This window comes from Corynebacterium sp. KPL2825, from assembly GCF_037908445.1.
GTDB lineage: Bacteria > Actinomycetota > Actinomycetes > Mycobacteriales > Mycobacteriaceae > Corynebacterium > Corynebacterium kefirresidentii.
Window position 1 is genome coordinate 113,425 of sequence record NZ_JBBMGI010000007.1, and the last position, 48,671, is coordinate 162,095.

Annotated in this window: 43 protein-coding genes and 1 pseudogene (1 of these 44 running past the window's edge); 32 read left to right on the top strand and 12 right to left on the bottom strand. The window is 56.8% G+C overall.

What is annotated here, in order from left to right:
- The 3 genes from polA to WMQ00_RS07220 all read left to right on the top strand — a co-directional run.
- A protein-coding gene (gene polA / locus WMQ00_RS07210; RefSeq protein ID WP_316331091.1) for a DNA polymerase I crosses the window boundary here: on the top strand, positions 1 to 2,152 show its 3' portion. Its footprint begins 497 nt before the window's first position; the window shows 2,152 of its 2,649 coding nt (coding positions 498-2,649); its start codon lies off the left edge, out of view; its stop codon occupies positions 2,150 to 2,152.
- Positions 2,136 to 3,095, top strand: a complete 960-nt coding sequence (locus WMQ00_RS07215) for a DNA glycosylase AlkZ-like family protein (RefSeq protein WP_340440826.1) — start codon at positions 2,136 to 2,138, stop codon at positions 3,093 to 3,095. The genes polA and WMQ00_RS07215 overlap by 17 nt, the downstream gene beginning before the upstream one ends.
- 76 nt (positions 3,096 to 3,171) lie before the next feature.
- Complete coding sequence (locus WMQ00_RS07220) at positions 3,172 to 3,528, top strand: hypothetical protein (protein ID WP_316331086.1); 357 nt, start codon at positions 3,172 to 3,174, stop codon at positions 3,526 to 3,528.
- Here the strand turns inward: WMQ00_RS07220 and WMQ00_RS07225 are convergent.
- Complete coding sequence (locus WMQ00_RS07225) at positions 3,492 to 3,962, bottom strand: RDD family protein (protein WP_316331085.1); 471 nt, start codon at positions 3,960 to 3,962, stop codon at positions 3,492 to 3,494. The genes WMQ00_RS07220 and WMQ00_RS07225 overlap by 37 nt on opposite strands.
- A gap of 9 nt (positions 3,963 to 3,971) precedes the next feature.
- A complete protein-coding gene (locus WMQ00_RS07230; protein WP_340440827.1) occupies positions 3,972 to 4,703 on the bottom strand; it encodes a class I SAM-dependent methyltransferase in 732 nt (243 codons plus the stop codon).
- Positions 4,704 to 4,952: 249 nt separating this feature from the next.
- Here WMQ00_RS07230 and rpsA point away from each other — a divergent pair, with 249 nt between their 5' ends.
- The 7 genes from rpsA (at position 4,953) to WMQ00_RS07265 (ending at position 13,122) form a co-directional block, all read left to right on the top strand.
- Positions 4,953 to 6,413: a 30S ribosomal protein S1 gene (gene rpsA, locus WMQ00_RS07235; RefSeq protein ID WP_023021654.1), complete on the top strand. Its 1,461-nt coding sequence runs from the start codon at positions 4,953 to 4,955 to the stop codon at positions 6,411 to 6,413.
- 298 nt (positions 6,414 to 6,711) lie between these two features.
- Positions 6,712 to 8,760 (top strand): glucose PTS transporter subunit IIA, encoded by a 2,049-nt coding sequence (locus tag WMQ00_RS07240; RefSeq protein ID WP_316331083.1) that lies wholly within the window; start codon positions 6,712 to 6,714, stop codon positions 8,758 to 8,760.
- Between the two features lie 81 nt (positions 8,761 to 8,841).
- Positions 8,842 to 9,450, top strand: coding sequence for a dephospho-CoA kinase (coaE, locus tag WMQ00_RS07245; protein ID WP_340440828.1), 609 nt, complete (start codon positions 8,842 to 8,844; stop codon positions 9,448 to 9,450).
- Between the two features lie 67 nt (positions 9,451 to 9,517).
- Positions 9,518 to 9,880 (top strand): DUF4259 domain-containing protein, encoded by a 363-nt coding sequence (locus WMQ00_RS07250; protein WP_051138343.1) that lies wholly within the window; start codon positions 9,518 to 9,520, stop codon positions 9,878 to 9,880.
- Positions 9,881 to 9,920: 40 nt separating this feature from the next.
- Positions 9,921 to 12,014, top strand: a complete 2,094-nt coding sequence (gene uvrB / locus WMQ00_RS07255) for an excinuclease ABC subunit UvrB (protein WP_200287577.1) — start codon at positions 9,921 to 9,923, stop codon at positions 12,012 to 12,014.
- Positions 12,015 to 12,145: 131 nt separating this feature from the next.
- On the top strand, positions 12,146 to 12,598 hold the full coding sequence (locus tag WMQ00_RS07260) for a universal stress protein (protein WP_023021649.1): 453 nt from the start codon (positions 12,146 to 12,148) through the stop codon (positions 12,596 to 12,598).
- A gap of 83 nt (positions 12,599 to 12,681) precedes the next feature.
- The gene (locus WMQ00_RS07265; RefSeq protein WP_005323273.1) at positions 12,682 to 13,122 is read left to right on the top strand and encodes a universal stress protein; all 441 of its coding nucleotides are present in this window, start codon (positions 12,682 to 12,684) and stop codon (positions 13,120 to 13,122) included.
- Positions 13,123 to 13,189: 67 nt separating this feature from the next.
- Here the strand turns inward: WMQ00_RS07265 and WMQ00_RS07270 are convergent, their stop codons facing one another.
- From WMQ00_RS07270 to WMQ00_RS07285, 4 genes are all read right to left on the bottom strand, one after another.
- On the bottom strand, positions 13,190 to 14,206 hold the full coding sequence (locus tag WMQ00_RS07270; RefSeq protein ID WP_023021648.1) for an App1 family protein: 1,017 nt from the start codon (positions 14,204 to 14,206) through the stop codon (positions 13,190 to 13,192).
- A gap of 20 nt (positions 14,207 to 14,226) precedes the next feature.
- Positions 14,227 to 16,452 carry a HelD family protein gene (locus WMQ00_RS07275; RefSeq protein WP_340440829.1) on the bottom strand — a complete coding sequence of 742 codons (2,226 nt, stop codon included), beginning with the start codon at positions 16,450 to 16,452 and terminating at the stop codon, positions 14,227 to 14,229.
- A 157-nt stretch (positions 16,453 to 16,609) separates the two neighbouring features.
- A complete protein-coding gene (locus WMQ00_RS07280) occupies positions 16,610 to 17,626 on the bottom strand; it encodes a DoxX family protein (RefSeq protein ID WP_200287573.1) in 1,017 nt (338 codons plus the stop codon).
- A 77-nt stretch (positions 17,627 to 17,703) separates the two neighbouring features.
- The gene (locus WMQ00_RS07285; RefSeq protein WP_316331080.1) at positions 17,704 to 18,306 is read right to left on the bottom strand and encodes an MBL fold metallo-hydrolase; all 603 of its coding nucleotides are present in this window, start codon (positions 18,304 to 18,306) and stop codon (positions 17,704 to 17,706) included.
- Between the two features lie 65 nt (positions 18,307 to 18,371).
- Between WMQ00_RS07285 and uvrA the strand changes: the two genes are divergently transcribed.
- The 20 genes and pseudogenes from uvrA (at position 18,372) to WMQ00_RS07385 (ending at position 40,399) form a co-directional block, all read left to right on the top strand.
- A complete protein-coding gene (uvrA, locus tag WMQ00_RS07290; RefSeq protein WP_316331079.1) occupies positions 18,372 to 21,212 on the top strand; it encodes an excinuclease ABC subunit UvrA in 2,841 nt (946 codons plus the stop codon).
- 8 nt (positions 21,213 to 21,220) lie between these two features.
- Complete coding sequence (locus WMQ00_RS07295) at positions 21,221 to 22,069, top strand: hypothetical protein (RefSeq protein WP_234288097.1); 849 nt, start codon at positions 21,221 to 21,223, stop codon at positions 22,067 to 22,069.
- Positions 22,070 to 22,339: 270 nt separating this feature from the next.
- Positions 22,340 to 22,861, top strand: coding sequence for a translation initiation factor IF-3 (gene infC / locus WMQ00_RS07300; protein WP_080970442.1), 522 nt, complete (start codon positions 22,340 to 22,342; stop codon positions 22,859 to 22,861).
- 36 nt (positions 22,862 to 22,897) lie between these two features.
- Positions 22,898 to 23,092: a 50S ribosomal protein L35 gene (rpmI, locus tag WMQ00_RS07305; RefSeq protein WP_023021641.1), complete on the top strand. Its 195-nt coding sequence runs from the start codon at positions 22,898 to 22,900 to the stop codon at positions 23,090 to 23,092.
- A gap of 55 nt (positions 23,093 to 23,147) precedes the next feature.
- Positions 23,148 to 23,531: a 50S ribosomal protein L20 gene (gene rplT, locus WMQ00_RS07310; RefSeq protein ID WP_005323264.1), complete on the top strand. Its 384-nt coding sequence runs from the start codon at positions 23,148 to 23,150 to the stop codon at positions 23,529 to 23,531.
- Between the two features lie 155 nt (positions 23,532 to 23,686).
- Positions 23,687 to 24,139 (top strand): TM2 domain-containing protein, encoded by a 453-nt coding sequence (locus WMQ00_RS07315; protein ID WP_340440830.1) that lies wholly within the window; start codon positions 23,687 to 23,689, stop codon positions 24,137 to 24,139.
- Between the two features lie 107 nt (positions 24,140 to 24,246).
- Complete coding sequence (locus WMQ00_RS07320; RefSeq protein ID WP_340440831.1) at positions 24,247 to 25,050, top strand: TrmH family RNA methyltransferase; 804 nt, start codon at positions 24,247 to 24,249, stop codon at positions 25,048 to 25,050.
- 101 nt (positions 25,051 to 25,151) lie between these two features.
- Positions 25,152 to 26,198 (top strand): phenylalanine--tRNA ligase subunit alpha, encoded by a 1,047-nt coding sequence (pheS, locus tag WMQ00_RS07325; protein ID WP_340440832.1) that lies wholly within the window; start codon positions 25,152 to 25,154, stop codon positions 26,196 to 26,198.
- Between the two features lie 23 nt (positions 26,199 to 26,221).
- On the top strand, positions 26,222 to 28,735 hold the full coding sequence (gene pheT, locus WMQ00_RS07330) for a phenylalanine--tRNA ligase subunit beta (RefSeq protein ID WP_340440833.1): 2,514 nt from the start codon (positions 26,222 to 26,224) through the stop codon (positions 28,733 to 28,735).
- Between the two features lie 150 nt (positions 28,736 to 28,885).
- Positions 28,886 to 29,929 (top strand): N-acetyl-gamma-glutamyl-phosphate reductase, encoded by a 1,044-nt coding sequence (gene argC, locus WMQ00_RS07335; protein ID WP_340440834.1) that lies wholly within the window; start codon positions 28,886 to 28,888, stop codon positions 29,927 to 29,929.
- 16 nt (positions 29,930 to 29,945) lie between these two features.
- A complete protein-coding gene (gene argJ / locus WMQ00_RS07340) occupies positions 29,946 to 31,115 on the top strand; it encodes a bifunctional glutamate N-acetyltransferase/amino-acid acetyltransferase ArgJ (RefSeq protein WP_340440835.1) in 1,170 nt (389 codons plus the stop codon).
- Between the two features lie 13 nt (positions 31,116 to 31,128).
- The gene (gene argB / locus WMQ00_RS07345; protein WP_340440836.1) at positions 31,129 to 32,064 is read left to right on the top strand and encodes an acetylglutamate kinase; all 936 of its coding nucleotides are present in this window, start codon (positions 31,129 to 31,131) and stop codon (positions 32,062 to 32,064) included.
- Positions 32,061 to 33,239 carry an acetylornithine transaminase gene (locus WMQ00_RS07350; RefSeq protein WP_340440837.1) on the top strand — a complete coding sequence of 393 codons (1,179 nt, stop codon included), beginning with the start codon at positions 32,061 to 32,063 and terminating at the stop codon, positions 33,237 to 33,239. Before argB ends, WMQ00_RS07350 begins: the two co-directional genes overlap by 4 nt.
- Entirely contained in the window at positions 33,236 to 34,156 is a 921-nt protein-coding gene (gene argF / locus WMQ00_RS07355; protein ID WP_316328569.1) for an ornithine carbamoyltransferase, read from the top strand. Before WMQ00_RS07350 ends, argF begins: the two co-directional genes overlap by 4 nt.
- Positions 34,157 to 34,159: 3 nt before the next feature.
- On the top strand, positions 34,160 to 34,642 hold the full coding sequence (locus WMQ00_RS07360; protein ID WP_340440838.1) for an arginine repressor: 483 nt from the start codon (positions 34,160 to 34,162) through the stop codon (positions 34,640 to 34,642).
- 81 nt (positions 34,643 to 34,723) lie between these two features.
- On the top strand, positions 34,724 to 35,944 hold the full coding sequence (locus WMQ00_RS07365) for an argininosuccinate synthase (RefSeq protein ID WP_340440839.1): 1,221 nt from the start codon (positions 34,724 to 34,726) through the stop codon (positions 35,942 to 35,944).
- Positions 35,945 to 35,950: 6 nt separating this feature from the next.
- Positions 35,951 to 37,381, top strand: a complete 1,431-nt coding sequence (gene argH, locus WMQ00_RS07370; RefSeq protein ID WP_340440840.1) for an argininosuccinate lyase — start codon at positions 35,951 to 35,953, stop codon at positions 37,379 to 37,381.
- Positions 37,382 to 37,600: 219 nt separating this feature from the next.
- Complete coding sequence (locus WMQ00_RS07375) at positions 37,601 to 39,118, top strand: amino acid permease (protein ID WP_023021628.1); 1,518 nt, start codon at positions 37,601 to 37,603, stop codon at positions 39,116 to 39,118.
- Between the two features lie 12 nt (positions 39,119 to 39,130).
- Positions 39,131 to 40,168, top strand: coding sequence for an ornithine cyclodeaminase (locus WMQ00_RS07380; protein ID WP_005323253.1), 1,038 nt, complete (start codon positions 39,131 to 39,133; stop codon positions 40,166 to 40,168).
- 71 nt (positions 40,169 to 40,239) lie between these two features.
- Positions 40,240 to 40,399: pseudogene (locus WMQ00_RS07385) on the top strand (Trm112 family protein).
- Positions 40,400 to 40,536: 137 nt separating this feature from the next.
- On the opposite strand, the gene WMQ00_RS07390 reads toward WMQ00_RS07385, so the two are convergent.
- Genes WMQ00_RS07390 through thiC form a run of 6 tightly spaced genes read right to left on the bottom strand, consistent with a single transcriptional unit; the run spans position 40,537 to position 46,559 of the window.
- Complete coding sequence (locus WMQ00_RS07390) at positions 40,537 to 41,706, bottom strand: ThiF family adenylyltransferase (protein ID WP_023021626.1); 1,170 nt, start codon at positions 41,704 to 41,706, stop codon at positions 40,537 to 40,539.
- Complete coding sequence (locus WMQ00_RS07395) at positions 41,706 to 42,494, bottom strand: thiazole synthase (protein ID WP_023021625.1); 789 nt, start codon at positions 42,492 to 42,494, stop codon at positions 41,706 to 41,708. Before WMQ00_RS07395 ends, WMQ00_RS07390 begins: the two co-directional genes overlap by 1 nt.
- 10 nt (positions 42,495 to 42,504) lie before the next feature.
- The gene (gene thiS, locus WMQ00_RS07400; RefSeq protein WP_023021624.1) at positions 42,505 to 42,708 is read right to left on the bottom strand and encodes a sulfur carrier protein ThiS; all 204 of its coding nucleotides are present in this window, start codon (positions 42,706 to 42,708) and stop codon (positions 42,505 to 42,507) included.
- 24 nt (positions 42,709 to 42,732) lie between these two features.
- Entirely contained in the window at positions 42,733 to 43,941 is a 1,209-nt protein-coding gene (gene thiO / locus WMQ00_RS07405; RefSeq protein WP_023027758.1) for a glycine oxidase ThiO, read from the bottom strand.
- The gene (locus WMQ00_RS07410) at positions 43,934 to 44,599 is read right to left on the bottom strand and encodes a thiamine phosphate synthase (protein ID WP_034656487.1); all 666 of its coding nucleotides are present in this window, start codon (positions 44,597 to 44,599) and stop codon (positions 43,934 to 43,936) included. The genes thiO and WMQ00_RS07410 overlap by 8 nt, the downstream gene beginning before the upstream one ends.
- Positions 44,600 to 44,627: 28 nt before the next feature.
- Positions 44,628 to 46,559: a phosphomethylpyrimidine synthase ThiC gene (thiC, locus tag WMQ00_RS07415; RefSeq protein ID WP_023021621.1), complete on the bottom strand. Its 1,932-nt coding sequence runs from the start codon at positions 46,557 to 46,559 to the stop codon at positions 44,628 to 44,630.
- 264 nt (positions 46,560 to 46,823) lie between these two features.
- Here thiC and WMQ00_RS07420 point away from each other — a divergent pair, with 264 nt between their 5' ends.
- Both WMQ00_RS07420 and tyrS read left to right on the top strand, forming a co-directional pair.
- On the top strand, positions 46,824 to 46,997 hold the full coding sequence (locus WMQ00_RS07420) for a Trm112 family protein (RefSeq protein ID WP_034656461.1): 174 nt from the start codon (positions 46,824 to 46,826) through the stop codon (positions 46,995 to 46,997).
- Positions 46,998 to 47,061: 64 nt separating this feature from the next.
- Positions 47,062 to 48,348 (top strand): tyrosine--tRNA ligase, encoded by a 1,287-nt coding sequence (gene tyrS, locus WMQ00_RS07425; protein WP_023021619.1) that lies wholly within the window; start codon positions 47,062 to 47,064, stop codon positions 48,346 to 48,348.
- The last annotated feature ends 323 nt before the right edge of the window (positions 48,349 to 48,671 follow it).

Below are 48,671 nucleotides of genomic sequence, written 5' to 3' on the forward strand. Positions count from 1 at the left end.
TACGCCCGCCGCGGTGGAAGAGAAGTATGGTCTCACACCTGCGCAGTACCCAGATTTTGCTGCATTGCGCGGTGATCCGTCCGATAATTTGCCGGGCATTCCCAAGGTGGGCGAGAAGACGGCGACTAAGTGGATTGTTAAATACGGGGACTTGGCATCACTGGTTGAGCACGCCGAAGAAATCAAGGGCGTGGTGGGCAATAATTTCCGCGAGCGCATCGATCAGGTGCAGATGAATCGCAAGCTCACCCAAATGATCACGGATATGGACCTAGAGGTTGGCCCTGACGATCTGGCTTTCCAGGAGGCGAAGGTTGCGGACGTTGCCGCTAAGTTCGATGACCTCGAGTTTGGCACCAACCTGCGCGATCGCGTACTGGCCGCCATTCCCAATGACGGCGCTGAGGCAGCGGAGCAGACCGAGGAAATCCAAGAGTTAGAGACAGTCATCGACGATGAGCCATTGTCCCAGTGGCTGCCAGGCCGAGAGCATGTTGCGGTCTATGTCCAAGGCGAGGGAAACCCAGGACAGGGCGATACTTCTGCCATTGCCTTCGTAGACCAGGAACGCCACGGGCTGCAAGTGGAGTTGGGCGACCTTTCTGCCGCGGACGATAAGGCCCTAGCGCAGTGGCTGGCCTCCGATGCGCCGAAGTATTTCCACGAGGCGAAGGCCGCCTTCCATATGCTTGCCGGTCGGGGTATTGAGCTAGCCGGCATTGCCCACGACACGGCCATTGCCGCCTACCTGCTGCGGCCCGGTCAACGCACTTACGCGCTTGCCGACGTCTACCAACGCCACCTCCAAAAGACCCTCGGCGCCGCCACGGAGCAGCTTTCCCTGTTGGATGATTCCACCTTGGTGGACCAAGCCGCAGCCATTATGGAATTGGCGGAAAGGCTCACTGCAGAGCTCCAAGAGATTGATTCTTTCGAACTTTATACCGACTTGGAGCTGCCCCTGGTGACCATTTTGGCGCGCATGGAAGCTACCGGCATTGCTGTTGACGTAGACATTCTCGAAACACAAAAGGATGCCTTCGTAGAGCAGGTCGCCGAACAAGAGCGTGCCGCCCGCGAGCTTGCCGGTGACGATAAGCTCAACCTCAACTCACCCAAGCAGCTACAAACCGTACTCTTTGAGACTTTTGATCTGCCCAAGACCAAGAAGACAAAGACCGGCTATTCTACCGCGGCTAAGGAGATTGAACAGCTCGCGGTTAAGAATCCCCACCCATTCTTAGACCACCTTTTGGCTCACCGTGAGTACCAAAAGATGAAAACCACCCTCGAAGGTCTAATCAAGACCGTGCAGCCGGACGGTCGCATCCACACCACGTTTAATCAGACAGTGACGTCGACTGGCCGCTTGTCCTCGACGGAGCCAAATCTGCAGAATATTCCGGTGCGGACCGAGGCTGGGCGACAGATTCGCTCCGCGTTTGTCGTAGGCGAGGGCTACGAAGAACTCATGACCGCCGACTATTCGCAGATTGAGATGCGTGTGATGGCGCACCTTTCGGAAGATCCCGGGCTTATCGAGGCCTATAAGGACGGCGAAGACCTGCACAACTACGTCGGCTCCCGAGTCTTCGACGTCCCCGTCGACCAAGTCACGCCGGAGCTGCGCCGCCGCGTCAAGGCAATGTCTTATGGTTTGGTCTATGGCCTGTCCGCATTCGGCCTATCCCAGCAATTGGGCATCCCGGCTGGGGAAGCGAAGTCCATCATGGAAAGCTATTTCGAGCGTTTTGGCGGGGTAAAGAAATACCTCGATGAAGTTGTGGTCCAGGCACGTAAGGATGGGTATACAGCCACCCTCTTCGGCCGCCGCCGCTACTTGCCAGAGCTCAACTCTGATAACCGCTTAGCCCGCGAGAATGCAGAGCGAGCCGCATTAAATGCACCGATTCAAGGTACCGCGGCAGACATTATCAAGGTGGCAATGATTCGCGTGGACCGCGCATTGCAGGGCATGAAGTCCCGCGTGCTGCTACAGGTCCACGATGAATTGGTAGTTGAGGTCGCCCGTGGCGAGGCTGACCAGATCCGTGACATTCTCGAGCGGGAGATGGACTCTGCTATCGAGCTCAACGTGCCGCTGGAGGTCTCCGCTGGTGCCGGCAAGGATTGGGATGCCGCAGCCCACTAGCGCGGCTTCTTTCTCTCGCCGAGAAAAGGCGCGCCTTAGGCTCGCCTCGCAAGGCTTAACCGTTCAGCGGTGGCAGAGCGCGGAAGAGGTGGCCCGCGCTTTCGGCGTTATGCAAGGCCAAGACCTGCACTCTGTGCGCCGATCGATGGCCTTGCGGGCGCAAGACCACTCGGATGCCGGAAATATTGTGCGTGGATATCCCATGCGTCATACGCTTTTTGCGGCTTCTATCAAGGACATAGGCTGGATAACTGAACTCTGTGCTAAACGGCGCAAGGGCGACGCAGAGTTAGTGGCAAAGGTAAACAAGCTCATTGATCGTCCGCTTTCGCGTGCCGAGCTTAAGGAGCGGGCTGCCACAACGTTGCCCGAGGTGCCCTTCTGGCATGTTGTGCGTGTAGCAATGGAAAGCGGACACGCCGTCTACTCCGGGGTCGAACAACTCATCACACCGGTTGAGTTGCCAGGATTAGACGAGGCTTTTAATGGAGACAAGGTCGCAGCTACCGCTGATCTAATGGTCCGGTATTTCCGCACTCACGGCCCAGCTACGCTGCGGGACTTTGCTTGGTGGACAAAGCTGCCGCAAAGACTAATTAGGCCAGCAGCTGACAACCTTCCGCCGGACATTGTGCGGTGTGGAGAAGAATCCCCGGACTTTGTCTCGAAAGAGGTAATTGATATGGCCGAAGCACGAAAGAAGCGCTCGGTGCTCTTATTGGGAGCCTTCGACGAGTATATCCTGGGATACCGAGAGCGGTTATTTGCAATGACTTCAGAAGTTCACGAGATACTTGCCCCTGGAAACCGCGGTGTCTTCCGCCGCCCCATTGTGGTGGACGGCCAAGTTCGTGGGACGTGGAATAAACAAACTGTCGAGGATTTGGGTATCCCCGGCTACGCAGAGCGCAAAGTTCAGAAGTTGTGGCGGACTGCGCAATAAGTTTTTTTAGGTAGCCTTTTCTGTGCGGAAAAAGTTATGCGTGCATATGGCGAAACTAAGAAGGGAATACTGCGCAGTGACTCTGGAAGAGAAAGTAAATAGATGGAATCTCCGCTTTTTTGAAAGTCTGTGGGCCATGCAAGTGAATTTCCTTGCAGCCGATATTAATGAACTCGGGCTCGACAAATTCCTTGAAGAGCATAAGGCCTATGGAATTTCGTACGTGGTTTTTGCCGGGTCTTACTTTTCGATGGCCATGATCATGGCGCGCGTGGCGCCAAACCCTAAGGTCAGGCGATTGACGGCCGTTGGGGTGATGGTCGTATCCACGGCGCTTGCGTTCCTCTTTCCATCCGAGTGGATGTTTGCTGCGTTGGTTATTTTCGCACTTGCTTATTACCTCTGGCCACGAAAAGAAGGCGTGTCTATCTGAGGTCGGCGCTCCACTAGGCAATTGGCGAGCATGTCGAAAGGGGTTTGACCAAAAGCGAGCATGCTTATGCTGAGAATTGCTAAAAGTAGCGGCATTACTCCGGGCCAGCCTGTCAACGTAAGCAGTGTCAGCAATAGCCAGGAGTTTCGCAGGCAAGCGGTGAAAAATCCTGGGTGGGTGGCAATGATTTCTAGCTGGAGGGACCACTTACCTAGCGAGGTGGATTTCGTGGCTTCCACCCATACTCGATAGACGTAAAAGACCACGGCGGCGGCAATGGCATTATAGAGTTCTAAGGTCTCTCCAGTAAGCGGATGGTCGGCTGCCGCATTCACTACCCACCGCACCACCATGACGATGGCAGCGGCTAGGAAACTGTCAATCCACCAGGCAATGCCACGTCGTATCAATAAGCCAATCCGGTCCAAAACCATGCTCATAGGTTAGCGGGAATTGCGGCAGACGAAAATAATCGTGCCGGGAAAGATTTCGCCGCGCTCCGGAGACCATTGGCCCCAGGTGATCCTAAGGTCTTGCGGCCACTCGGGTTCAATGATGTCCTCGATAAGGAACGGGCCTTTGCCCTGCAAGGCCTGGAACCAGTCGGCGATGGTGCGATGGAACTCAGCATACGTGAGGTTGCCATCGCGGTCTTGCTCCAGATAGGCGCGGTCGAAGTAGCTAATATCAGCCGTTAAATCGGTAGGATCATCGGGGAAGATCCAGCGCATGGGATGGGTGACTGAGAGGACAAAACGACCGCCTGGTTTAAGGACCCGGGAGACCTCCTGTAGAGCTAGGTCGAGATTAGCGAGGAAGGGAAAAGCGCCGAACGCAGAGAAAGCAGCGTCGAAGGATTCTGTGGCATAGGGGAGCGACAGCGCATCGGCTTGCGTCAAAGGAAGTGCACCAGCAGCGTGGTTGAGCATGCCGCGAGAGATATCGAAGCCAGTGGCAAAGCGGGAACGCGTTTGGAGCCACTCGGTGCACGGTGCGGACCCGCAGCCAATTTCCAGGACGGAAGAATCCGAGAGGTCGCCAAGCAGGTGCACTTGGTCCTCATGGAGCATCTCTGGGCACCAATAGAAGGAAGAAAGATAGTCGGGGTGCTCGGCATGGTAGGTAGCGGCGTCGCCATCCCAGTAGGCCTGATTTGCTTGTGATGGGGAAATCACAGTGGGGGAAGAACTCCTTGGAGAAAAAGTTGCGTCTTGTATTTGCCCTTTAAGCTGGACAGATGTAGGGTTGAACGGGCGTGTCTATGCCACGGGTTGTTCTAAGCCGTTGTAGGAAGGCTTTAAGCAATCACGAGGCGGGATCGAATACTTTTCTTTTGCTGCTTTGGGCAGCTTAGCAAGCTTTTTTCGAGAGACGCGCAGTTGTCCAATTTCGATTTCCTACATTTATTCGGAGCATTTCTTAATATGCCATCTTCTAACACCCCGCAGGTTGCGATCAACGATATCGGAACCGCAGAGGACTTCCTCGCAGCTGTAGATGCCACCATCAAGTACTTCAACGATGGTGACATTGTCGAGGGTACCGTCGTCAAGGTTGACCACGACGAGGTACTGCTGGACATTGGATACAAGACCGAAGGCGTTATCCCTTCTCGCGAGCTGTCCATCAAGCACGACGTCAACCCAGATGAGGTTGTCGAGGTCGGCGATGAGGTTGACGCACTTGTTCTCACCAAGGAGGACAAGGAAGGTCGCTTGATCCTGTCCAAGAAGCGTGCGCAGTACGAGCGCGCTTGGGGCGCCATCGAGGAGCTGCAGGCCAAGGAAGAGCCTGTCACCGGTACCGTTATCGAGGTTGTCAAGGGCGGCCTCATTCTGGACATCGGCCTGCGTGGCTTCCTGCCTGCATCTCTGGTTGAGATGCGTCGCGTCCGCGACCTGGAGCCGTACATCGGCCAGGAGCTGGAAGCAAAGATCATCGAGCTGGACAAGCAGCGCAACAACGTTGTCCTGTCCCGCCGTGCATACCTGGAGCAGACCCAGTCCGAGGTTCGTTCCGAGTTCCTGCACCAGCTGCAGAAGGGTCAGGTCCGCAAGGGCGTTGTTTCTTCCATCGTCAACTTCGGTGCCTTCGTCGATCTCGGCGGAGTCGACGGCCTGGTTCACGTTTCCGAGTTGTCCTGGAAGCACATCGATCACCCATCTGAGGTTGTCACCGTTGGTGACGAGGTAACCGTTGAGGTTCTCGACGTTGATCTGGATCGTGAGCGCGTTTCCCTGTCCCTGAAGGCTACCCAGGAAGATCCGTGGCGCGTATTCGCCCGCACCCACGCTGTGGGCCAGATCGTTCCGGGCAAGGTCACCAAGCTCGTTCCATTCGGCGCCTTTGTTCGCGTCGAGGAGGGCATCGAGGGTCTGGTTCACATTTCCGAGCTGGCTCAGCGCCACGTTGAGGTTCCGGACCAGGTTGTCACCGTTGGCCAGGAAGTCATGGTCAAGGTCATCGACATCGACCTCGAGCGTCGTCGTATCTCCCTGTCTGTTAAGCAGGCAGACGAGGACTACACCGAAGAGTTCGATCCGTCCAAGTACGGCATGGCTGACTCCTATGATGAGCAGGGCAACTATGTCTTCCCTGAGGGCTTCGACCCTGAGACCAACGAGTGGAAGGAAGGCTTCGACGAGCAGCGTCAGGCTTGGGAGGCACGTTACGCAGAGTCCGAGCGTCGCTTCAACCTGCACACTGCTCAGATCGAGCGCAACCGCGCCGCAGCCGCTGAGGCTGCTGAGTCTGCAGAGTCCTCCAACTACTCCTCTGATTCCTCTGATGCAGCTCCGGCATCCGAGACTCAGGCAGAGGTTGGCGGCTCCCTGGCTTCCGACGAGCAGCTCGCCGCACTGCGCGACAAACTCGCTGGCAACTAAAGCTTCCGCTTAGTTCCCTGCTGAGTTTAGAGCTCAGCTTCAAGGCCGCGTTCACTTCGTCATATAGACGGGGTGGGCGCGGCTTTTGTGATCTTTGAGACAGGCCCTGCAAACGTTTGCTGAGCCATTTGAGGTTTTTAAGTGGCTGACCAGCGCAGTTAAGAAGGGGGAGGCAAAAATCTCCTGGCAAGCCCACAAAACGGGCTTTTGTTCATGTGGGAATCCTCTTATACTCAACTATGACGTTATAGCCAGTGCTGCACTGGTTATAAGTGGTATTTGAACTGAGGAGTAAGAAGTGGCATCTACCAAGGACACTTCCGCCCACATCGTTGAAAGTATCGGCGGCGCTGACAATATTACGTCGCTGACGCACTGTGCGACGCGCTTGCGTTTCCAACTTGCTGATGCGGGGAAAGTTGATAAAGAAAAGCTCGACAGCGACCCAGCGGTGCTAGGCACCGTGCCACAAGGCGCCCACGGCTACCAAGTAGTCATGGGTGGCGGCGTTGCTGACTACTACAACGAAATCATCAAGCAGCCCGGTGTACACGCTTCCGGTGAGAAAACGGCGTCCTCCAAGAAGGAGTACGACGGCGTTCGTGGCAAGTACGACTGGGTAGATTACTGCTTCGAGTTTCTTTCTGATACCTTCCGCCCAGTTCTCTGGGCACTGTTGGGCGCCTCGCTCATCATCATGCTGCTGATCTTGGCGGACACCTTTGGTATTCAGGACTTCCGCGCGCCGCTGGATGAGCAGCCGGAAGGCTTCCGTTTGGCTCACGCCATGTTCCAGTCGGTCTTTTACTTCCTCCCGGTAATGGTGGGTGCGACCGCGGCTCAGAAGCTGGGTGCAAACATGTGGGTCTCCGCCGCTATCCCAGCGGCACTTCTTACCCCGGAATTTTTGTCCCTGGGCGAAGCAGGAGATACCGCTAATGTCTTTGGCCTGCCGTTGGTTATTAACTCCTATGGCTCCCAGGTATTTCCCCCGATTCTGGCTGCAATCGGCCTGTACTGGGTGGAAAAGGGACTGAAGAAGATTATCCCAAGTGCGGTACAAATGGTTTTCGTACCATTTTTCTCCCTGCTAATTATGATTCCGGCAACGGCCTTCCTCCTTGGCCCGTTCGGCATTGGCGTGGGCAACGGCATTTCCTGGGTCCTTTATCAAATCAATGATTTCTCTCCATTCATCTTGGCTATAGTTGTTCCGCTGCTTTACCCGTTCCTCGTTCCCATGGGCTTGCACTGGCCGCTGAACGTCATCATGATCCAGAACATCGCCACCTACGGCTACGACTTCATTCAAGGACCGATGGGCGCATGGAACTTCGCCTGTTTCGGCGTCGTCGGCGCGGTCATGGTCATCTCCTTCAAGGAGAAGAACAATGCTATGCGCCAGGTTTCCATCGGTGCGTTTGCAGCGGGCATCCTAGGTGGCGTGTCGGAACCTTCCCTGTACGGCATCTTGTTGCGCTTCCGCCGCAGCTACTATCGGTTGCTGCCAGGTTGTGCCTTGGGTGGCGCAATCATCGGTCTTTTCGACGTCCGTGCAGAAGCCTTCGTCTTTACCTCGGCGTTGACCACCAGTGCCATGACCCCGCATTTGGGCTATGTCCTTGGTATTACGACTGCATTCCTTACTTCTTTCTTGCTCACCTTGTTCTTCGGCTACCGCACGGCAGAAGAAAAGCAAGCTGACTTGGAGCGCATTGCGCGCGAACAAGGCGAGACTGTTGACGATGCAGCTGCTCGCGCAGAGATGAAGTTCCTTAAGGGCAATGGTACAGACTCCGCGATCGAGGGCGGCGCCGTTCCCGCCAGCTCCGCAGGCGCTGCTGCTGCCGGCGTGGCCACTAAGCAGGCTGGGAAAGATGCTATTGCGCTGGAATCTCCCCTCGAGGGCGAGTCGGTCGCTCTATCGGAAGTTCCGGATCCCATTTTCGCCGCGGCAAAGCTGGGCCCGGGTATGGCGGTCCAGCCGGCGGGCAATGCGGTCTTTGCGCCTGCCGACGGCAAGGTGCTCACCGTTCAAAAGTCTGGCCATGCGGTAGGACTGAGCTTGGACAACGGCGTACAGCTACTCATTCACGTAGGTCTCGACACCGTGGAGCTGGGAGGCGAAGGTTTTGAAGTCCATGTGGAAAAGAAGCAACGCGTTTCCGCAGGCGATAAATTGATTTCCTTTGACCCGGAATTTATCCGCTCCAAAGGCTATAACCTGATTACCCCTGTGGTAGTTACTAACGCCACCAAGTTTGGAACTGTCACCGGCGAGCCTGGCCAGGTTTCCTCGAGCGATGTGTTGCTGCACATTTCTCCAAAGGCGGAGGACGCAGAGTAAAAGAGACGCTTTCTCCTGAATTGCAATGAAGAGCCCCACCATCGCGTATGGTGGGGCTCCTTTTCGCGTAGGGTGGCGACCATGAAACTCATTGGCCTTACAGGTGGCATTGGCAGCGGTAAGTCAACAGTTGCATCCTTGTGCCGTGAACGCGGGTGGCGAGTGGTCGACGCCGATGGCATTGCACGCGACGTTGTGAAGCCTGGGAAGCCTGCTTTATCCGAGTTGGCCGCAGCTTTCGGAGAGGAAATCCTGCTGTCGGATGGCAGCCTTAACCGCAAGGAATTGGCACGCCGGGTCTTTGCGGACAAAGAGCACACTGAGTTGCTGAACTCTATTACCCATCCACGCATCCAAGAGGAGACACAGCGGCAATTTGAGACGGCGCGTGGAGATGGCTGTGACTTCGCCGTTTATGATATGCCGCTGTTGGTGGATAATGGCCTGGACAAAGACATGGACTACGTCATTGTGGTCGATGTGGATCCTGAAGAGCGCGTTCGTCGGCTGGTGGCTTTTCGAGGGATAGAAGAGGAAGATGCGCGCCGTCGCATTGCGGCACAGGTACCGGATGAGGTGCGGCTTGCCGCGGCCACGCACGTCATTGATAATAACGGCACGCTTGACCAGCTACGTGTGCGAACGACTGAGGTCCTGGACCGCATTGAAGCGGAGTCGCCGAAGGTTTAACCATTGGGTAGCTAAAGTTTACGCCATTTCGAAGTCTTGTTAACCTGGGCAGCTTAAGCTACCCGCCGTGGGAACGTGGGATACTGGGCCTTTTGATAATCACGCGGCGCGAGAACTACTCGCAAGCTTGCGGGATGGTTCCTTCGATCTCAAAAGCTTTCAGCAATCATGTTCCACAGAGCCTATCGACTCGGATGACGCAGAAACTATGATTGCACTCGGCGCCTTGTTGAAATTAAAGGCTGATGCACTGCCGGAAGGCATCGAGCGCGAGGATCTCGCGCCCCTGTACACGCCGCAGTCAAAGGCTTGGCTGCGCCGCCGCATCAATAGTGCGATGCGGCCCGAGACGTCTTCCGTTTATGCGCTGTGGGAGACCACTGGCGAGTTGGAAGAATGGCTTCGCACCGCGCAGAACTCCTTGCCCTGAACGTAGCTAGGCGCGCCACCTAAACAGTAGAGTAGTGGGTATGGCTTTTGCTGCTGAACATCCCCTTATTCCAAATTCCGAGCACCGCGTTGTCAGCGAGGTCGAGCGCACCCCGGGCGAGTTTCAGGTCGTTTCTGAATATGAACCGGCTGGTGACCAGCCCTCCGCCATCGCAGAGCTCAATGACAGACTCAACCGTGATGAGCGCGATGTTGTGCTGATGGGTGCTACCGGTACCGGTAAATCTGCCACCGCCGCGTGGCTCATCGAAAAGCAGCAGCGGCCCACGTTGGTGATGGCGCCCAATAAAACCCTGGCTGCGCAGCTAGCGAACGAGCTGCGCCAGCTCTTGCCGCATAACGCAGTAGAGTACTTCGTTTCTTATTACGACTACTACCAGCCAGAAGCATATATTGCGCAGACCGATACCTATATTGAAAAGGATTCCTCCATCAATGAGGACGTAGAGCGCCTGCGCCACTCGGCTACGTCGGCACTATTGTCTCGCAGGGACGTGGTCGTAGTCTCTTCCGTGTCCTGCATTTATGGCTTGGGCACTCCACAGTCTTACCTGGATCGCTCGGTAATCATTTCTGTTGATGAGGAGCTGGACCGCGATCGGTTCCTGCGACTGCTGGTGGATATCCAATATGAACGCAATGACGTGGGGTTTACCCGCGGCACCTTCCGCGCCAAGGGCGATACGGTAGATATCATTCCGGCCTACGAGGAACGTGCGGTGCGCATTGAATTCTTCGGCGACGATATCGATTCCCTGTATTACATTCACCCCGTGACTGGCGATGTCATAGAGGAAGTAGATGAGGTTCGCATCTTCCCGGCCACGCACTACGTGGCCGGGCCCGAACGCATGGAAAAGGCCGTGGCCGCGATTAAAGAGGAATTGGCTGAGCGCTTGGAGGATCTAGAAAACCGCGGCAAGCTGCTTGAAGCGCAACGTCTGCGCATGCGCACCGAATACGATCTGGAGATGATCGAGCAGGTAGGTTTCTGCTCCGGTATCGAGAACTACTCCCGTCACGTCGATGGTCGTCCGGCTGGCTCAGCGCCGGCTACGCTACTCGATTACTTCCCAGAGGATTTTCTCACCATCATCGATGAGTCACACGTTACAGTTCCACAGATTGGCGGCATGTTCGAGGGCGATATGTCGCGCAAGCGCAACTTGGTCGAATTCGGTTTCCGTTTGCCGTCCGCAGTGGATAACCGCCCGTTGACCTTTGATGAGTTTGAACAGCGGGTCGGACAAACCGTATACATGTCCGCCACCCCAGGCGATTTCGAGCTTACGTCCTCGGATGGCGAATACGTAGAGCAGGTAATTCGCCCGACTGGTCTGGTGGATCCGAAGGTTACTGTCAAGCCCACCAAAGGGCAGATTGATGACCTCATTGATGAGGTGCGCACTCGCATATCGAAGCAAGAGCGTGTGTTGGTGACCACGCTGACTAAGCGTATGGCAGAGGACCTTACTGACTATCTGTTGGAGCAGGGGATAAAGGTGCGCTACCTGCACTCGGATATCGATACCTTGCAGCGCGTCGAATTATTGCGGCAATTGCGCTTGGGAGAATTCGATGTTCTCGTGGGCATTAACCTTCTGCGCGAGGGCCTTGACCTTCCTGAGGTCTCGCTCGTTGCCATTTTGGATGCGGACAAAGAAGGCTTCCTGCGCTCTACAACTTCGCTCATTCAGACCATTGGCCGTGCTGCCCGTAACGTGTCTGGCGAGGTCATCATGTATGCCGATAAAATCACCGACTCTATGCAAGAGGCAATTGAGGAGACGGAACGGCGCCGTGAGAAGCAGATTGCCTATAACCGGGAACATGGCATTGATCCGCAGCCGTTGCGTAAAAAGATCGCGGATATCCTTGACCAGGTCTATGAAGACGGCGGAGACGAGGAGGCTAATTCCGATCCTTCCGCCATGGTGGAAAAGCGGGATATTTCTAGTATGGCTACCGATGAGGTGCAGGCGCTTATCGACGACCTCTCGGCCCAAATGGGTGCAGCCGCGCGTGAGCTCAAATTCGAGCTGGCCGGCCGCCTACGCGATGAGATTGCCGATTTGAAGAAGGAGTTGCGCGGCTTGAAAGAAGCGGGGATTTAGTTTTCTCCCCCTAAAAGTGTGCTGATTGATTCTGCGGGTGCTTCTCTAAACGGCTGCGCTAGTTATACTGAATAGGTGCCAGAAGCGCCGTTTAGTTGTCACTGTGAAATGGTTCAACTGCAAGGAGAATGATGCTTACCTATAAAAACATTGCCGTCGGCACCGATGGCTCTGAAACCTCCCTGCGCGCGGTTCGCGCAGCGGCGTCCATGGCACGGGCGTACGACGCCAAGCTGATTATTATCTCAGCCTTTTATAACCACGCTGGATCCATGCTTGGCGCTCCGAGGGGCGACGAAGCCGGTCTGCCCGTTGTAAGTGAGGACATGGCTGGGACCTATTTGACCAATGCCACCCGTATCGCCGAATCGGAAGGTGCGGAGCACATTGAAATCGTAGGAAAATCTGGAGACCCAGTAAAAGCCTTGTTAGAAGTAGGCCAGGACTATGATGTGGACCTGTTCGTTGTGGGCAACCGCGGCGTGAATTCCGTCCGTGGTCGAGTCTTCGGTTCTGTGCCAACGGAACTAACCCACAAGTCAACGGTAGACGTCGTCGTAGTTAATACCACCGAGGAACGTTAATCGTTTCTCGTTGTTACACTGGCAGTAATGCCCCTGTAGGCTAAATAAACACACCGGGTACATTCCCACAAAGAAAGGTCATCATGAGCGACTACAACTCGATCGTTGTCGGTACTGACGGTTCTAAGTCTTCCCTCCTCGCTGTAGAGCGAGCAGCAAAGATTGCCGCCGCATTCGATTCCAATCTGATCATCGGTTGTGCTTACTACGAGAACCAGGAGCAGGCTTCCAAGACCCTGCGCCAGGATTCCGTTACCATTTTGGGCGATGAGAAGGCCGAGGCTAACCTGAAGGACGCCAAGGCTCACGCCGAGAAGTTCGGTGCTTCTAAGGTCGAAACCGCTGTTCGCCCTGGTACTCCGGTGCAGGCCCTGATGTCCATCGTCAATGACAACGATGCTGACCTGCTCATCGTGGGTAACCGCGGCATCAACTCCCTGACCGGCCGCCTGCTGGGCTCCGTACCTGCAGACGTTGCTCGCCAGTCGGACTGCGACGTGATGATCGTTCACACTGTCAGCTAAATGTGGTGATTGAACCCGCCTTGGTCTTGTTAAAGAGGCCAAGGCGGGTTTCGTCGTTAAGCGCTGCTTACTCCGTGGGGTGCGCGGCGTTGAAGGCTGCGGCAAGGGCACTGCCGTTTGCGCCCTGAATCAGTGGGATTGTGAAATGGCCCTCTTCATTGGCATCTGCCAGGGGGCTCAGGGAGCCATGCGAGAGCAGCTGCTCCTGCGGGCTTAGATTGCGGATGATCACGGAGTGAATCCGGTCCGGGTGCTCGTTAGCCACATCGCCGTAAGTCAATGGATCGTGCTGTCCGTCATCGCCGATCAGGATCCATTGCATGTCCGGGTAAGCAATGAGTAGATTGCGTAGCTGAACCCGCTTATGTTCTTGTCCGCTGCGGAAAAGGCCCGTCTCAGTTGGGCCCCAGTCCGTGAGCAGCATGGGGCCTGCGGGGAAATTATGATGGGACAGGAATTTTTTCAGCGAGCCAAAAGTATTCCATGCTCCCGTAGAAAGATAGAACACTGGGGCCTTTGGGAATCGCTGTTGCAGCTGAGCATAGAACTCGGCCATTCCAGCAACGGCCTGTCGCTTGCTGGGGCGCTTAGCCCAAGAGTTCCACGCCGCTGTCAACGCACGTGGCAGCCACGTAACTAAAACCGTGTCATCAATATCGCTGATGATGCCAATCTTGGCGCTCGGATCCACGATGAGCACCTGGACTTCCACGGCTTGCGCGTTGGCGGCCTCGATCGTTGCCGTATGCCAACCAGGTTCTAACCCATGTTCGTGAACGAGGATGTCAACGTACCCGTTGCTATTGGTTGTGCCCGCGACGGTCTTTTCACCAATAGTCACTGAAATGTCGTGGTTTCCCACCTGAATAGTAAGAAACTGCTGGTAGCCGCGTTCACCCCAGGAATCCTTTTTGCCTTCATCAGGATCGTGCATGAGTACGCGGCCAACAACCCTTACTTGCTCGGTGGTGCCATACCCGGTATAGCCCACAATCTGGGGCTTCCATCCCCGCCGTAGAGAACGCTTCAAAGTAAAGGTGTTCAGCGAGCTTTCAGTTTTGCGCGCAATGTCAGATAAGGCCATGGCCTAAAGCTTACGGGAGCCTAAAGAACTTCGCCGCAGTCACCGACGAGGGTAAGCGACTGGGTAGCACGAGTGATGCAGACATAGAGATTCTGCAAACCCTGCGGGGAGGCATCGACGATCCTCTGCGGATCGAGTACCACCACATGGTCAAACTCTAAGCCTTTAAAGCGTTCTGCCGTGGCGGCGTCAATAACTGCTGTGAGCCTGCCGTCTGCCTCCCTGTGTACACCAGGGGTGTAGCTGCCCTGTGCAAGTCGGCGCACCTGCACGCCATCACGGATGGCTGTAGCCGGGATGGCATCAGGGTTAATCATCTCTAATAGTCCATTAGCCAGCTCAGTGATGGGCTGCGGGGTGCGATAGTTGACGGTGAGAAAATGGTGGCGGAAGCGCTGCGCCACGAACGGCTCCAGAGCCTCGCCCCAATCATCAACACCCGCCGGTGAGCCGGTCTGGGAAGTATCGCCCACCAAGGTCATCCACCGTGAAGGGCAACGACGAAAGAGCATCCGCCACTCCATGGGAGTTAATTCCTGGGCTTCGTCCACGATGATATGACCATACGCCCACGTATGGTCTTCGCGGGCGCGTTGGGCAGTGGTGCGCTTATCGCGTACCTCCTGACGGTGTGCCAAGGTCTCGGCGTCGAGGACATCATGGGCAGAAAGAATTTCCGCTTCAAACATGTCATCGTCATTATCTGTGGACTCGGAAGAAGACAAGATATCTAGGGCGTCTTCTGCTTCTGCCACTTGTTCGCGCCACGCAGCATCATCGGCTGCCTTCTTTTCCTCAGGGTTGGGCAGGCCGATGAGGACGGCTAGCTCATCTAGGAGGGCGGCATCCGAATCTGTCCATGCTCGCCCTTGTTCTCGGTAGAGCGCCTCTTGAGTTTCATCGTCGTACCCGCGGGCAGCAGAGGCAATGCGCTCAGGTGAGGAGAATAGGCCAGCAAGCACGTCGGTGGGGTGGAGCTCGGGCCAGAACTCATCGATCAATGCAGTAACGGCCGTATCTTCTGCAAGGTCATCGTGGAATTGATCGATATCGGCGCGCGAAAGGAGGTTCTTCCCGCCGAGCGGATCCGCCCCGACCTTTTCAGCCATCTGCAATGCAAGGTCTTCTACGAGGTGCTCAATAAAGGCACCGCGAGCCTCATTGTGTGGCTTTCGCGAGCGCCGGGCCCGAGTGCGGGCTCTTTTCACCATGCCGGGCGTAACGCTTAAGCTGAGGCCATCAATTGCCAGCTCGCATGGGGCGGCAGGAAGAAGCTGATAGTCCTTGACCGCGGTGGAGAGAATCTCCACCATGGCGGCACTACCTTTGATTTCGCGAGCGACGAGGTCTTCCTCGTGTTCTGGTTCGATTCCGGGGAAGAGCCCGCCGATGGTTGATAGCACCACGCCAGTCTCGCCCAGTTCTGGCAGCACCCGTGAAATATAGTCCAAAAAGCTGCTATTAGGGCCCACGATGAGGACACCCGTGGCAGAAAGTAGTTCGCGGTGGGTATAGAGCAGGTAAGCCACACGGTGCAGAGCAACAGCGGTCTTACCCGTACCTGGGCCGCCTTCTACTACCATGACGCCGCGGGTGTTATCGCGGATAATCTCGTCTTGCTCTCGCTGGATGGTCTCCACGATTGACGCCATGTGGCCGGTACGTGCCCGTTGCATGGCGTGGTAGAGCGCCGATTCGCTCGCGACGCCTGCTTCTTCTTCTCGCACACTGGGGCCGGAAAGAACCTCATCGTGTATTCCGGTGACGGTGCGTCCCTTGGTGCGAATTTGGCGACGGGTGTGGACGCCTTCCGGTTGGGCCGTGGTAGCGAGATAGAAAGGGCGCGCCATGGGGGCACGCCAGTCTAAAAGCAGTGTGCGATAGTCATCTTCGCGTGCATCTAGTCCCATGCGGCCGATGTAGCGGCGGTCTAGGCCTTCGGGGGTGGGATTATCGCCGGGAGCGTCGATATCAATGCGGCCAAAGACTAGGCCCATTTGGGCCACATTGAGACGATCAAGTTTTGCCTGCAGCCCGTGGTATTCGGTTTCTCGGCGCACCAAGGCGTCCGCGTCCGGCGTGGAGGGATCTACATCCGCCTGTACCTCATTAAGCCTTTTATTGGCTGCCGCCACCTCATCGTCGAGGCGCGAAAATAGTCCGTCCACATAATCTTGCTCAGTAGCGATGGCTGTGCGCTCCGAGGAACCTGCAGCCGCCGCGTGCCTATTGGATGCTGAGTTCACGTGACTCCTTGGTAATTGGACGTTGATGGGGATGGGCCGGGCACGCTGTCCGGCAAGGGGAGAGATGAGTTTATACCCTGCCATGACAAAGAACAACGGCCCAGCATAAGGCTGGGCCGTGTGTCACTGCCGAGTTATTCGGCCGCAGAAGTTGTGGCTACTTAGAGCGCTTTTCCAGCTTCTTGATTGCTGCCTCAATCTTCTTATTTGCCTCTTTTTGCAGCTTCTCAGCATGCTTGGAAGCCTTCTTGCTTGCGCGCTTGGACTTCGCACCATCCAGCTTGGCGACGGCCTTATCTGCACGTGCCTGAGCCTTGGTAGCGGCCTTTACAGCACCGGTACGGGCGGTGTCGCGATTGGCTTGTGCGGCCTCAAGCCAGTCACGCTTGTTATCTTCAACATAGGTCTTGGCATTATCGACAGAGTCCTCAATGAAGGACTTTGCGTTGCCCAGCAAATCGCGGCCAGACTCCTGCCAATCGTCCTTATTGTCTTCAACATAAGTCTTGGCATCGTCAACGTAAGACTTTGCGGTATCGAGCAACCCGCGGCCGGTGGACTGCCAGTCATCCTTGTTGTCATCTACATAAGCCTGTGCCTTTGCAGAGGTTTCGTTGATCCAGTCGCCGGCCTTGGTGGAAACCTCGTTGGCACGGGCGGAGAGCTCTTCGCGCTTCTGCTCGGACTCAGACTTGGTAGGCAGCGCCTGCTGAATTTTCTTGTTCGTGCGCTGACCAGCCTTTTGTGCGCGCCAACGAAGGGAAGGCTTGCCCTCGGTGTCCTGGGTAGCGATAAACAAGGCACCGAGCAAAGCGGTATTGGTAAGGAAGCCGTTGCGGCGAGTTTCCTTGTCTTCCTTGTTATCTGCAGCCCAGAAGTTGTTCTTAGCAATCAAGTTGGGCAGAGTTGCGGCGGCCAGAACCGCAGCGGAGGTGCGCGGTGCCTTGCCCAGAGCCAAGGTGGAGCCGGCGCCTACCTTAGCGCCGCCAATAGCGCGGGTAACCAGTTCCGGGTCATTGGGAATATAGCCCTGGTACTCAGAAGGAACGGCCTTGCGCACGCTCTTGAGGAAACCTTCGGTTTCCTTTACATGCTCGGACGCGTTGCGCAGGTTGTCTACGCCTTCCCATACAAATACAGATGCCAGCATGGGGCGGGCAAGCTTGCGAATCATAGTCCTTAAAGCTCCTTAGCTCGTTGTTTTAGACCTATCGTGTGCTAGACCATTGTACGCGGAAATTGGCCACTGGATCACCAGCGGCGCTCCCACCAGTCTTCCAGCTTGGGGCGCTCCTCGCCCAGAGTAGTGGACTTGCCGTGACCGGGGCGCACGATCGAATTGTCCGGGAACTCATCAAAGATGCGCGCGGTGACGTCCTTATACAGGCGTACGAAGTCACCTTCGGAAGTGGTCTTGCCCAAGCCGCCGGGAAAGAGCGAATCGCCCACGAAAATATTAATAACGCCATCGATGTTTGTAACTAATGCGGCGCCACCTGGGGTATGACCGCGCAAGATGATGATTGGGAGGTCGAGGCCCGCGAACTTGATGGAGTCGCCTTCGCGGAGCTCAACGTCTACCTCGGCTGGGATAGCCGGAGAATCAAGGAAGGACGCGTAGTGGATAGCGCCGGTCTCAGAGAGAACCTCTTTGAGCGCGCGTACGTGGTCCCAGTGGCGGTGGGTGGTTAGTACCGCGGTGATTTTAACGCCGGCCTTCTGGGCCATGTCGAGGAGTGCGGGGGCGTCATCGGCGGCGTCGACAAGCAAGCCTTCTTCGCCCGCCTGCAAAAGGTAGCAGTTATTGTCCATCTCGGACACAGAAATCTGATGTAACTGAAGCTCGTTAGTCATGTGTCCCAGCCTACGGGTACATTCGAGGGAAGATTGCAATCCCTAGTACTGGAGGTCTGAGCACAGTGGCTGATCGTTTGGTGGTGCGCGGTGCCCGCGAGCACAACCTCAAGGGCGTGGATATCGATATCCCTCGCGATAAAATGGTTGTTTTTACTGGTCTTTCCGGATCTGGTAAATCTTCGCTGGCTTTTGACACCATCTTCGCAGAAGGCCAGCGCCGCTACGTAGAATCCTTGAGTTCTTATGCCCGCATGTTTTTGGGGCAGATGGACAAGCCTAATGTGGAGTTTATTGACGGTCTGTCACCCGCAGTGTCTATCGATCAAAAGTCCACCAACCATAATCCGCGTTCTACGGTGGGCACGATTACGGAGATCTATGATTACCTGCGTTTGCTCTTCTCCCGTGCCGGAACGCCACACTGCCCAAAGTGTGATGCCGTAATCGAGCGCCAAACGCCACAGCAAATCGTCGATGCCGTGCTGGCGCTGGAAGAGAAACTGAAGTTTCAGGTGCTCGCACCGGTGGTGCGCAAGCGCAAAGGCGAGTTTGTTGATTTCTTCCAGGATTTGTCCGCTCAGGGCTATTCCCGCGTCCGAGTGGACGGGGAGACCTATCAGCTAAGCGATCCGCCCAAGTTGAAGAAGCAGATCAAGCACAATATTGAGGTAGTGGTTGATCGCCTGCAGGTAAAGGCCTCACAAAAGCAACGCTTAACGGATTCGGTGGAAACAGCGCTGCGCTTGGCAGATGGTCTAGTCACCATTGAGTTCGTGGATAGGGAAGAACTCACCCATACCTATTCGGAGAAGGCGGCCTGTCCGAATGGCCACACGTTGACCATTGAAGAATACGAGCCCCGTGCCTTTTCCTTCAATGCTCCGTTTGGCTCCTGCCCGGTGTGTGATGGCCTGGGTACCAAATTGGAAGTTGATGTTGATCTGCTCATTCCGGATCCAGATGCTCCAGCTGTAGATGCCATTCAACCGTGGCACTCCAGCCCCAATTCGCGCTACTTTGTCAAGTTAGTAGAGGGTTTAGGCAAGGCTATGGGGTTTGACCCCAAAACTCCGGTGAGTGAATTAACCGAGGAACAGCGCCACGCGCTGATCTATGGCACCGATGAGGAAGTCCAGGTTCGATATAAGAACCGTTACGGGCGCCAGCGTAATTGGACCGCCCCATTTGAAGGCGCTACCGGGTTTATTCACCGCAAGCTGGAAACTACCGATTCTCAATCCCAAAAGGATCGCCTGCTGCAATATACCCGCCGCGTGCCGTGTAGCACCTGTAAGGGCACCCGGCTGAAGCCGGAGATCTTGGCCGTCCGCTTGGCCTCTACGACTCACGGTGAGCAGTCCATTGCCGGGCTTTGTGCGCTCTCTATTGAAGACGCCTCTGAGTTCCTAGACTCCCTGGTGCTGGGGCACCGTGAGGAAATCATTGCCGGGGCAGTGCTTAAGGAGACTCAAGCCCGCCTGCGTTTCCTCCTGGACGTCGGTTTGAATTACCTCACGCTCGATCGCGGCGCGTCCACGCTTTCCGGCGGTGAGGCGCAACGTATCCGTCTGGCTACTCAGATTGGCTCCGGCTTGGCAGGGGTTCTGTACGTGCTCGATGAGCCATCCATTGGTCTGCACCAGCGTGATAACCAGCGACTCATCAAAACCCTGCAGCGGCTGCGCGATATCGGAAACACCCTCATTGTGGTCGAACATGATGAGGACACCATCCGTGAATCAGATTGGCTCGTCGATGTAGGCCCGCGTGCGGGCGAATATGGCGGCGAAGTGGTCTACCAAGGCGAACCATCCGGAATCGAACAGGTAGAAGAGTCCCTCACCGGACAATACCTTTCCGGCAAGAAGGTGCTCGCCGTACCGGACCAGCGCCGAGAGATTGATAAGGACCGCACCCTAAAGGTGGTTGGTGCTCGGGAGAATAATCTCAAGGGTATCAACGTGGAAATCCCGCTGGGAGTGCTGGTATGTATTACTGGTGTGTCTGGCTCGGGTAAATCCACCGTGGTCAATGAGATTTTGGCTAAGACTTTGGCCAATAAACTTAACCGCGCCCGCCAGGTTCCCGGCCGTGCCAAGCGCGTCGAAGGTGTGGAGCACCTAGATAAGCTGGTGCAAGTTGACCAAAGTCCGATTGGCCGTACCCCGCGTTCTAACCCGGCGACCTACACGGGTGTCTTTGACAAAATCCGTAACCTTTTTGCCGAAACCCAGGAAGCAAAAGTCCGCGGCTACAAGGCTGGACGCTTCTCCTTTAATGTCAAGGGCGGGCGCTGTGAGGCGTGCCAGGGCGATGGCACCATCAAAATCGAGATGAATTTCCTTCCAGATGTTTATGTGCCGTGTGAGGTGTGTGAAGGAGCACGCTATAACCGCGAAACCTTGGAGGTGCACTACAAGGGCAAAAACATTGCCGAGGTTCTAGACATGCCCATCTCTGAGGCAGCGGACTTCTTTGAACCCATCAACTCCATTCACCGCTACCTTGCCACGCTTGTCGACGTCGGCTTGGGTTATGTACGCCTTGGCCAAGCTGCTACTACGCTTTCCGGCGGCGAGGCGCAGCGCGTCAAGCTAGCTTCCGAGCTGCAAAAGCGTACCAACGGTAGGACGATTTACATTCTGGATGAGCCGACTACTGGACTGCACTTTGAGGATATTCGCAAGCTGATGCTGGTTATCCAAGGCTTGGTGGACAAGGGTAATTCGGTGCTTGTTATTGAACATAACCTTGATGTCATCAAGGCAGCGGACTGGATTGTTGATATGGGCCCGGAAGGCGGTGCGGGCGGCGGTACCGTTGTGGCGCAGGGAACCCCTGAAGACGTTGCGCAAGTAGATGGCTCCTATACCGGTGGCTACCTAAAGGGCATGTTGAAGTAGGGCAAAGCGTGAAAAATATCCGCCTTGTAGTTAGCCTGCTCGCAGCTCTCGGTCTGTGTACCATGAGTGCCTGCTCTAGCGACCCCAAGATAGAAGATGCCCCAGTGTCAACGACTACCTCTGCGGTGCCGGATCCAGCTGAGGTGCGTGCTCAGCTTGACCGTGCGGTGGACAAAACCGCAAAGAAGTATCATGCAAAGGTAGGGGTCGCCATTTCCGCAGGTGAAGACACTTTTGCGTCGGGCGATAAAGGCGAGGGGCCAGTGTGGTCCACCATCAAGGTGCCCATCGCCATTGCGGCGCTTAAAGACGGTGCGGATAAAAGCTTGGTGGACTTGGCTATTAAGGAATCTGATAATGATGCCGCTTTTGCCTTGTGGTCGCAGGTGCAATGGCGCGAGGGTTCGGCAGAAAATGCGGTCAAAGCTTTACTCGACGACTACGGATCACACGCAGATATTCACGACTCCGCTTTTGGCTATTCCACGTGGCCGTTAAAGGACCAAGCAGTATTTGGCGCTGAACTGCCGTGCATTCCAGAAGCGGACTACGTCCACAAGGTACTCAAAGACATTGTGTCTTGGCAAAGGGTAGGCCTGTCTGCGCAGCCGCGAACCCGTGCGAAAAGCGGTTGGGGCTTGGACGAGGAAGAAAACGAGTACACCTACCGTCAATTCGGAGTTCATGAGGTGGATGGAAAGCGCGTGGGAGTAGCGCTATCTGTGGTGATGGACGGAGAGGACTACGCCGATGCCGAACCAGCGGTTAAGTACCTCGCCCATCAGCTGGTAGACATCGTGGATACTGGGGTAGATGCAGGGGACATTAAAGCAGTCACCCATTGTAAAACCCGCTAGGAGCGTAGCAATTTGGTAGGAGTGGAAGGAGCTGCTATTGTCAAAGGCACTACCGCCCATGACGCCTTGTCGAGGTTCGTGGGTCACAAGCGGAGTTTCTCCCACCCGATGCCACGAACACGCTTCGTAGGATAAAGGTAAAGGTAACCAAGCATTCACGCTTGGCACTGTGAGAACTCCCGGCTGTCTATGGCAGACCGGGTTTGCTTCGTTTGTGGTCCCGGTAGGTGAACTACTTACTCATACACCCCCTAATCGAGGAGAACCACAATCAGCGCTGAAGCTCGCATCAATGAGCGTATCCGAGTACCCGAGGTCCGTTTGGTAGGCCCCGGTGGTGAACAGGTGGGCATCGTCCGTACCGATGATGCTCGCAAGCTTGCATACGAGGCTGACCTTGACCTAGTCGAGGTAGCTCCGAAGGCAAAGCCCCCAGTGGCCAAGATCATGGACTACGGCAAGTTCAAGTACGAGCAGGCTCAGAAGGCTCGCGAGGCCCGTAAGAACCAGCAGCAAACCGTGGTGAAGGAACAGAAGTTCCGTCCGAAGATCGATGATCACGATTATGAGACCAAAAAGGGTAACGTAGTCCGCTTCCTCGAGAAGGGATCCAAGGTCAAGGTGACCATCATGTTCCGTGGTCGTGAGCAGTCGCGTCCGGAGCTCGGTTTCCGCCTCTTGGAGCGTTTGGCTGATGACGTTGCCGAAGTTGGCGTCGTTGAGTCGCGCCCCAAGCAGGATGGTCGCAATATGACCATGGTCTTGGGTCCGGTTCGCAAGGGCAAGAAGTAGACCAGATTCCACGTAGGATTTAAGGACTTAATACTCATGAAGCAGAAGACCCACAAGGGCACCGCAAAGCGTATCAAGGTGACCGGTTCCGGCAAGCTGCGCCGTGAGCAGGCTGGCCGCCGCCACCTGCTGGAAGGCAAGCCGTCCAAGCGTACCCGCCGCCTGAAGGGCACCGAGGCAGTCGCAAAGCCTGACACCAAGCGCGTAAAGCGTCTGCTCGGCCGCGCTTAGTAGCGCCGAATCAACCCACATCCGCCATCACAATCTGAATTAAGGAAGTATCACTGTGGCACGAGTAAAGCGCTCAGTTAACGCCAAGAAGAAACGTCGCGCGATTCTGAAGTCCGCTAAGGGCTACCGCGGCCAGCGTTCCCGCCTGTACCGTAAGGCGAAGGAGCAGTGGCTGCACTCCATGACTTACGCTTACCGCGATCGTCGCGCCCGTAAGTCTGAGTTCCGTAAGCTGTGGATCCAGCGCATCAACGCTGCTGCCCGCATGAACGACATCACCTACAACCGCCTCATCCACGGACTGCGCCTGGCTGAGATCGAGGTTGACCGCAAGATCCTCGCTGAGCTTGCTGTTAATGACTTCGAGGCATTCTCCGCACTGTGCGAGGCTGCCAAGGCTGCTCTGCCTGAGGACGTAAACGCTCCTAAGGCTGCCTAATCATTAGAGCTTTCGTGCCCGCATTCTCCGGCCTTGTTAACCGGGGGATGCGGGCATTTTGGTTTTCGTTACCTTTGTTTAACTAGGGTGCTCGGCCTCACATGCTAGATTTAATCCAGACCCCGTGAAAGCCGAGACCCAGGAGAACATTTCCTATGACGAATCCAAACGGAGACTACCAACCTGATAATGGCGAGTACTCTGGACCGTCTGATTACAATAACCAGGGTCAGCAGTACAACCCTTATAACCAGCAAGCTAACTACCAGCCGCAGTATGGCCAAGGCTATGCACCGCAACCCAACATGGGTGCTTACCCGGTGCAGCAACAGTATGTGGCTCAGGGCCAGCAGAAGTCGTGGATCGCCACCTTGCTATTGTGCTTTTTCTTAGGCTGGTTCGGTGCACACAACTTCTACACTGGCCGTACGACTTTCGGCGTGTCACAGTTGGTGCTCAATATCTTGGGCTGGGCTACCTTCTGGTTCTTGCTCGGATTCGCCTTCTGGGCCATCCTCGGTCTTTGGGTGTTTATTGAGTTCATCATGATCATCGCCGGTGCCGGTGATTACGACAAGGACGCCCGCGGCGTCCCGCTCGCTAAGTAGAACTCGCCTATACGATCCTGTTGCCGTGCGGCAGCAGGATTTTTCGGTGTTATAAGGGACTCAGGGGCGAGTCTGAGAAGAGAGAATTGGCAGGTAGGGTAGTAGCCATGAATTTGGATTTTGACTCTGCCTTTACTGAACGCACTCCGCGCATTGTTAACGCAGCTAAGCTGCATCGTGCGGCTAACCGGAAGAAGGCGAAGCAATTCCTCATTGAGGGAGAAAATGCGGTAGACGCGGCGGTATCTACCGGTGCTGCAGTCGACGTTTTTGTTACTGAGAAGGCGGCAGAGCGTTTTGGTGACATCATCACTGCGTGCGGCTACATGGGAGTGTACGTCCATCCCATCACCGATAAGGCGGCTAAGCACCTTTCCGATACAGCCACGACTACGGGACTCTTTGCGCTTTGCAAGCCGGTGCTCTGGTCCGCGGGCAAAATTCTGAACGGCAAACCAAGCCTCGTTTCCGTTCCCGTGCTCACTTCTGAGCCGGGCAATGCCGGCACCTTGATTAGAACCTCGGATGCAATGGGCGCCGATGGTGTCATCTTCGCAGGTGAGACCGTTGATCCCCTGAGCTGCAAGGTATCGCGCGCTTCGGCCGGCTCGCTTTTTCACGTACCTGTAGCGCGGGACCCCAATATTAAAGACGTGCTGGGTCAGCTGCGTAAGTCGGGCATGCAGATTGTGGCAACTGCTGCCGACGGTGAAGTGGACCTAGCGGAGGCAGACCTGTCTCAGCCAACAGCGTGGCTATTTGGCAATGAGGCACACGGGCTCGGCGAGCTTCTGGAGGAAGCAGACATGCGGGTGCGGATTCCACTGCGTGGACGCGCAGAATCTCTTAACCTCGCAACTGCCGCAAGCATTTGCCTTTATGAGTCGGCTAAGGCGCAAGCGGATAACTAGTGTGACCCGTATGAAAAGGGGGTCCCTGGCGCGGTCGCGCTAGCCGCAACAGAGTAAGATTGCACGCGTTAGTTTTCGCGCGAGAAGAAGGTACGAAATACGTGTCCGATACACCGCAGATCGAATTGACCGAAGAGGCTCTTGGGGCCGCGGCCGATAAGGCTATCGCAGCCTTCGACGCAGCCGAAACACTAGATGAGTTGGCTGCTGCCCGCCGTGAACACCTAGGAGACGGCGGCTATATTCCGCAGGCTCGCCAATCGCTGGGGCAGCTGCCCAAGGACCAGCGCAAAAGCGCCGGCAAGGCCGTCAACATGGCCCGCGGCAAGATGGAAAAGCGCTTTGCTCAGGTTAAGGATGTCTTGGAACAGCAAGCTCGCGAGGAGCAGTTGCGAGCCGAGACCGTAGATGTCACGATTCCTACCACCCGCACCCAGACCGGTGCCCTTCACCCGATTACCGCGTTGTCTGAGCGCATCGCTGATATTTTCGTCGGCATGGGATGGGAAATTGCGGACGGCCCAGAAATCGAGGCAGAGTACTTTAACTTCGATGCTCTGAACTTCAAGCCGGACCACCCAGCACGTACCTTGCAGGATACGTTCCACGTCTCGGGCGAGGGTTCTAGGCAAGTGCTGCGTACCCATACCTCCCCGGTACAGGTGCGCACCATGTTGGAGCGCGACGTGCCGCTTTATATTGCCTGCCCGGGGCGCGTATTCCGCACAGATGAGCTGGATGCCACCCATACCCCGGTTTTCCACCAGATAGAAGGATTGGCCGTTGATAAAGGCCTGACCATGGCTCACCTGCGCGGCACACTAGAGCACTTGGCCAAAGTACTCTTTGGGCCGGAAACTACTACGCGTATGCGCGTGAACTACTTCCCATTTACTGAGCCCTCTGCCGAGGTTGATGTGTGGTTCCCTAATAAGAAGGGCGGCGCCGGTTGGATCGAGTGGGGCGGCTGCGGCATGGTGAATCCCAATGTGCTGCGCGCCGTAGGTGTTGACCCAGAGGAATACACGGGCTTTGCCTTTGGCATGGGCCTCGAGCGCACGCTGCAGTTCCGCAATGGATTGACCGATATGCGCGATATGGTCGAAGGCGATGTTCGCTTTACTCTACCGTTCGGCGTACAGGCCTAAACCCAGAAAGGATAGACACACTAATGCTTATTTCCCAAGACTGGGTTACCCGCATCCTCGGTGCTAAGAACCCCGGTTGGAGCGTTTCCGCTGCCGATATGGATTCCGGATTCGTGCGCGTAGGTTTTGAGACCGAGGGATACGCCGCTGTTCCAGAGAGCACGGGGCCTCTGGTTATTGGCCAGGTCGTAGAGATTGAGGAGCTCACTCAGTTTAAAAAGCCCATTCGCTACTGCCAGGTGAATGTAGGCCAGGCTAATGGCACGGGCGAACTGCAAGGCATCATTTGTGGCGCTCGCAATTTTCGCCTGAATGACTATGTTGTCGTTGCGCTTCCCGGCTCGGAGCTTCCTGGTGGCTTCAAGATCGCGGCACGCGAGACCTACGATCACATTTCTAATGGCATGATGTGCTCCGGCGCTGAACTCGGCTTGGGCGCGCAAGCCAACGGCATCATCGTCTTAGGCGAAGAAGTCGCCGATAAGGTGGGCGAGGATGCGCGCCCGATTATCGGCTTGCACGATACCGACTTTGACGTAAACATCACCCCAGATCGTGGTTATGCACTTTCCGCACGCGGTTTGAGCCGCGAGATTGCCTCCGCTTTTGATCTGGAGTTTGCCGATATTGCCCAGGATCCTTCCGCGGCTGGCATAGATACCTCCGCTGTGCCGGAGGCGCAGGGCTCGCTTATCGACGTCACTGTGGCCCCCGAAACCAAGGCACAGCGCTTTGGCCTCCGCAAGGTCAGCGGCATCGACCCGCAGGCACGCACCCCGTTTTGGCTGGAGCGCGAGCTAATGCTCTGCGGCCAACGCAGCGTGAATTTGCCTACGGACATTACTAACTATGTGATGCTGCTTTTGGGCGCACCAATGCATGCCTTTGACGCCAACGTGATACAGGGGAACCTCGTTGTCCGTAACGCAGCGGAGGGGGAGAAGTTTGAGACTCTGGATCATCTAAAGCGGGAACTTTCTGCAGAAGACGTGGTCATCTGTGATGACAATGGCATCCAGTCCTTGGCCGGCGTGATGGGCGGGACTACCTCTGAAATCTCGGCGGAAACCACAGACGTTGTCTTCGAATCTGCTATTTGGGACCCGATTACCGTCGCGCGTACCTCTCGTCGCCATAAGCTGTCTTCCGAATCCTCTCGCCGTTTTGAGCGCGGCGTAGATCCGGCGATCGTAGAGGTCGCCCTAGACACCGCATGTGCGCTGCTCCAGCAGCTAGCAGGCGGCACCATTGAAAAGGGTCGTACGCTTATCGGGGGCGTCGCCAAGCGCGAGCCCATTGCTCTGCGCACCGCAAAGGCCAGTGAGTATGCCGGCGTTGACTACTCCCGTGAGACCGTTATTTCCCGTCTTGAAGAAGTCGGCTGCACCGTCGCGGATGAAGGTGAGCAACTGCAGGTAACACCAGCAACCTGGCGCACTGATATTGCAATGGATGTTGACCTCGTCGAGGAGATTCTGCGCCTTGAGGGCTTGGAGGATATTCCGGCCGTGCTGCCTACCCCGGCCGGTGGCCGCGGGCTAACCCCTGCGCAGAAGCGTCGTCGGGCTATCGGGCATGGTCTTGCCTATGCCGGCTATGCCGAGGTATTGCCTGCACCGTTCGTGGCTAATAATACGTTTGATGTATGGGGCCTCGACAAGGATGATGCTCGCCGACGTACCGTAGAAGTGCAAAATCCGCTTGAGGCGGATAAGGCCATCTTGTCTACGACGCTGCTGCCGAACATGTTGGAGGCCGTCGCCCGCAATGTGGCTCGTGGCCGCAGCGACCTCGCCCTGTACGGGCTGCAGCAGGTGGCGTTCAAGCGCGCCGAGGCATCCCCTATGCCTTCCGTAGAACAGCGACCTTCTGCAGAGGTGGTTTCTCAGCTCCTTGATACCCTGCCTGATCAGCCGCTTCACGTTGCTACGGTGGCTACGGGCAATATTGAACATGAAGGCCCGTGGGGCGAGGGCCGTGCATATACCTATGCCGATGCTATCGAATCCGCCCGTCAGGTCGCTCGCGCCGCTGGTGTGGATATTGAGCTGGAGGCAGCACAGGTTCTGCCGTGGCATCCTGGCCGCTGTGCGGCCGTGAAGGTGGCTGGCACCGACGTTGTACTGGGCCATGCTGGTGAGCTGCACCCGCAGGTCTTGGAGGCCCTGAACCTACCTGCGCGTACGTGCGCAATGGAGCTGGACATTAGCGCCATGCCGTTGGAAGAAAAGTTCCCCGCACCGGTGTTGTCCTCCTTCCCCGCATTGCACCAAGACATTGCCTTGGTAGTGGATGAAGACGTACCCGCCGAGCGTGTGCGCGCCATCGTGGAAGAGGGAGCAGGAGAGCTCATCGAGTCCGTCGAACTCTTCGATATTTTCCGTGGTGAGCAGCTAGGAGATGGCAAGAAGTCCTTGGCCTTCCAGCTTCTATTCCGTGCCGCGGACCGCACGTTGACGGATGACGAAGTCAACGAGCACCGCATGGCGGCGGCGGAATTGGCTAAGCAGCGCTTGGGCGCAGAAATGCGCGCGTAGTTAAACCCTGCTCAGGGGACGGTGAGATTTAACTCACCGCCCCCTTTTTTCATACATTATTTTCATTACTCGACGTCCATTTACCTGCGGAATCGGACAATCTGACTGAATAACATACGGTTGGGTGTATTTATTGCTATAGTCCCTTCTATGACGATTTCAGTAGCAATAGCAGGTGCGACTGGGTACGCGGGAAGCGAAATCCTTCGCCTTCTGCTGTCGCACTCGGCGTATCTTGGCGGCGAACTACGCATTGGGGCGCTAACTGCCTATTCCACCGCAGGGAAGAAGGTCGCTGAGCTTATGCCGCACCTCCCGCAGCTGGCAGACCGTGCCATTGTGGGCACGACCGCTGAAAATCTTCGCGGGCACGACATTGTATTTTTGGGCCTTCCACACGGTCATTCTGCGGCGATTGCTCAGCACGTGGGGCCGCAGACCACGGTGATCGATTGTGCGGCCGATTTTCGCCTTCGCAATAAGACGGACTGGGACGCCTTTTATGGCGGAGAGTACGCCGGGCATTGGCCTTATGGAATTCCCGAGATTCCAGGCAATAGGGAAGTGCTGCGCCATGCCAACCGGGTAGCTGTGCCGGGGTGTTTTCCCACGGCAGTAACCCTCGCAGGTTTGCCGGCAGTTGCCCACGAACTCATTAAGCCGAGCCTCTCGGTGATTGCTATTACCGGTGTTTCCGGAGCCGGGAAGAAGGCCTCCGTGGCACAACTCGGCGCGGAAACCATGGGAAACCTGAAGGCATATAAGCCCGGCGGCATGCACCGACATACCCCGGAAATCGTGCAAAATCTGCAGCCGTTTGCGCAGGAAAAAATTGACGTCAGCTTCACCCCGGTTCTAGCTCCCTTAACCCGAGGCATCTTGGCGACCATAACGGCGGGGATGAAAGAGGACGTCGGCAAGCGGGAAGTAGAGACTGCATTCGGTGAGTTTTATGCCCAAGAGCCCTTCTGTCACGTGCTTCCCGCCGGTCAGCAGCCCGAGACCCAAAACGTTGTAGGTACCAATATGGTTCACCTCCAAGCCCATGTGGATGAACGCGCCCGACGCCTCGTGGTTACCGCAGCACTGGACAACCTGTGCAAAGGAACAGCCGGCGCCGCCGTGCAATGTATGAACCTAATACTCGGCTGGGATGAAACCTTGGGCTTACCGCAAGCGGCCGTGGCCCCATAAAAACTAGGAGAAAATTATGACTGCAGCAGGAATTACTGGCCCGGCCGGCTTTAGCGCTGGCGCCACCACAGCGGGGATTAAACCCTCAGGCAAACCCGATATGGCATTAGTTGTCAATGATGGACCACGCTATGATGCGGCGGCGGTATTTACCCGTAATCGTGTTGTGGCCTCGCCGGTGAAACTCTCCCGCAAGGCGGTGGCCGATGGCCAGCTTGCCGCTATTGTCTTTAACTCTGGAAACGCCAATGCGTGCAATGGCCCGCGGGGTGATGCGGATGTCTCCGCGCTGGTAGCCGAGGTTGCCCACTCTTTGGCCCTTCCAGAAGGAAATATTGCCGCCTGTTCGACCGGGCTTATAGGCGAGCCTTTGCCTATGGAAAAAGCGTTGGCTGGTGCAGGCGCTGTGGCGAAGGCCCTAGGCGGCAGCGCAGACCATGCTCACGCAGCGGCCGAGGCTATTTTGACCACCGATACCGTAACTAAGGAAGCCGACTATGTTGGGGCCGGCTGGTCCGTTGGGGCCATGGGCAAGGGGGTGGGCATGATGGCCCCCTCGCTGGCGACGATGTTGGTGTGCCTTACTACCGACGCCGCCGCAAGCGCCGCTGCCCTCCAGGGCGCCCTGGACAAGGCCGTGTCGCAGACCTTCAACACTCTCGACGTCGATGGATCAACCTCTACTAATGACACGGTGATCCTCATGGCCTCCGGGGCCTCGGGTGTTTCGCCCAGCCAAGAAGAGCTTGAAACGGCGGTGCTGGCGGTTTGCTCAGACATTGCGGACCAATTGCAAGCAGATGCAGAAGGTGTAACCAAGCGCGTCAAGATCACTGTGGAAGGCACTGCCACCGACTGCCAGGCCCTCAACGCCGCGCGCACCTTGGGCCGCGACAACCTGTTCAAGTGCGCCATGTTCGGCTCTGATCCGAACTGGGGCCGCGTCCTTGCGGCGGTGGGAATGGCAGATGCAGAAATGGACCCGGAAAATATCTCGGTCTATTTCAATGGCCAGCCGGTGTGTCGCGCCTCGACGGGTGTACCCGGCGCGCGCGAGGTGGACCTGAGCGGAACTGATATCGATGTCTGCGTGGACCTTGGAACGGGAGGTACTGGGTCTGCGTTCGTGCGGACCACGGATCTCTCTCACGCCTACGTGGAAATCAATTCGGCGTATAGCTCCTAGGGAGGAGATGAAAATGTTTAGTGGGCTTAGTGATCAAGAGCGCGCCACCGTCCTAGCGGATGCCCTCCCGTGGCTTCAACATTATCGGGACACCATCGTAGTGGTGAAATACGGCGGCAACGCCATGGTGGACGAAGAACTTAAAGCTGCCTTTGCCGCGGACATGGTCTTTTTGCGCACCGTGGGCGTTAAGCCGGTGGTGGTGCATGGTGGTGGCCCACAGATCAATTCCATGCTCCACAAGCTTGGTATAGAAGGGGAGTTTCGAGGCGGCTTTCGCGTGACCTCTCCGGAGATCATGGAAGTAGTTCGCATGGTGCTTTTTGGGCAGGTAGGTCGCGGGTTAGTCAACCTCATCAATTCGCACGGCCCATATGCGGTGGGGACCTCTGGCGAAGACGCGGGACTATTCCGGGCCACCAAAAGGTTGGTGGAAGTCGATGGAAAACCTACCGATATCGGGATGGTCGGAGACATTGTAGAGGTCAATCCCACGGCCGTGATGGACATTATCGACGCTGGGCGCATCCCAGTGGTCTCGACCATCGCACCGGGAGAGGATGGCGCAATTTATAACATCAATGCCGATAGCGCGGCTGGGGCTTTGGCTAGCGCAATCGGGGCAGAGCGTTTGGTCATTCTCACCAATGTGGAAGGCCTATACACTGACTGGCCAAACCGCGAATCCCTCGTGTCCAAGATCGAACGTGGTCAACTTTCCAGGCTTCTTCCCCGACTGGACTCTGGGATGATTCCCAAGATGGAATCTTGCCTCAAGGCAGTAGAGGGCGGGGTATCGGCCGCGCACGTTATCGACGGCCGGATTGGCCACTCGGTGCTCCTAGAGCTTTTAACTCCGGGTGGCGTCGGAACCATGGTGTTGCCAGATGATTATAAGCAACACGACTACCCCGAAGGGACCATCTTCAGGAAGGATGATGCAGCATGAATAAGCCACAGAGCTTGACACAGCGGTGGTCGGAGACGGTCGTTGATACCTATGGCATACCGTCTATAGGTCTCGTCTCCGGCCAAGGGGCAACGCTTAACGATGAGCAAGGTAAGTCTTATATTGATCTACTAGCAGGCATTGCGGTTAATTCCTTGGGATACGGCAATGAGCACGTAGCACAGGCGGTATCCCACCAGGCGCGCACTTTGGCGCATACCTCGAACCTCTTCGCCACTCAGCCAGTGCTGGATGCGGGAGCGAAGCTGATTGAGCGCGTGGGAGACGATAGCGCCCGAGTGTTCTTCTGTAACTCTGGCGCCGAAGCCAATGAGGCTGCATTTAAGCTTGCTCGCCTGACCGGGCGCCGGCGAATCCTCGCTGCCGAGCACGGCTTTCATGGACGAACCATGGGGGCGCTGGCCTTGACCGGTCAGCCCGATAAACAGCGCTCTTTCCGCCCATTGCCGGGAGGAGTGGAGTTCTATCCGTTCGGGGATGTGGAGTATCTGCGTCAGCTGGTGGAACAAGATCCCCAGGACACTGCGGCCATAATCCTGGAACCTATTCAGGGAGAAACTGGCGTCATTCCGGCCCCTGCGGGGTTCATGAAAAAGGTCAGCGAGCTGTGCGATGAATACGGAGTCCTATTAATCGTTGACGAGGTACAAACAGGCGTAGGCCGTACCGGGACCTTCTTTGCCCACGAGGTAGAAGGAATTCAACCGGACGTTATCACTATGGCGAAAGGCTTAGGTGCCGGACTACCCATCGGCGCAACGATTACCCGAGGGCGTGCCAAGGGTCTTTTTGGGCCTGGCTCTCATGGCACTACCTTTGGCGGGAACCCCGTGGCGTGCGCCGCGGCAAATGTTGTTCTTGACACCGTAAATGCCGAATTTCTCGCAGGGGTGACCCGCAAGGGGGACCATGTGCGGCAGGAATGTGAAAAGTATTCAATTGTAGATCGCGTGCGCGGCCGAGGTCTTATGCTGGGCCTTGTATTAAGCGCACCGGTGGCTAAGCAGGCCGTGCGGGACGGGCTCGAACACGGGCTTATTCTCAACGCTCCCAACGAGAATGTTCTTCGACTAACCCCACCTTTGGTCATTTCCCAGCATGAACTCGACACAGCACTATCAACTCTCGGAACCATATTGGAGGAACTGGCATGAGCCTGCGGCACTTCCTAGCTGACGATGATCTCAGCCCACAAGAACAAGCGACGGTTTTAGATTTAGCTGAAAAGCTAAAGAAGGAGCCCTTTGCAGAGCGCCCCTTAGAAGGCCCCAAGACCGTGGCGGTTCTCTTTGATAAAACGTCTACGCGCACCCGCTTTTCCTTTGAAACCGCGGTAGCGAATATGGGCGGCAGGGGTATTACCGTCGATACTTCTACAACCCAAATGGGCAAGGGGGAATCTTTTCAAGATACGGCGGCGGTGCTTTCAAGGTACGTGGAGGCCATTGTGTGGCGTACGTTTGCGCACGACAATCTGCTCCAGATGGCCGAGACTGCTACCGTACCTTTGATTAATGCACTTTCTGATGACCTACATCCGTGCCAGATCCTGGCTGATTTGCTGACCTGTCGCGAGAATCTAGGTGATCTGCCGGGTAAAAAGGCCGTCTACCTGGGCGATGGCGATAATAATATGGCCAACTCCTACATGATCGGTTTTGCCACGGCCGGTATGGACGTCTCCATCATTGCGCCAGAGGGATTTCAGCCTCGCCAGGAATTCGTCGACCGCGCGCGTCAGCGGGGCAATATCACCATTACTGATGATGCCAATGAAGTAGAAGGCGCAGACGTCGTGATTACGGATACCTGGGTTTCTATGGGACAGGAAAATGATGGTCGTGATAGGCGCACGCCGTTCCTGCCCTATCAGGTTGATTCGACCATAATGAGCAAAGCACATAAGGATGCAATATTCTTACATTGTTTGCCGGCGTACCGTGGAAACGAGGTCACGACTGAGGTGATCGATGGTCCGCAGTCGCGAGTCTTCGATGAAGCGGAAAATCGCCTGCATGCGCAGAAGGCGCTTCTCGTCTGGTTGCTCGAAATAAATAAGGAGATCAACTAAGTAATGAACACCCCGACCACCCGCAATGCTCGGCAGGCCAAGATTCTAGAGATTTTGGACCGCAATCGCGTCACCAGCCAGGTGCAGCTATCCGAGCTGCTTCTCGCAGACGGCATTGACATCACGCAGGCTACTTTGTCCCGTGACTTGGATGAGTTGGGAGCGAAGAAGGTAAAGCGTGATGGCGGCCGTTCCTTTTACATGGTCGGCGGTGAGCTGGAGCAATTTGAAGATCAGGTGGGCGGGCCCCGCGAAAAGCTGCGACGCATGCTCGATGAATTGGTGGTATCCCATGATTCTTCCGGCAATATTGCGATGCTGCGCACGCCAGCTGGCGCGGCCCAGTACATGGCTAGTTTTATTGACAGGGTAGGGCTGCACGATGTCATTGGTTGTATCGCCGGTGATGACACCATTTTCGTCTTGGCGCGCGAGGGTGTCACAGGCGCAGATTTGGCCGTGACGCTTACCACGCGGAATCTTTAGACGGTGGGAGTGGAAATTCTTACCACCGTCGTATATTATGTACTTAAATGAATTGTTTCCAATAGATCGAGGAGATTTACCATGTCTGCACGCGTAGTCTTGGCCTACTCCGGTGGCCTTGATACTTCTGTTGCTATTCCGTATCTGGCAAAAATGACCGGCGGCGATGTTGTTGCCGTTTCCCTGGACTTGGGTCAAGGTGGCGAGGATATGGAATCGGTGCGCCAGCGTGCACTTGACTGCGGTGCCGTAGAGTCCATCGTTATCGATGCCAAGGATGAGTTCGCAGAGGAATACTGCGTTCCTACCATTAAGGCAAACGGCATGTATATGAAGCAGTACCCGCTAGTATCGGCCATTTCCCGTCCGCTCATTACCAAGCACCTTGTTAAGGCTGCCCAGGAATTTGGCGGCACCCACGTCTCCCACGGTTGCACCGGTAAGGGCAATGACCAGGTACGCTTTGAGGTTTCTTTCCGTGCCCAGGATCCTTCTCTCGAAATTATCGCTCCTGCACGTGATTATGCGTGGACCCGCGATAAGGCCATCGCCTTTGCGGAGGAGATCAACCTGCCAATTGAGCAGTCCGCCTCCTCGCCATTTTCTATCGACCAGAATTTGTGGGGCCGCGCCGTCGAAACTGGATTCCTAGAGGATCTGTGGAATCCACCGACAAAGGACCTATACGCCTACACCGAGGATCCGGGTCTGGGCAATGCCCCGGATGAAATTATCCTCTCCTTTGAAAAGGGCATCCCCGTGGCGGTAGATGGCCAAAAGATGTCCCCGCTGCAGATCATTGAAGAGGTCAACCGCCGCGCAGGTGCACAGGGTATTGGTCGCCTAGATATGGTCGAGGACCGTTTGGTGGGCATTAAGTCCCGTGAGGTCTACGAAGCTCCGGGTGCAATGGTCCTTATCCAAGCGCACGAAGCGCTAGAGGATGTCACTGTGGAGCGCGAGTTGGCTCGCTACAAGCGCCTCACCGATGCTCGTTGGTCCGAGGAGGTCTACGACGGCCTCTGGCATTCGCCGCTGAAGCGTTCCCTGGACGCTTTCATTGCGGAATCTCAGGAAAACGTTACCGGCGATATTCGCCTAAGTATGCACGCCGGCACCGCCACGGTGACCGGGCGCCGCTCTGGCCAGTCGCTGTATTCCTTTGATCTTGCCACCTATGACACCGGCGATTCCTTCGACCAAACCGCCGCAAAGGGCTTTGTTCAGCTGCACGGCCTGTCTACCCAAATTTCCAATCAGCGCGACCGCGACGGCGGTTTCCCGACCAGCGCCCAGAAGTAGAAGCATATGGAACCACATAAGACTAATGAGGGTGCCCTGTGGGGCGGCCGCTTTTCCGGCGGACCCTCCGAGGCAATGTTTGCCCTCTCTGTATCCACCCACTTTGACTGGGTCCTCGCGCCTTATGACGTATTAGCCTCCAAGGCGCATGCCAAAGTGCTGCACAAGGCAGGCTTGCTATCCGACGCCGACCTGGAAACCATGCTCGCCGGTCTCACCGAGCTAGGGGAGAAGGTGGATTCTGGCGAATTCCGCCCGGCGCCGACAGATGAGGACGTCCACGGTGCGATGGAACGCGGGCTCATTGAGATTGTCGGGCCGGAAGTAGGCGGTCGCCTGCGTGCTGGCCGCTCGCGTAATGACCAGGTAGCGACGCTGTTTCGCATGTGGGTACGCGATGCCATACGTGATACCGCCGCCCAGGTGAGTGACTTGGTGGATGCCTTGACCGATCAAGCCGCATCCCATCCCGATGCCATCATGCCGGGCAAGACTCACTCGCAAGCCGCGCAACCAATTCTGCTAGCTCACGAACTTTTGGGCCATGCGCAGCCGCTTCTGCGCGATATCGAGCGCCTGCAGGATTTGGACAAGCGCCTAGCCGTGTCTCCCTATGGCTCTGGCGCGCTTGCTGGTTCATCTTTGCAGCTCGACCCAGAGGCGATTGCAGAAGAGCTAGGGTTCGACTCCGCTGCTGAAAACTCCTTGGACGGCACTGCGGCTCGTGACTTCGCATCCGAGACTGCCTTCGTTTTGGCGCAGATCGCGGTGGATATGTCCCGCCTCTCGGAAGAAATCATCTATTGGTGCACACCGGAATACGGCTATGTCACGCTTGATGATGCTTGGTCGACGGGTTCGTCCATCATGCCGCAGAAGAAGAATCCGGACGTGCCGGAACTTACCCGCGGCAAGACTGGCCGCCTTATTGGCAATCTCACTGGGCTTTTGTCCACGCTAAAGGCTCAGCCGCTGGCCTATAATCGTGACCTGCAGGAAGACAAGGAGCCAATCGTTGACTCGGTGACACAGCTTAACCTGCTGCTACCGGCGATGACCGGTCTTGTATCGACGCTGACGTTTCATGAGGACCGCATGCGCGAGTTGGCTCCGCGCGGGTTTACGCTGGCTACCGATTTGGCTGAATGGATGGTCCGCCAAGGTGTTCCTTTCCGTGAAGCGCACGAAGCCTCCGGCGCCTGCGTACGGATTGCTGAGGAACGTGGGGTGGACCTAATCGACCTCAGCGACGAGGACCTAGCGGGCGTCGACAAGCGGCTAAAGCCGGGCGTCCGCGAAGTGCTCACCATCGACGGAGCAGTGGCTTCTCGTGACACCAAGGGTGGCACGGCCGACGCTCGAGTGGCAGAGCAACGGGAAAAGGTACGGGAACGGGTCGCTGCGGCCCGCACGTGGGCGCAGACGCCACTGCGCTAATGAGTTCTTTTCCCTGAAAACCGCATGGTCTATGGCCATGCGGTTCTTTTATGCCTAGAAGCGGGGGTAGGGAAACGGCCCCTATTTCCAACTCTCCAACTGCATTGTTGAACACAATGGGGGTGCCGGTGACGTGGGTAACAGTATGGTGCGGTACTATCCTTGCAGAGAATGTGACCTAACAGACGCATTCCTGTCAATGAAAGGACGATCTCTCCCATGACAGTAAATTCGCCGCCGCCCACAGCGGGGCCGCACGAGAACGAGAAGGCGGTCTACGCTTCGGAAGACCACGGCCTGCAAAAGGGGATGGGCAATCGCCAGCTCCAGATGATCGCCATCGGTTCTGCCATTGGTACCGGTCTTCTTTTGGGTACCGGTAGCCGCTTGCAAGACGCCGGACCGTTCCTAGCGGTGCTGTACCTTATTTGTGGCTTCTTTGGCTATATCATCCTGCGTTCTCTTGGCGAGCTCATTGTCTATCGCCCCAGCTCCGGTTCCTTCGTCTCCTATGCCCGTGAGTTCTACGGTGAGAAGACCGCTTTTGTCACAGGCTGGTTGTACTGGGGAAACTGGGCGATGACCTTGGTGGCGGACGGCACAGCCGTAGCTATCTACATCAAGTGGTTTAGCCAGTACACGTCGTGGCTCGACGCCGTTCCGCAGTGGGCACTGGCCCTCGTTGTTATCTGCGGCATCCTTGTATTCAACATGCTCTCGGTGAAGATCTTCGGCGAGCTGGAGTACTGGTTCTCCCTCATCAAAATTGTCGCGTTGATCATCTTCATGTTGGTGGCCATCGGTGTCCTTATTCTTGGCCACCCGAGCGGCGATCCCACCGGCTTTAGCCTCATTTCTGATAACGGTGGCTGGCTGCCCAATGGCCTCATGCCTGCCGTCATCGTTGTCCAAGGTGTCGTCTTTGCCTACGCCGGCATCGAGCTTGTTGGAACCACCTCCGGTGAGACTAAAAATGTAGAAAAGCATATCCCGCGCGCAGTCAACAATGTGCTGCTCCGCATCTTGATTTTCTACTTCGGCTCCGTGCTATTGCTGACCTTGGTGTTGCCATACACTAACTATGTCGCAGATGTTTCGCCGTTCGTGACCTTCTTTGAGTCCCTGGGCGTTGGCGCGGCGGCTCCGATTTTCCAGCTTGTCGTTATCACCGCTGCGATTTCCTCGCTCAACGCTGGCCTGTATTCCACCGGCCGCATTATGTACAACATGTCCACCTCCGGCTCCGGCCCGAAGTTTGGCGCTCGCATGTCCAAGTCTGGTGTTCCCTACGGCGGCATCGTCATGGCGGCCATGGTGGGCTTGGTAGGCGTCTTCCTCAACTATGTGGTGCCGGAGATGGCGTTTGAAATCGTGCTCAACCTGGCAGCCTTGGGTACATTGGCGTCCTGGGCGGCAGTTGCGCTCTCGCACCTCAAGTTTGTGCGCCTAGCCAAGAGCGGAAGCTATACCCGACCGGGATACCGCTCGCCGTTTGGCGAAGGCGGAGACTGGGCAGTGCTCATCTTCATTGGCCTAGTCATTATCTTGATGGCCTTTGATTATCCAATCGGCACTTTTGCACTTGCATCGACCCTGCTCCTCGTTCCGATCTTTATGGCAATGTGGTACGCATGGCGCGACCGTATTCGTACAATCGCGGAAGAGAGGAAGGCCAAGCATCTGCCAACCTCCAGCTTCCCGGCCGCACCGCAAACAGACCTTCACCCAAAGAAATAGAAAGGAACTTTTATGAACCACGCAGTTAAGTTCGTAGACGTAGAAAATATGGCGCGCTGGATTCAGCGCGAGGGCGTTGAAAACATCATTACCGGAATGGTGGACTACCTCGAGGCTGACTACCGCGAGTGGGAGCGCTTTGACAAGATTCCGCGCGTTGCCTCCCACACCCCATTCGGTGTCATCGAGCTCATGCCGACCTCTAACGGTAAGGAGTACTCCTTCAAGTACGTCAACGGCCACCCGTCCAATCCGGCCCGTGGTTTCCAGACCGTTACCGCCTTTGGCGTGCTTGCCGACGTCGACAATGGCTACCCCACCTTCGAAGCCGAGATGACGCTGCTTACCGCACTGCGTACTGCCGCAACCTCCGCCATGGTGGCAAAGCACCTAGCACGCAAGGACTCCAAGCGCATGGCCATGGTCGGTGCCGGATCCCAGTCTGAATTCCAGGCCTTGGGCTTCCGTGGCGTGATGGGCATCGAGGACATCACTATTTATGACATTGACCCTGAGGCGGTAGAGAAGTTCAAGCGCAATCTGGAGCCACTGGGCTTTAATATCACTGCCTGCTCTAGCGTCGACGAGGCAGTTCTTGGCGCAGACATTATTACCACCTGCACTGCAGACAAGGCACAAAACCAGATTCTGGCCGAGCGCCACGTCGCCCCAGGTGTCCACCTCAACGCTGTTGGCGGTGACTGCCCAGGTAAGACCGAGCTGGAAAGCTCCATTCTGGACAAGTCCAAGGTCTTCGTGGAGTTCCCGGAGCAGACTCGCATCGAGGGCGAAATTCAGCAGAAGCCCGAAGACTTCCCGGTTGTCGAGTTCTACCAGGTGCTCACCGGCCAGGCCACCGGCCGCGATGACGATGAGCAGATCACCCTCTTCGATGATGTCGGATTCGCAATCAACGACTTCTCCGCGCTGCGTTACCTGCGTGATTCCGTCAAGGGAACCGACTTGGAGTCTGAGATCGACATCATTGCCAACCCGGACGATCCTAAGGATCTGTTCTCCTTGGTTGCTAACGTTCCGTCCTTGCTTTAAAGCAAAGGTGGGGTAGAGGGATTTTACTTCTCCCTCTACCCGCTGGGATTAGATGTAAGAGTCTTGACCCAATGTTGCTCGAGGTACTTGTCCGTCCGCAGGACAAGGGCCTGTTGATATATCCGGAAGATAAGCAAGTCCTTGTCAATGAGCGTTCCTAGCATTGCCTATCCCATTGAAGATGACGTTCCAGTAATTCTGGTAGGCCACGCGATGAAATGGCCCTCATGAATCTGGATTCTATGTAAAGTCTGGATACTCTGTGCTAAGCAGGTGACTCCCCAGCACCTTTTTATGAATCCAACGCGAAGTTCAAGGTGGACCTACCGGAAAACCCGAATCACCTTGTCATCGACATCATTGACTAGCTAGTGCTTAGGTATTCCGTGGAACGCTGCGGGCTGGCTTGTTATGCCGCCTGCGACGTTTAGCATATTAATACCACGCTGTTTTGCATCCGCGGCGAAGGTCGAGATGAAGTTGGCCGATCGCTTGCCGGAAGCACAGTATACCCACGCTTTGCGCTGCCCTTCGGCCTGCAGGGAATCGAGCAGGCAGCGCGCCACCTCTGGATCGTCCTGCCACACGGAGGTTGGTAAATGGTAATGCTCTGTGCCGGCAGCAAAAAAGAAATCATCTATGGCAGCCTCCCCGGCCTCGCGCACGTCGATGGCCGCGGCACCGTCGCGCAGATCTTCGAACATCTCGGGGGCAGTGGCAGCGGCAGCATCGGCATCCGGCACGGCACAAGCTGCGCTACCGTAGTCTTGCTGCAGCTGTGTGGTTAGCTCGCGTGCCGGGTCGTGGGGCACGCGGAAGTGAGTGATGGAGGCGGTCAGGGCATCGTAGATGCTCAACAAGCCCACCCGGTCGTGGTTCATGCCGGTTGCGAACTGGATTAGCTCGGTGGACATCAAGCCCGCGACCACGCTGGTGGTTACGCCCAGCACACCGGCGGTGGCGCAATCCGGCACGGAATCTGGGTCGGGTTGCAGGGGATAGAGGTCGCGCATTCCCACGCCGGACTCGGCGCCGGGCCCAGACCACCACACTGCGCAGTCGCCCCGGTAGCGAAGCACCGAGCCCCACACCAGCGGGGTGCCTGTGATCTCCGCAGCATCCGCTGCTAGGAACTTGGTGGCAAACGTGTCAGAACCATCCACTAGGATGTCCACCCCACGAAGGTAGCCCACGGCATTGTCGACGGTAAAACGGTCGCGAATCGCATGTACTACGATGCCGGTTTGCAGCTGCCGGAGCTTTTCGGCGGCGACGTCCACCTTGGGCCTTCCCACATCGTGGGTGCCGAACAGGATCTGGCGGTGGATGTTAGTGAGATCCACCGTGTCGTCATCGATCACAGAGATTTCGCCAACACCGGCGGCAGCTAGCTGCTGCATCAGGGGGCAGCCCAATCCGCCAGCGCCGATGACGAACACGTGGGTGCCGTGCAGCGCCTCTTGCTGGGGGATGCCGAAGCCAGGCAATAGGGTTTGGCGGGCTACTCTGTACAACTCTTCGCGGGGCAGTGGGCTCATTACAGGACTTTGTCTTCCCAGCTAGCCAACCCCTCGAATGATGACGAGGCCACGGCGTGCTGCCGTTTCGGAATGCGGCCAGCTTGCCGGGCCAACCGGCCACCTTCCACGGCGTATTTCATTGCAGTGGCCATCGCCATGGGGTCCTGGCAGCGGTTAATAGCACTCGCTAAAAGCACGCCATCGCAGCCCAGCTCCATGGCCAGTGCAGCATCGGAGGCCGTGCCCACACCGGCATCCAGCAGCACGGGAACATGGGTGCGCGAACAGATCAGCTCGATGTTGTGCGGGTTCAGGATGCCTAGGCCCGTGCCGATGGGCGAGCCTAAAGGCATCACCGCTTCCACGCCCACGTCTTCTAGACGCTTGGCGACGATCGGATCGTCGCTGGTATATGCCAGCACCACAAATCCTTCAGCAACCAGCATCTCGCAGGCATCCACGAGCTCTACCACGTCGGGCAGAAGCGTATGGTCATCCGCGATAACTTCCACCTTCACCCAATTGGTGCCCAGCGCCTCGCGGGCTAGCTTGGCGGTTGTTACTGCGTCCCGAGCGGTGCGGCACCCAGCAGTGTTGGGCAGCACGTCAATGCCCAATCGCTGCAAGAGCTCGAAGATGGATTCCCCACCGGTGCTAGCGCTCGTGGCACTGTGCCTACGCATGGCAACGGTGGTCAGCTGTGTACCGCTGGCAACTAAGGATTGTTCCAACATAGCCTGGCTACTTGCCCCGCCGGTTCCCATCACTAGGTGCGAATCGAATTGTTTATCTGCGATAGAAAGCATGAGTAAAGCCCTAACCGCCCTGCACGGCGATCAGGATATCCATTTCATCGCCGTCGGTAACTTTATAAGACCAGTCGCTGGCCGGAATCACGTCGCCATTGACGGCCACGGCGACGCCTTTCGGCGAGGCATCGCCGGTCTCTGCTTTTACGACGGCAGCCACGGTGATATGCCCCTCGCTGCTGCGGCGCTTTCCATTAAGCGTGTATTCCATGGTGCTTATTCCTTTCTTTTGTGGCTATCGGGGTGGGCTGTATCGGGCGTGGCGTAGTGGATCGCAGGCAGAGATGTCTATCTCCAACCCGTTGGCGGGGTAGGTGCCCAACCCCAACTGGGCACCTACCTTAGCCCCAAAGGCGGACAACAGGATTCCGTGGCGGAAGTAGCCGGTGGAGATCACCAGCCCGTCGCGCACCTTGCCAAGGTAGGGCAGATCATCTGGTGTGCCGGGCCGGGCGCCGACGATGGCTTCGATGAACTCGCAATCCTCTAGCCCAGGAACCACGCGGATGGCGTCTCGAAGAAGCGTGTGCACACCGTCTACAGAAGGACCTTTGCGGTTGTCTTCGCGGCTGGTTGCACCGACGGCTATGGTGCCATCGGTACGGGGGATGACATAAACCGGCCGGTCCTCCACGAATGCGCGCACCACTCGGGTAAGCGGTTCGCCACTGGTGTGCACCAGCGCGTCTGGGACCCGCAGCCGCAGCATGTCACCGTACACCGGCCGTAGCGCTAGGGGATTGACACCCTCGAACCAGCCGTCTACGTCTTTGGCACCTAGCCCGTTGCAGAGATAGACCGTGTCGCCGGTGGCCACTCGGCCATCGGTGAGCTGTACATCGTGCCCGTTGATGCGCGTTGCGGCCGTCGCCACGAAGCGAACTCCGGCTTGCTGCAGGTAGTCCAACAGGCACGCGCTGAACATGCGCGGGTTGATCTGATGGTCGCCCGGGATTTCCACTGCCGCCGCCAACTGGGGGCTTAGCCCCTGCTCTAGCCTTCGGGCTTGCCGTAGTGTCAGCGCCTGGGCATCCATACCGTGTCTTTGCTGCAGCGCCAGCAACTCGCGGATATGGACGCCATCGGCGCGGTCGGCACCCACCACCAGGGTGGATTCACTGCGGTGCCCGGTCGGTGCGGTAGTTTTCTTACCCAACCTGGCCAGCAGGTGGGGGAACATCTCGCCCGAAGCCACCATCAGCGGGTACAGCGGCTCTTGCCGGTATTGCACCTCCGCAACCGGCGCCAGCATGCCACCGGCCACGAACGTGGCACCGCTAATGGGCTGGGGATCGACCACGACAATTTCTTGTGGGGATACGCCCGCTTCCACCAATTCGAATGCCGTGGCCAGCCCGATGATTCCCGCGCCAATGATGGCGTGCTCCGCGCGTAGCTTCTGACTATCGGGGTGGTTGCCCGGGCTGAGAACAGTGTTATTCATGTGAACCGATTGCTGCATTCCCGTTCACCCGATCGAAAGCTTGCACAACCGTGGTCGCCAAGGTAGTCGGATCATCGGAGTCCATGAAGGCGCGCACAATCGCCACACCAGACACACCGGTTTGGGCCAGTGCTGCGGCATCGGTGGCCTGTACATCACCGATTGCCACGACCGGAACGGCCGAGGCCGCCACGAGTGGGGGATAGCCTTCCAACCCCAGCGGAGTGCGGCCGGAGATTTTCGTCGGGGTGGGGCGGAACGGACCGGCACCGATGTAGTCGATCACATCTGCGTACTCGTTAGCGTCCTGCACTAGCTCTAGGGTTCCGGTGGTCAGCCCGATGATCGCATCCTCGCCAAGAATCTGCCGCGCCAGGTGCGGGTTCAAGTCGTCTTGGCCGATGTGTACGCCGTGGATGTGGTGATCATCCATTAGGGCGGCCGCTACATCCACTCGGTCATCGATAAGCACCTTCGTTGCCGGATTGGCTTCCTCGACTGCCGCGGCAACGTCGATAGCTAGGGCGGTCAGATCGCGCACGCTGATGGGCTTGCTGCGCACTTGAATCACGCCCGCACCACCGGCGGCCGCTGCCGCGGCAACCTGGACGACCTTTTCCTGCGGTGCTCCCGTAACGTGGTAGCACCGCAGATCCAGGTGGCTACCCTGCGCAGCAGGGCGAGGCTTAGCGCTCACTGGGGATCGCTGCTTCCTTCTCCAGATCCTCGGCCACTTCCTTGGCCTCATTGCGGTCTAGATACAGCTTGGATCCCGCACGGCGGAACTCCTCGGCCATTTCTTCTTCGCCTTCGGTATTAGTGACGCGTTCTCCGTCTACACTCTGGCGCCCGAAGCCTGGCAAGCCGAGGTCCTTGACTAGCGTTTGCTTCTGGTCGGTGGCCAGAGCCTCATCGATCTTGTCACCGAATGCGTCGCGGATGTCCTGGCTGATCCGCATGGAGCAGAACTTAGGTCCACACATCGAGCAGAAGTGAGCGGTCTTTGCCGGCTCCGCGGGCAGAGTTTCGTCGTGGTAGGACTGGGCAGTATCCGGGTCTAGGGACAGGGCAAATTGATCGTGCCAGCGGAACTCGAAGCGCGCCTTGCTCATCGCATCGTCCCACTCGTGGGCGCCAGGGTGGCCCTTGGCGACGTCGGCGGCGTGGGCGGAGACCTTGTAGGTAATTACACCGGTCTTCACGTCGTCCTTGTTCGGCAGGCCAAGGTGCTCCTTCGGGGTGACGTAGCACAGCATTGCGGTACCTCCCATGGCGATATTGGCCGCACCGATGGCGGAGGTAATGTGGTCGTAGCCAGGCGCAATATCGGTGACCAGCGGCCCCAGGGTATAAAACGGTGCGCCGCCGCACCATTCCTGCTCTTTTTCATTGTTAACCTGCACCATGTTAAGCGGCACGTGGCCTGGGCCTTCGACCATGACCTGAACGTCGTACTCCCAGGCGCGGTGGGTTAGCTCGCCGATGGTCTTCAGCTCAGCGAATTGGGCTGCGTCGTTGGCATCGGCGATGGAGCCTGGGCGCAGGCCGTCGCCCAGAGAGAACGCAACGTCGTACTTGGCGAAGATCTCGCACAGCTCGTCGAAGTTCTCGTACAGGAAGGACTCCTTGTGATGAGCCAAGCACCAGCCGGCCATGATGGAACCGCCGCGGGAAACGATGCCGGTTACGCGCTTGGTGGTCAGCGGCACGAAGGGTAGGCGTACGCCGGCGTGGATCGTCATGTAGTCCACACCTTGTTCGCATTGTTCGATCACGGTATCGCGGAAGATTTCCCAGGTCAGGTCCTCGGCCACGCCGTCGACTTTCTCGAGTGCCTGGTAAATCGGCACGGTACCGATCGGTACCGGGGAGTTGCGCATGATCCACTCGCGAGTGGTGTGAATGTCGTTACCGGTGGATAGGTCCATTACGGTGTCTGCACCCCAGCGGGTGGCCCAGCGCAGCTTGTCTACCTCTTCGCGGATGGACGAGCTCACCGCGGAGTTACCGATATTGGCGTTGATCTTCGTATTGAAGGCATTGCCGATGATCATCGGCTCAGATTCCGGGTGGTTGATGTTGTTCGGGATGATCGCCTTGCCGGAGGCAACCTGCTCGCGCACCTTTTCTACGTCGCAGTGTTCGCGCAGTGCGACGTATTCCATCTCCGGGGTGATAATACCCTGGCGGGCGTAGTGCATCTGGGTTACGCGCTTGCCCTCCTTGGCCCGCAGCGTCTGGCGGCTAGCGCCTTTCCATTCGTCACTGGCCTCGCCACGTTTGAGGGCGCGGTTACCGTCATCCAACAGGTTGCGGCGCCTGCCCTCGTAGGCTTCTACATCACCGCGGGCTTCGATCCACTCACTGCGCAAAGCCTCCAGGCCCTCGGTCGGTTCGGCCCAGGGGCCGCGAGTGCGGTAGAGCTTCTGCGGTGGATTCGGGCCCGTTGGGGAATCGTCCAGCTGAACTTCGGTTTCCGGCACCTGTAGGGTGAAGGTCTTGCCGAAGGATTCCACCTGCTTTTCGATGGGGGCGAAGCTGTGCTTCGGGTGGATTTCCGCACCATAGTCGTCATTCGGGATGGTAGTGCGGGTGTGCTGTGTAGACGGATCCGTCATAAAAGTCTCTCCTCATTCTTCCTTCGCTGGTTCTAACCAGGCAGGTTCTAGCGGTACTCGCGCGGGGATTACAGCGCGATCTCAGCTCGATACCTCGAGCGCCCGTGTTCGGTTGCACTTCCTACTGTAACGCACAGCACCCGCGTGTTAAGTCCTAGGGCGGACGGTTGATTGGACAGCCTCAATGAGCAAAGTAGAAAAGCGGTAAACAACTACAGAGAGTCACTCGGTGGGATGGCTGGGGCACGGGTTAGACTTAACAGCATGATTGATCAGAAGCTCCTAGAGATCCTCGCGTGCCCGATCGACAAGCAACCGCTGGAGGATCACGGCGACTATTTGGTTAACCCTCGGCTGAACAAGGCCTATCCGGTGCAGGACGGCATTCCGGTCCTGCTGGTGGACGAGGCTAAGGACTGGCCCATTGGGTCCAAGTAACTAAAGCCACACGCTCTGGAAAAGCAGACACTTAGATAATTAGGGAACAGGGGAGCACCTACGTATGACTAACAACACGAACATTGTTGACGAACTGGAATGGCGCGGGCTCATTAACCAGTCCACGGATTTGGAGGCTTTGAAAGAGGCCACAGAGAACCCGATCAGCTTGTACTGCGGTTTCGATCCGACGGGAAGCTCGCTGCACGCTGGGCACCTAGTACCACTGATTATGCTGAAACGCTTTCAGCAATTCGGCCACCGTCCAATCGCGCTGGCCGGCGGTGCGACGGGAATGATTGGTGACCCACGTGATGTTGGGGAGCGTTCTATGCTCACGGAAGAGCAGATCGCAGAGAATATGCAGATGATCAAGACACAACTTGAATCTTTCGTGGACTTCACCGATGAGAGTGACGTTTCAAGCCCAGCGGTGATGGTGAACAACGCGGACTGGATTAGCCAGATCAACGTCATCGAGTACCTGCGCGATATCGGTAAGAATTTCTCGCTGAATACCATGCTGGACCGCGATACGGTTAAGCGCCGCTTGGAGTCCGATGGCATTTCCTACACCGAGTTTTCCTACATGCTGCTGCAGGCTAACGACTTTGTGCACCTGCACAATGAGTACGACTGTGTCCTGCAGATTGGCGGTGGCGACCAGTGGGGCAACATCGTTTCCGGTGTGGATCTGAACCGGCGCGTGAATGGTGCGAAAGTCCACGGCCTGACGGTACCGCTGGTGACGGACGCCGAGGGTAATAAGTTCGGCAAATCCACCGGCGGCGGCAAGCTATGGTTGGATCCGCAGCTGACCAGCCCATACTCCTGGTACCAGTACTTTATTAATGCTGGAGACGCGGTGGTTATCGATTACCTGCGTTGGTTTACATTCTTGACTCAGGAGGAGATCGCGGATCTGGAGCGCAAGGTAGAGGAGGAACCCTACAAGCGTGAGGCGCAGCGAGTGTTGGCGCGAGAAATGACCACACTGGTCCACGGCGCACAAGCCACCGAAGCAGTGGAGCTGGCCTCTCAAGCTTTGTTCGGTAAGGCGGAGTTACAGGATTTGGACGAGGCCACCCTGTCTTCTGCATTGCAGGAGACCGAGGTAGCGGAAGTCAGCTCGGATGCCACGATCCTGGATCTATTGGTAGGTGCGGGATTGGAGAAATCGAAGGGTGCCGCGCGCCGCACTGTGGGTGAAGGCGGTGCATACGTGAATAACCAGCGCATCGAGGACATCGAATGGTCTCCGTCTTCCCAAGACCTCCTGCATGGCTCGTGGCTGGTATTGCGCAAGGGCAAGAAGCGCTTCGCTGGGGCACGGGTTGTGAATCCTTCCTAATGCCGTCACGCTTCGTGTCAATAAGGTAGCTACATGATCCCTTGGTAACGGTTATTGGCCATTTACCAGGGGATTTGTGTGTTTCTAGGTGTGGGGTGTAGCTTTATCGAAGTCGCTGAGAGGTAGCCGGGAGGTTACTTGATGGTGACATTTTGTGCGGACTTTGTTTGATGATTTGATTTTGTTCTTTGAGTTGAGTAAGTTTGTACGGGCTGCCGATGAGAGGTTAACGGGAAGTTAATTTTCTGTTGGTTGGTGGTGATGTTTGAGAACTCAATAGTGTGCCAATGTACTTTTTATTTTTTGTGTGCATGGTTGTGTGT

Coding starts and splice junctions, on each gene's coding strand:
- WMQ00_RS07215 (WP_340440826.1), top strand. CDS start 2,136: ATGCCGCAGCCCACTAGCGCGGCTTCTTTCTCTCGCCGAGAAAAGGCG.
- WMQ00_RS07225 (WP_316331085.1), bottom strand. CDS start 3,962: ATGGTTTTGGACCGGATTGGCTTATTGATACGACGTGGCATTGCCTGG.
- rpsA (WP_023021654.1), top strand. CDS start 4,953: ATGCCATCTTCTAACACCCCGCAGGTTGCGATCAACGATATCGGAACC.
- coaE (WP_340440828.1), top strand. CDS start 8,842: ATGAAACTCATTGGCCTTACAGGTGGCATTGGCAGCGGTAAGTCAACA.
- uvrB (WP_200287577.1), top strand. CDS start 9,921: ATGGCTTTTGCTGCTGAACATCCCCTTATTCCAAATTCCGAGCACCGC.
- WMQ00_RS07260 (WP_023021649.1), top strand. CDS start 12,146: ATGCTTACCTATAAAAACATTGCCGTCGGCACCGATGGCTCTGAAACC.
- WMQ00_RS07265 (WP_005323273.1), top strand. CDS start 12,682: ATGAGCGACTACAACTCGATCGTTGTCGGTACTGACGGTTCTAAGTCT.
- WMQ00_RS07270 (WP_023021648.1), bottom strand. CDS start 14,206: ATGGCCTTATCTGACATTGCGCGCAAAACTGAAAGCTCGCTGAACACC.
- WMQ00_RS07280 (WP_200287573.1), bottom strand. CDS start 17,626: ATGATTCGCAAGCTTGCCCGCCCCATGCTGGCATCTGTATTTGTATGG.
- WMQ00_RS07285 (WP_316331080.1), bottom strand. CDS start 18,306: ATGACTAACGAGCTTCAGTTACATCAGATTTCTGTGTCCGAGATGGAC.
- rpmI (WP_023021641.1), top strand. CDS start 22,898: ATGAAGCAGAAGACCCACAAGGGCACCGCAAAGCGTATCAAGGTGACC.
- WMQ00_RS07315 (WP_340440830.1), top strand. CDS start 23,687: ATGACGAATCCAAACGGAGACTACCAACCTGATAATGGCGAGTACTCT.
- WMQ00_RS07320 (WP_340440831.1), top strand. CDS start 24,247: ATGAATTTGGATTTTGACTCTGCCTTTACTGAACGCACTCCGCGCATT.
- pheT (WP_340440833.1), top strand. CDS start 26,222: ATGCTTATTTCCCAAGACTGGGTTACCCGCATCCTCGGTGCTAAGAAC.
- argC (WP_340440834.1), top strand. CDS start 28,886: ATGACGATTTCAGTAGCAATAGCAGGTGCGACTGGGTACGCGGGAAGC.
- argJ (WP_340440835.1), top strand. CDS start 29,946: ATGACTGCAGCAGGAATTACTGGCCCGGCCGGCTTTAGCGCTGGCGCC.
- argB (WP_340440836.1), top strand. CDS start 31,129: ATGTTTAGTGGGCTTAGTGATCAAGAGCGCGCCACCGTCCTAGCGGAT.
- WMQ00_RS07350 (WP_340440837.1), top strand. CDS start 32,061: ATGAATAAGCCACAGAGCTTGACACAGCGGTGGTCGGAGACGGTCGTT.
- argF (WP_316328569.1), top strand. CDS start 33,236: ATGAGCCTGCGGCACTTCCTAGCTGACGATGATCTCAGCCCACAAGAA.
- WMQ00_RS07360 (WP_340440838.1), top strand. CDS start 34,160: ATGAACACCCCGACCACCCGCAATGCTCGGCAGGCCAAGATTCTAGAG.
- WMQ00_RS07365 (WP_340440839.1), top strand. CDS start 34,724: ATGTCTGCACGCGTAGTCTTGGCCTACTCCGGTGGCCTTGATACTTCT.
- argH (WP_340440840.1), top strand. CDS start 35,951: ATGGAACCACATAAGACTAATGAGGGTGCCCTGTGGGGCGGCCGCTTT.
- WMQ00_RS07375 (WP_023021628.1), top strand. CDS start 37,601: ATGACAGTAAATTCGCCGCCGCCCACAGCGGGGCCGCACGAGAACGAG.
- WMQ00_RS07380 (WP_005323253.1), top strand. CDS start 39,131: ATGAACCACGCAGTTAAGTTCGTAGACGTAGAAAATATGGCGCGCTGG.
- WMQ00_RS07390 (WP_023021626.1), bottom strand. CDS start 41,706: ATGAGCCCACTGCCCCGCGAAGAGTTGTACAGAGTAGCCCGCCAAACC.
- WMQ00_RS07395 (WP_023021625.1), bottom strand. CDS start 42,494: ATGCTTTCTATCGCAGATAAACAATTCGATTCGCACCTAGTGATGGGA.
- thiS (WP_023021624.1), bottom strand. CDS start 42,708: ATGGAATACACGCTTAATGGAAAGCGCCGCAGCAGCGAGGGGCATATC.
- thiO (WP_023027758.1), bottom strand. CDS start 43,941: ATGAATAACACTGTTCTCAGCCCGGGCAACCACCCCGATAGTCAGAAG.
- thiC (WP_023021621.1), bottom strand. CDS start 46,559: ATGACGGATCCGTCTACACAGCACACCCGCACTACCATCCCGAATGAC.
- WMQ00_RS07420 (WP_034656461.1), top strand. CDS start 46,824: ATGATTGATCAGAAGCTCCTAGAGATCCTCGCGTGCCCGATCGACAAG.
- tyrS (WP_023021619.1), top strand. CDS start 47,062: ATGACTAACAACACGAACATTGTTGACGAACTGGAATGGCGCGGGCTC.